The sequence below is a fragment of the Paenibacillus sp. Negev47 genome, from assembly GCF_058313655.1.
Genome location: NZ_CM177754.1, coordinates 3,805,098 through 3,862,768 on the forward strand (window position 1 = coordinate 3,805,098; position 57,671 = coordinate 3,862,768).

Annotated in this window: 47 protein-coding genes (2 of these 47 cut by a window edge); 9 read left to right on the forward strand and 38 right to left on the reverse strand. The window is 45.4% G+C overall.

Annotated elements, in window-relative coordinates:
- Positions 1-1,312, forward strand: the 3' portion of a protein-coding gene (locus tag AC4G47_RS17015; protein WP_491101934.1) for an MFS transporter. The gene continues 194 nt to the left of window position 1, outside the view; 1,312 of the gene's 1,506 nt are visible here — the last part of the coding sequence; its start codon lies off the left edge, out of view; it ends in the stop codon at positions 1,310-1,312.
- A 268-nt stretch (positions 1,313-1,580) separates the two neighbouring features.
- Here the strand turns inward: AC4G47_RS17015 and AC4G47_RS17020 are convergent, their stop codons facing one another.
- From AC4G47_RS17020 to AC4G47_RS17110, 19 genes are all read right to left on the reverse strand, one after another.
- Entirely contained in the window at positions 1,581-1,964 is a 384-nt protein-coding gene (locus AC4G47_RS17020; protein WP_491101935.1) for a hypothetical protein, read from the reverse strand.
- Positions 1,965-2,101: 137 nt separating this feature from the next.
- A complete protein-coding gene (locus AC4G47_RS17025) occupies positions 2,102-2,707 on the reverse strand; it encodes a pentapeptide repeat-containing protein (protein ID WP_458126748.1) in 606 nt (201 codons plus the stop codon).
- Positions 2,708-2,954: 247 nt separating this feature from the next.
- Positions 2,955-3,563 carry a GNAT family N-acetyltransferase gene (locus AC4G47_RS17030; RefSeq protein ID WP_491101936.1) on the reverse strand — a complete coding sequence of 203 codons (609 nt, stop codon included), beginning with the start codon at positions 3,561-3,563 and terminating at the stop codon, positions 2,955-2,957.
- Positions 3,564-3,595: 32 nt separating this feature from the next.
- On the reverse strand, positions 3,596-3,958 hold the full coding sequence (locus AC4G47_RS17035) for an Asp23/Gls24 family envelope stress response protein (RefSeq protein WP_491101937.1): 363 nt from the start codon (positions 3,956-3,958) through the stop codon (positions 3,596-3,598).
- A 162-nt stretch (positions 3,959-4,120) separates the two neighbouring features.
- Entirely contained in the window at positions 4,121-4,597 is a 477-nt protein-coding gene (locus AC4G47_RS17040; RefSeq protein WP_491101938.1) for a hypothetical protein, read from the reverse strand.
- Positions 4,594-6,612 carry a S9 family peptidase gene (locus tag AC4G47_RS17045; RefSeq protein ID WP_491101939.1) on the reverse strand — a complete coding sequence of 673 codons (2,019 nt, stop codon included), beginning with the start codon at positions 6,610-6,612 and terminating at the stop codon, positions 4,594-4,596. The genes AC4G47_RS17040 and AC4G47_RS17045 overlap by 4 nt, the downstream gene beginning before the upstream one ends.
- Before the next feature lie 21 nt (positions 6,613-6,633).
- Positions 6,634-7,563: an ABC transporter permease gene (locus tag AC4G47_RS17050; protein ID WP_491101940.1), complete on the reverse strand. Its 930-nt coding sequence runs from the start codon at positions 7,561-7,563 to the stop codon at positions 6,634-6,636.
- 16 nt (positions 7,564-7,579) lie between these two features.
- Positions 7,580-8,497 (reverse strand): ABC transporter permease, encoded by a 918-nt coding sequence (locus tag AC4G47_RS17055; protein WP_145147472.1) that lies wholly within the window; start codon positions 8,495-8,497, stop codon positions 7,580-7,582.
- Between the two features lie 101 nt (positions 8,498-8,598).
- A complete protein-coding gene (locus tag AC4G47_RS17060) occupies positions 8,599-10,164 on the reverse strand; it encodes an ABC transporter substrate-binding protein (RefSeq protein ID WP_491101941.1) in 1,566 nt (521 codons plus the stop codon).
- Positions 10,161-11,372, reverse strand: coding sequence for a M20 metallopeptidase family protein (locus AC4G47_RS17065; protein ID WP_491101942.1), 1,212 nt, complete (start codon positions 11,370-11,372; stop codon positions 10,161-10,163). The genes AC4G47_RS17060 and AC4G47_RS17065 overlap by 4 nt, the downstream gene beginning before the upstream one ends.
- Positions 11,369-12,121: a FadR/GntR family transcriptional regulator gene (locus AC4G47_RS17070; protein WP_458126741.1), complete on the reverse strand. Its 753-nt coding sequence runs from the start codon at positions 12,119-12,121 to the stop codon at positions 11,369-11,371. The genes AC4G47_RS17065 and AC4G47_RS17070 overlap by 4 nt, the downstream gene beginning before the upstream one ends.
- A 250-nt stretch (positions 12,122-12,371) precedes the next feature.
- Positions 12,372-13,085, reverse strand: coding sequence for a glycosyltransferase family 2 protein (locus tag AC4G47_RS17075; RefSeq protein WP_491101943.1), 714 nt, complete (start codon positions 13,083-13,085; stop codon positions 12,372-12,374).
- Positions 13,086-13,254: 169 nt separating this feature from the next.
- The gene (locus AC4G47_RS17080; protein WP_458126739.1) at positions 13,255-14,352 is read right to left on the reverse strand and encodes a Gfo/Idh/MocA family protein; all 1,098 of its coding nucleotides are present in this window, start codon (positions 14,350-14,352) and stop codon (positions 13,255-13,257) included.
- 12 nt (positions 14,353-14,364) lie between these two features.
- Positions 14,365-15,288 carry a helix-turn-helix domain-containing protein gene (locus AC4G47_RS17085; RefSeq protein WP_491101944.1) on the reverse strand — a complete coding sequence of 308 codons (924 nt, stop codon included), beginning with the start codon at positions 15,286-15,288 and terminating at the stop codon, positions 14,365-14,367.
- A gap of 24 nt (positions 15,289-15,312) precedes the next feature.
- Positions 15,313-16,317 (reverse strand): Gfo/Idh/MocA family protein, encoded by a 1,005-nt coding sequence (locus AC4G47_RS17090; RefSeq protein WP_491101945.1) that lies wholly within the window; start codon positions 16,315-16,317, stop codon positions 15,313-15,315.
- 243 nt (positions 16,318-16,560) lie between these two features.
- The gene (locus AC4G47_RS17095) at positions 16,561-16,743 is read right to left on the reverse strand and encodes a sporulation protein Cse60 (protein WP_458126736.1); all 183 of its coding nucleotides are present in this window, start codon (positions 16,741-16,743) and stop codon (positions 16,561-16,563) included.
- Between the two features lie 87 nt (positions 16,744-16,830).
- Entirely contained in the window at positions 16,831-17,595 is a 765-nt protein-coding gene (locus AC4G47_RS17100; RefSeq protein ID WP_491101946.1) for a YheC/YheD family protein, read from the reverse strand.
- A 201-nt stretch (positions 17,596-17,796) separates the two neighbouring features.
- The gene (locus AC4G47_RS17105; RefSeq protein ID WP_491101947.1) at positions 17,797-23,043 is read right to left on the reverse strand and encodes a S8 family serine peptidase; all 5,247 of its coding nucleotides are present in this window, start codon (positions 23,041-23,043) and stop codon (positions 17,797-17,799) included.
- Between the two features lie 699 nt (positions 23,044-23,742).
- A complete protein-coding gene (locus AC4G47_RS17110; protein WP_491101948.1) occupies positions 23,743-25,200 on the reverse strand; it encodes an alpha-L-fucosidase in 1,458 nt (485 codons plus the stop codon).
- Between the two features lie 122 nt (positions 25,201-25,322).
- On the opposite strand from AC4G47_RS17110, the gene AC4G47_RS17115 reads away from it, so the two are divergent.
- A complete protein-coding gene (locus AC4G47_RS17115) occupies positions 25,323-26,156 on the forward strand; it encodes an AraC family transcriptional regulator (protein ID WP_491101949.1) in 834 nt (277 codons plus the stop codon).
- A gap of 56 nt (positions 26,157-26,212) precedes the next feature.
- Here the strand turns inward: AC4G47_RS17115 and AC4G47_RS17120 are convergent, their stop codons facing one another.
- Complete coding sequence (locus AC4G47_RS17120) at positions 26,213-27,283, reverse strand: glycosyltransferase WbsX family protein (protein WP_491101950.1); 1,071 nt, start codon at positions 27,281-27,283, stop codon at positions 26,213-26,215.
- A gap of 61 nt (positions 27,284-27,344) precedes the next feature.
- Complete coding sequence (locus tag AC4G47_RS17125) at positions 27,345-28,337, reverse strand: CgeB family protein (RefSeq protein WP_491101951.1); 993 nt, start codon at positions 28,335-28,337, stop codon at positions 27,345-27,347.
- 307 nt (positions 28,338-28,644) lie between these two features.
- Here AC4G47_RS17125 and AC4G47_RS17130 point away from each other — a divergent pair, with 307 nt between their 5' ends.
- Positions 28,645-29,052, forward strand: a complete 408-nt coding sequence (locus tag AC4G47_RS17130) for a hypothetical protein (RefSeq protein WP_491101952.1) — start codon at positions 28,645-28,647, stop codon at positions 29,050-29,052.
- A 121-nt stretch (positions 29,053-29,173) separates the two neighbouring features.
- Here the strand turns inward: AC4G47_RS17130 and AC4G47_RS17135 are convergent, their stop codons facing one another.
- From AC4G47_RS17135 to AC4G47_RS17170, 8 genes are all read right to left on the reverse strand, one after another.
- A complete protein-coding gene (locus tag AC4G47_RS17135) occupies positions 29,174-30,523 on the reverse strand; it encodes a glycoside hydrolase family 30 protein (protein WP_491101953.1) in 1,350 nt (449 codons plus the stop codon).
- Between the two features lie 22 nt (positions 30,524-30,545).
- Positions 30,546-32,186 carry a type 2 periplasmic-binding domain-containing protein gene (locus tag AC4G47_RS17140; RefSeq protein ID WP_491101954.1) on the reverse strand — a complete coding sequence of 547 codons (1,641 nt, stop codon included), beginning with the start codon at positions 32,184-32,186 and terminating at the stop codon, positions 30,546-30,548.
- Positions 32,187-32,223: 37 nt separating this feature from the next.
- Positions 32,224-33,111: a carbohydrate ABC transporter permease gene (locus AC4G47_RS17145; protein WP_076211802.1), complete on the reverse strand. Its 888-nt coding sequence runs from the start codon at positions 33,109-33,111 to the stop codon at positions 32,224-32,226.
- A 14-nt stretch (positions 33,112-33,125) separates the two neighbouring features.
- Positions 33,126-34,115, reverse strand: coding sequence for an ABC transporter permease (locus AC4G47_RS17150; RefSeq protein WP_491101955.1), 990 nt, complete (start codon positions 34,113-34,115; stop codon positions 33,126-33,128).
- Between the two features lie 150 nt (positions 34,116-34,265).
- Positions 34,266-35,300: a LacI family DNA-binding transcriptional regulator gene (locus tag AC4G47_RS17155; RefSeq protein ID WP_458126727.1), complete on the reverse strand. Its 1,035-nt coding sequence runs from the start codon at positions 35,298-35,300 to the stop codon at positions 34,266-34,268.
- Positions 35,301-35,480: 180 nt separating this feature from the next.
- Positions 35,481-35,825: a thioredoxin family protein gene (locus AC4G47_RS17160; RefSeq protein WP_491101956.1), complete on the reverse strand. Its 345-nt coding sequence runs from the start codon at positions 35,823-35,825 to the stop codon at positions 35,481-35,483.
- A 185-nt stretch (positions 35,826-36,010) separates the two neighbouring features.
- Entirely contained in the window at positions 36,011-36,304 is a 294-nt protein-coding gene (locus AC4G47_RS17165; protein ID WP_491101957.1) for a DUF3817 domain-containing protein, read from the reverse strand.
- A 205-nt stretch (positions 36,305-36,509) separates the two neighbouring features.
- The gene (locus tag AC4G47_RS17170) at positions 36,510-37,478 is read right to left on the reverse strand and encodes a LacI family DNA-binding transcriptional regulator (protein ID WP_491101958.1); all 969 of its coding nucleotides are present in this window, start codon (positions 37,476-37,478) and stop codon (positions 36,510-36,512) included.
- A 340-nt stretch (positions 37,479-37,818) separates the two neighbouring features.
- Between AC4G47_RS17170 and AC4G47_RS17175 the strand changes: the two genes are divergently transcribed.
- Entirely contained in the window at positions 37,819-39,252 is a 1,434-nt protein-coding gene (locus AC4G47_RS17175) for a glycoside hydrolase family 1 protein (protein ID WP_491101959.1), read from the forward strand.
- 185 nt (positions 39,253-39,437) lie between these two features.
- On the opposite strand, the gene AC4G47_RS17180 is transcribed toward AC4G47_RS17175, so the two are convergent.
- From AC4G47_RS17180 to AC4G47_RS17190, 3 genes are all read right to left on the reverse strand, one after another.
- Positions 39,438-40,004: a sugar O-acetyltransferase gene (locus AC4G47_RS17180; protein ID WP_458126722.1), complete on the reverse strand. Its 567-nt coding sequence runs from the start codon at positions 40,002-40,004 to the stop codon at positions 39,438-39,440.
- Between the two features lie 213 nt (positions 40,005-40,217).
- On the reverse strand, positions 40,218-41,381 hold the full coding sequence (locus tag AC4G47_RS17185; RefSeq protein ID WP_491101960.1) for an MFS transporter: 1,164 nt from the start codon (positions 41,379-41,381) through the stop codon (positions 40,218-40,220).
- A 126-nt stretch (positions 41,382-41,507) separates the two neighbouring features.
- Positions 41,508-42,260 carry a TrmB family transcriptional regulator gene (locus tag AC4G47_RS17190; protein WP_458126720.1) on the reverse strand — a complete coding sequence of 251 codons (753 nt, stop codon included), beginning with the start codon at positions 42,258-42,260 and terminating at the stop codon, positions 41,508-41,510.
- A 206-nt stretch (positions 42,261-42,466) separates the two neighbouring features.
- Here AC4G47_RS17190 and AC4G47_RS17195 point away from each other — a divergent pair, with 206 nt between their 5' ends.
- A complete protein-coding gene (locus tag AC4G47_RS17195; protein ID WP_082703947.1) occupies positions 42,467-42,595 on the forward strand; it encodes a DUF4023 family protein in 129 nt (42 codons plus the stop codon).
- 93 nt (positions 42,596-42,688) lie between these two features.
- Complete coding sequence (locus AC4G47_RS17200; protein WP_491101961.1) at positions 42,689-42,865, forward strand: hypothetical protein; 177 nt, start codon at positions 42,689-42,691, stop codon at positions 42,863-42,865.
- Positions 42,866-42,961: 96 nt separating this feature from the next.
- On the opposite strand, the gene AC4G47_RS17205 is transcribed toward AC4G47_RS17200, so the two are convergent.
- From AC4G47_RS17205 to AC4G47_RS17225, 5 genes are all read right to left on the reverse strand, one after another.
- Positions 42,962-44,605, reverse strand: a complete 1,644-nt coding sequence (locus AC4G47_RS17205; protein ID WP_491101962.1) for an extracellular solute-binding protein — start codon at positions 44,603-44,605, stop codon at positions 42,962-42,964.
- A gap of 305 nt (positions 44,606-44,910) precedes the next feature.
- On the reverse strand, positions 44,911-46,590 hold the full coding sequence (locus AC4G47_RS17210; RefSeq protein WP_491101963.1) for a response regulator: 1,680 nt from the start codon (positions 46,588-46,590) through the stop codon (positions 44,911-44,913).
- A gap of 4 nt (positions 46,591-46,594) precedes the next feature.
- A complete protein-coding gene (locus AC4G47_RS17215) occupies positions 46,595-48,343 on the reverse strand; it encodes a sensor histidine kinase (protein WP_491101964.1) in 1,749 nt (582 codons plus the stop codon).
- 93 nt (positions 48,344-48,436) lie between these two features.
- Entirely contained in the window at positions 48,437-49,327 is an 891-nt protein-coding gene (locus AC4G47_RS17220; RefSeq protein WP_491101965.1) for a carbohydrate ABC transporter permease, read from the reverse strand.
- Between the two features lie 15 nt (positions 49,328-49,342).
- The gene (locus AC4G47_RS17225) at positions 49,343-50,248 is read right to left on the reverse strand and encodes an ABC transporter permease (RefSeq protein ID WP_491101966.1); all 906 of its coding nucleotides are present in this window, start codon (positions 50,246-50,248) and stop codon (positions 49,343-49,345) included.
- Between the two features lie 322 nt (positions 50,249-50,570).
- On the opposite strand from AC4G47_RS17225, the gene AC4G47_RS17230 reads away from it, so the two are divergent.
- Positions 50,571-51,236: a potassium channel family protein gene (locus AC4G47_RS17230; protein WP_458126714.1), complete on the forward strand. Its 666-nt coding sequence runs from the start codon at positions 50,571-50,573 to the stop codon at positions 51,234-51,236.
- A complete protein-coding gene (locus AC4G47_RS17235; RefSeq protein WP_491101967.1) occupies positions 51,220-52,617 on the forward strand; it encodes a TrkH family potassium uptake protein in 1,398 nt (465 codons plus the stop codon). Before AC4G47_RS17230 ends, AC4G47_RS17235 begins: the two co-directional genes overlap by 17 nt.
- A gap of 135 nt (positions 52,618-52,752) precedes the next feature.
- Here AC4G47_RS17235 and AC4G47_RS17240 read toward each other — a convergent pair whose 3' ends face one another.
- Positions 52,753-56,490, reverse strand: coding sequence for an alpha-L-arabinofuranosidase family protein (locus AC4G47_RS17240; protein ID WP_491101968.1), 3,738 nt, complete (start codon positions 56,488-56,490; stop codon positions 52,753-52,755).
- Between the two features lie 383 nt (positions 56,491-56,873).
- On the opposite strand from AC4G47_RS17240, the gene abnB reads away from it, so the two are divergent.
- Positions 56,874-57,671, forward strand: the beginning of a protein-coding gene (gene abnB, locus AC4G47_RS17245; RefSeq protein ID WP_491101969.1) for an arabinan endo-1,5-alpha-L-arabinosidase AbnB. The gene runs 1,620 nt beyond the window's last position; the window shows 798 of its 2,418 coding nt (coding positions 1-798); it begins with the start codon at positions 56,874-56,876; its stop codon lies beyond the right edge, outside the window.

Consider the following 57,671-nt stretch of genomic DNA (forward strand, 5'->3'; position numbering starts at 1 on the left):
ACTCGGAGACCGTCTTGGTCATAAAAAAATATTTACTCTTGGATTGCTCGTCTTTTCTGCCGCTTCTCTTGCTGCCGCCTTTTCTCCTGTGCCAGCTGTGCTGGTCATGAGCAGAATTCTTCTTGCTGTAGGCGCATCCATGATGATGCCAGCGACATTGTCGATCATCAGAGTTACGTTTACGAATGAACGAGAACTCGCACTGGCGATCGGCATATGGGGTTCCATTGCATCAGGTGGTGCAGGACTGGGACCGATTGTCGGCGGACTGCTTCTTCAACATTTCTGGTGGGGCTCTGTGTTTCTGATTAACCTGCCTATCGCTATTCTCGCGTTTGTATTCGCACTGAAAATGATTCCTAATCACCAAGGGGATGCGTCGAAAAAGTGGGACTTCACCAGTTCCATTCAGATCATGATTGCCATGGTCGGAATTATCTATTCCATCAAGGAATTCACAAGACGCGAAGGATCTCTCACACTCGCTATCCTTGCTGCTGTGATTGGCGTTCTGTCCCTTATCATCTTTATTCGCCGTCAGAATAACAGTACCCACCCGCTTCTGGATCTGTCCTTGTTCAAAATCCCAAGATTCAGCACCGGTTTTATTACCGCACTGGTTGGCTTATTCGCACAAATGGGTGTGCAATATATGGTCACTCAGCGACTTCAGCTTGTGGAAGGCATGTCACCGCTTCAGGCTGGACTATTCACCGTATCCATACCTGTTGCAGCACTCATTGCCGGACCTGTTACGGGGGCTATCATGCACCGTGTGGATGTTGTATATATCAAAAGCTTCTCTCTCATGTTCGCCGCCCTTGGCATGGGGACGTACCTGATGTATTTCAATGCTGGGTTTACCGGGCAGATTATCGGTTTGGCACTACTTGGTGCAGGTCTTGGTTCAGGAATGACCGCTGCTTCCCATTCCATTATGAGTTATGCACCACCCCACAAAGCGGGTATGGCTGCATCCATTGAGGAAGTAGGTTATGAACTGGGCGGAGCATCCGGTATTGCCATCATCGGCAGCATGTCGACCTTGTTCTACACACTGGCAATGAAGATTCCAGCGGGGATTCGTGTGCCAGCCAATGTGAAGGACAGTCTGGATGAAGCGCTTCTCGCCGCCGAAAGCTTGCCTGCCGCGTCTGCTGAATCACTCACAAATGCCGCCTTTGCTGCTTTTGACCAATCCTTCTTTGTCGTCATTGCAGGTGTGACCGCATTTCTGTTCATTGCTGCTTTGATTATGAGCTGGGTTGCCGTGCAACTGAAACGCTCAAAAAAGCATAGCGTTAAAACATAATGAAATTCATTTCATGAAACAAAGCGAGGTATATACGATCATGTGGTTTCCGATAACCAACGGAATTGTTATTTTATTGGGTATATTTTCTATTTTTCTGATCGTTAGAAATTTGTCAAAAGAAGAGGACTAACGACTAACAGTCGATGAACTTAAACAGCTTGATCCCATTTTCAATTGAAATAACTCAAACACCATTACCTGATTTGTCTCAGGTAATGGTTTTTTGATACGTCTGATCACAGAAGTTGTCCGCAGTGGGTACACCTTACATAATATAGGCATCCTCTACCTCAACTTTTCGTTCATTCCCCTTCGCAATGTATCTTACGTTAATGATATTCCCTTTCTGGAAGTGGGGAATATGCGTGATCGGGATATAAGTCTCTATTATTGTCGGAAAGGTACGGCCGTCAACTTGGGTTACCGTCAAATCCAGTCGCACGCCTGGCCTTCCATCCATACTGGATGAAGTCTGTACAATATCATGAATGATTGCTTCTGCTGGAATTCCGTCCATCAGAATGCTCTTGCGAAGGTGATGTTTCTCTTTATTGTTACGTAGCAGTTTAAATGCCATAAGCGTAGTGATCGTGCCTGTTATAAGCCCAAAGACAATAATAGCAACAAAAGTAATTAATGTGACCGTCATGATGGCCTCCTTTTATTTGAAACTTATGTTGACTACTTCTTGTTTATATCTCTTTTTCCTGCCTATTTTCTTGAATAGGAACGCTTTAAAGTCAAAAAAACCGCCTTAAAGGCGGCTTCTTGCTTCATATGTTCAACTCAATCTACTTTCGCACCATACGAGCGTACAAACAGAACGGCTTGTTCGCGATCCAAACGTACGCCTTTGATATCCAGTGATTTCAGATCAATTCCTTCCAGATTAGCCCCTCTTAGATCGGCCCCTTGCAGCTTAGCTCTGCTCAATACGACTCTGGTAAGATCACAGTCTCTCAAATCCGCTTTGGTGAAATCCGTGTCTGTAAAGTCGGCTTCAAAGAAACGAATTCCTCTCAAATCCTGTTTTCCTAATCGGGTATGTCTCAGATTCGTATAAGACCAATCGCCCTGACTCAGGGTAATGCCATCCATTTGCGCACCTGAGAAGTCTGAGCCTGTCATCTTGCAAGAGCTGAATTTGGAAGCAAAGAGATTCGCACCACCGAAGGTACAGTTTTCAAATGCCGATTCCGTATGAATCGAACCATTCATGGAAGCCCCTTTGAAGTCACACTCGATAAAGCGGCAGTTACTTGTCTCGATCTCTTCCATGGAAGCATTCATGAATGTACATTGTTTGAAAACACAGCTTATGAGTTCTCCGTATCGCAGATCACGTCCCTCAAAATGTACTGCATCATATTCCTGATCCTTGTATTGAAACACCGATTACACCCCATCTTGTTTGTTTATCCGTCTTTCTTCATTTAAAGAACTTTTTATACTATACCACACCCCTGTCAAGTACCTGCTTAAACACAAAGGAAAGTCAAGTACCTTTTTTTATGAGAAAAATCTGAAAACCAAAAAAGGAACGCATAAAGCGTCCCTCCAGCCCACACTTTTAACTGTTCCGATGTTGGCTTATGTATATGGACCTTCCAGTTCCTTCATCTATTCGTATTAGACAACATTACACCAGTTTTTTGGACATCCTGTACAGGGATAGCGCAGGTTTATTGATTTCCCCTACTCTCTGGTATCCCAAACGTTCATACAGTTTAATAGCCAATGCATTTTCCTGTTTAACCGTGAGCGAAGCTTTGGACAGACCCTGTATTACGGCTTGCTCCTCGGCAAATTGAATAAGCTGGGTCCCCACGCCAAGTCCTCTGCTTTCGGGCAATGTAGCCAAGGTTCCGATATGGTACTCATCGTTTTCTGCTTCTTTCAATGTCACCATGGAGTAAAACTCTTTCCAGTGTTGGAGATTATACTTAATCAGGCTCCATTTACGAAGTTCAAACAGCTTGGAGAACGTTGGCAAAGCAAGTTTGTTCATTAAAGTGGTCGGATAACACATAATCATGCCCAACGTTTGGCTACCCATTTTGGCTTCATAAGCGTATTGATGACTGAATCGGTTCTGATTTGAACGCCATAACGTGTTGAACGTTTTTTCTATGATGCCTTTATCTTTGGTACCTGCAAGCGAAAAGGCCATATAATCAAGTGCCATCTGATTCAATTGCCCTCCGACTACTGATTGTGGACTGGCTTTTATAATGGAAATCTTATTCATCGCTGTCACTCCTATAGGTAGCTGAAATTGAACTAAAACCTCGCATCAGGTTGATTCAGTGAAATGCCCTCAACGATCACGTTCACCGTATCAATGGTTAAGCCGGTCAGCTGTTCAACATGCACTCTCACATTGTTTTGCAATTCCCTGCAGACCTCATGCACTTTCGTTCCATAACGAACGACAACCTTTAAGTTAATCTCCAGTCTGGATTCTACCTTGCGGATAGCTATACCATTTTGCAGACTTTTCCCGCTCCACTTTTTGGTGATTCCTTCTACAAGTCCTGTCGACATGGAGGAAATCTCACTGGTGGTATTCGTGATCTTGCCGATAATTTTGGAGATCACATCATCCGATATTTGAATTTTTCCCAGAACATTTTGAATGGACATTCCATGTCCTCCTCTGTATCTTCATATTTTGATAGAATGTAATATCATTTAATATAAATATAAATCATTATCAGTTCGATTTCAACTTTTGAATTTGTTCACCTACATTTCTACCTGTACATAGCAAAAAAACCGCGATCATCGCGGCTTTTGTTGGTCATATTAAGGGAACTTCAATTGAATACGGACGGGAATGTGGGAGGATAACTCGCCCTCTCTACTGTGTTCTTCCACTGCTGCTGTTTCTTCTGCTTGCACGATCCATTGTCTGCCAATTAACGATTGCAGCAATTCAATCTCCTGTGCAGTCAGATGTATGTGCCTCAGTGACAGATCCTCCTGAATATAATCCCGATCCACCTTACGGTCAAACCGGAAATCGAGCAATCTCTTCAAGCCGTTAATATGCAAAAACTTGAACTCATAACCGTGACAAATGGCCTCTCGCCAATCATCTCCGATATCAGCTGCTGTCTGTAGTCTTTCATCAAAATCCATCGCGGATTCCTTAACCAGGGACTGCAACTGGGCGTAGTCTCTACGTTGTAACCATTCAATAATTACTTCTTCAGGTGCTCCACTTGTCAGAACATTCTCTACAAGAAGGCCTACAGGAATGGACAGCTGAGTTCGACTCATTGCTCCCCCTCCTCATTCCCAAGATATTGATTGAACCAGGCGTTCACCTGTTCAAAGCTATCGATCCGGAGTGAAGGTTTACCGCTTTTGAGCAAACTGTGGTTGGAGCCCGGATAACGAATCAGTTTGGTCTTTTTGCCGTATCGTTTTAGCGTAGTATATAATTCTTCCGCTTGCGCAATCGGTGTCCGATAATCCTGCTCTCCGTGCATGATCAGAAGTGGCGTTTCAATGTGATGTGCATGGGCAAGAGGTGAGCGGGACCATAGGAATTCAGCATTTTCCGCCGGATTGCCCCCAACAACGCCCTCGACATAGGAAATTCCGATATCGCTCGTTCCATACATGGACAACCAGTTGGAGATGCAACGCTGGGTTACAGCCGCCTTGAAACGGTGGGTATGCGCCACGATCCAGTTTGTCATGACCCCTCCATAACTGCCACCTGCTACACCCAGACGTGATGCATCAAGGAAATCATAGGTAGCCAGGGCATAATCAACAGTTTCCATCAGATCCCGGTAATCTCCTCCGGCAAAGTCACCACGGCATGCTCTGGCAAATTCCTGACCGTATCCCATACTTCCGCGAGGATTGACCCATAACACAGCGTACCCTTGTGCAGCGAGTGTCTGCATTTCATGACTGAATGTTCCCGTATACATCGCATGAGGTCCGCCATGAATCTGCAAAATCAGTGGGAGCTTCCCATTGGATGCACGTACTGCCGGTGTGGCTAACCAACCTTGAATCGGCCATCCATCTGAAGATGTAAACTCAACACGAACAGGCACATTTATGGCTAATTCGGCCATGAATTCGTCATTTCGGCGGGTGAGTCTAAACATTTCACCACTGTCGATATCCACGCGATATAACTCTCCAGGATGTTCAGCGGTCAAGGCAGCGATAACCAGCGACGTACCATCGGGTGTTAAGGTATACTGATACACATCTTTCTCACCATCGCTCGTAATGGATTGACACTCTCCATTATCTTGAATACGGTACACATCCACATTCCCGTTCTTCGTCCCAAGTACATATACACCACGTTCCGGATGCTTATTATCCGAGAGTGGAGAAGGAGAAGCACCTGCTGACTTCATATCACCAAGCGCCGCGTTACCAAGCTGCATATCTACTTGGGGTGCGATTGGCCTGGGTATACCTCGTTGAACGGGGACTGCGTACAATCTGTTGTGACTCCCACTTCCGTACTTGCGATCACTGGCGATCAGAATCAACTGTTGTCCATCGGGTGAATAGGAGAATTGGCTTACCGCCAGGCTGGAATCCGTCACTTTGAAGAGGTCACTTTCTCCCAATCGAATGCTGTATACATCGGTAAAGTACAGCAGATCCGCATCGAGTTCCTCATCCTCCACTTGCTTGGATATGAAGGAAAGGTTCTGGCTATCTGGCGACCACGCCGGAGAACTGATATTCCATAGCCCGGAGGTCACCTGCGTGATCTTCCCGCTTTCGATCTCATATACAAACAAATGGCTGTACTGACCATCCCACCATCCGGAACCTTCCGCCTTCGGCGTTGTCCGCTCGAAGACCTTACCTCTCAGCAGGGGTGCAGACTCTTGATGCACTTCAGCCTTCTTCTGTTGGTCCTCGGGTTGAACTTTACTGGTGAACGCAATGTACTTACCATTCGGAGACCAGATATAACTCAAAATTTTACGTGCAGGAGATATCAGCATGACAGGCTCTTTTTTATCCGAATCGAGCGTCCATAGTCCTTTACCCCCATCCACTGAGCGAATGAATGTGAGCTGTGTTCCATCCGGAGACCACGCAGGCGAGGAATCCTTCGTTCCATCGGAAAGTGCAATATCTTCATCACCATCGAGGGAGATTCCCCGAATCTGTGTGTTATATTCGTTTTTATCCTGATCTATGGTCTGTTCCACATAAGCCACTCGTCCGTTCGAACTGATTACTGGCTGACTGATCCAACGATAGTGACGCAGATCCTCCGGCATAATTGGTCTTTGATTCATATTCATGGCTCCCTTCTCCGTTTATTTATGGGTTGTCTCCGTACGTGGATCAAGCACATCACGTAGCCAATCTCCAAGGAAAATAACACCGAGTACGGTAAATGTAATGGCTAGTCCCGGGAATGTAGCGACCCACCAACTTGTTGCAACGTATTGTCTGCCATCACTGAGCATACCTCCCCAGGACACATCGGGTGGTTTGATACCCAGACCCAAGAAGCTGAGTGAAGCTTCCATAATAATCGTCGTGCCGACATTCATACCGCAGATTACGATAAAAGATGAAAGGATATTGGGCAGAATGTGTTTCAGAATCAATCTTCCGTTCTTGGCTCCAATCGATCTGGCCGCATGAACAAAATCACGCTCTTTGATACTCAGAACCTCACTTCTCACCACACGGGTGAATGGAACCCAGTTCGTCACACCGATCACAAAGATCAGCGTCGTAATACCTGGGCCAACAATCGCCATTACAACAAGCATGAACAGAATAGTTGGAATCGCCATGAATGCATCACCTACGCGCATGATGACGGCATCCAGCCATTTCCCGTAGAACCCGGATACCAGCCCCAGAATCGCGCCAATTATTCCTGACACAATCACCGCACCCATACCCACAATTAAGGAAACCCGGGCACCATATACAATTCGGCTCCACATGTCTCTGCCCAGATTATCTGTTCCCAGCCAGTATTCAGCCGTTCCGCCCTCAAGCCATGCAGGAGGTTTGAGACGGTTGAGCGGATTAACCGCTGCCGGATCATGACTCGTCAGGAGAGGTGCACCTATGGCGATTAACACAACCAACAATACAAGCACAGCACCAAACATTCCGGTCTTGCTGATGATCAGTTGTTGCCAGATATAACGAAATCCCGTTGGTGCACGCCCATTGTCATGTTCCTGTTCTGTACCCGGAATTGGCATTTCATTGCTGCCTGTCATATGATTGCACCTCCTTCTAGTCGTATTTGATGCGCGGATCAAGTAACCTGTAGGCTACATCCGTCAAGATATTGGTTACTACAACGATAACGGCAATGACAAACACCGCTGCCTGTACAATCGCCATATCATGTGTGTTCACTGCAACGACCAGCAATTGACCCAGTCCGGGCCAGGAGAATACCGTTTCCGTAATCAAGGTGCCCCCGATCAGACTTGTAAACTGCAAACTCATAATCGTCACAACCGGAATCAGTCCATTGCGAAACGCATGTTTTACAATGACAACCATCCGGCCAAGCCCCTTACTGCGGGCTGTTCGAATATAGTCCTGGTTCAGAATCTCCAGCATGCTGGAACGAATCAGCCGGGTCATCTGCGCAGCCAGCCCGACGCCAAGCGTGAATGCCGGCAAGATCAGATGTGACAATCCTCCACGACCAGATACCGGCAATACACCCAACATGACGGAGAACAAGAGGATAAGCATAATCCCCATCCAGAAGTTCGGCATCGCCTTACCAATAACGGATATTCCTGAAATAATGAGATCGGTAAATGTATTGCGTTTGACAGCTGAAATGACGCCAAGTGGAACAGCCATTAGTACGGCAAAAAACATAGCCGCTACTGCCAGTTCAAAGCTGGCAGGCAACCTTTCCAGTACAAGCTCTAATGCAGGCTGATTGTAGCGAAAAGATTGACCAAAGTCTCCCTGTATCGCACTGCCCAGAAACTTCACGTATTGCGTATATAAAGGCTGATCCAAACCAAGTGCCTGTGTCAAAACAGCACGATCTTCAGCGGTAGCCGTTTCTGGCAACATTAGCGCAACCGGATCACCGGTGACTCGGACCAAAATGAACACAATTAATGAAACAATGAACAGCACCGGAATGATCTGCAGCAGTGACTTAAGTACGTATTTGCCCATTCCTTGTTCACCTCCCTTATTAAAAAGAACGGCAGGAACATGGTTATCCAGTCCCTGCCGTTCACGGCCTATCTTTTCAATGACCGGTGTTATACCCGATGTTACTGTGCAACAGGTGTAATCTCGTCAGCATAGAACATCTCGTCACTGCGCGGCGCGAAGTTCACTTTAGCATTCGTTCCGTATACACCTTCCATTTGGTAGAGATATACGGCTGGACGCTCTTCAGCGAAAATTTGCTGTACTTGCTGATACTCTTTCTCACGAGACGCAGGGTCCATGTTCACCAATGCAGATTGAAGCAGTTTCTCTACTTCAGGATTGTTGTAATCCGACTCCCCTTTTGCTTCTTCCAACATATAACGATTGTAGTTATTCGAAGCATCGAACAAGGAGTTACCGATACCGATCATGAAAATTTCTTTGAATGATTTGGAGCTGTAACGTTCACTGAATGCACTTGCTTCAAGGACATCCAGGTTGATTTTGAATCCGGCTTGTTCCAGCATGGCTGCAACAACTTCAGCTTGTTCTTTGTATTGTGCAGAAACGGAGATGGTCATCTCGGCTTCACCTTCTGCATAGCCAGCTTCTTGCAGGAGCTGTTTTGCTTTTTCCTGGTCATAGAGTGACATTTTGTACAACGAAGGATCAGCACCGAAGTTACCCGGAGTTACAGACGTGCGGGTTACGATACCCGCTCCGCCGGCAATGCTGTCCACAATGCCTTGTTTGTCGATAGCCAGGTCAATTGCTTCGCGAACTTTCGGATCAGCTGTGATACTGCCTTCTGTCTGGCGGAAGATCAACTGAAGCACACGCTGGATTGGTGCTTTGACAATCTTCTTGTCTGCTTCGCCTTCGATCCGGGCAATGTCAGTCGACGGTATGGAAGACGCAACATCTACACCACCAGCAAGCAATTCGGATACACGTGTAGATGCTTCAGGAATAACGCGGAATACTACTTCATTCCATTTTGGTTCACCATCAAAGTAGTTCTCGTTTTTCACCAGTTCCACACGATCATCTTTGGTCCATTTACTGAACTTGTAAGGACCTGTGCCTACCGGTTGTTTTAGGAAAGCATCAAACCCGTTGTCTGCAATATATTTTGCTGGCAGAATGCCTGCTCCCATTTTGGACAAACGATTCAGAAGTAATGGATCTGGACCATCCGTGATGACGTCTACGGTATATTCATCCACCGCTTTAACTTCTACGATATTTTTGAAATAGCTGTACTGCTTGAGTGTCTCATCTTTGGCTACGCGCTCCAGCGTGTATTTTACATCTGCTGAAGTGAATGGATCGCCGTTGTGGAAGGTCACACCTTCACGCAGCTTGAATCTCCATGTTGTATCATCAACCTGATCCCATGAAGTCGCAAGACCCGGAACTTTCTTCTGATCACTGTCATTTTTGATCAGATAATCAAAAACGTTGACCAGAACTGCCTCACTGGAGGTATTGTTGTTGTTGTGCGGATCGAAACTCTCGATATCTGTAGCTGCGGCAACGGTCAATGTTGTACTCGCGCTTCCACTGCCTGTTCCTTCGGATGCCGAATTATCATTCGTGCTTGTCGTTTTTCCTCCGCAAGCGCTGAGTACCATTACGACTGCCAGTAATGTAATCCACATGCCTGTCCATTGTCTTTTTTTCATTGTGATTGCTCCCCCTCAGAAGTTGTATTCCTTGCCAAAAACTCCAGTGCTACTGCGGACAGCATACCAACACCATAAGGCATCGCTGTCTCATCGAGATCAAACATGGGATGGTGGAGTGGATAGCGAGTCCGTTCCTCGTCATTCCCAGATCCTAGTCTGAAAAACACACCCGGAATCTGTTCACAATAAAACGCGAAGTCCTCGCCCCCTGTAGAGGGTTTGATATAGCTCCATCCCTTCTGTGCATTAACCTGATCACAAGTCTCTGTTAACAGGTCAACCATGCCGAGATCATTCACAACAACAGGGTAACCATCGCCGTAGATGACCTCGCATCCTGCTCCGAAAGAATCGCAGACCCCTTTAACAACCTGCTCGATCAACGCTGGCATCCGTTCACGAATGGCAGGTGAGAGCGTACGAACCGTACCGATCATCTCCACTTCCGGGGCGATGGCTGTTCCCATATAACCTCCAGTGATTTTGCCAATCGTGACTACAGCGGGTTCAAGTGGATCCACCATCCGACTGACGATATTTTGCAATGCGGTGATGACCTGAGCGGATACCGCAATCGCATCAATGCCCTCATGCGGACGAGCTGCGTGGCCACCCTTTCCGAGCACCTTGATAATCAAGGGATCAGCTGATGCGAACGCAACGCCCTGACTTACGCCCAAGGTTCCCGTGTCCTGTCCAGGTGCCATGTGTAACCCCGCTATTGCATCGACCTTCGGATTCTCCAGAACACCATCCTGGATCATGGCTCTTGCACCTGCGAGCCCCTCTTCCGCTGGCTGGAAGATGAATTTGATATTGCCTGATTTCGGTCTTCCAAGGCCAGTGAGCAGCTGAGCTGCTCCCATCAGGATGGAGGTGTGAGCGTCATGTCCACACAAATGCGCTTTGCCTTCTACTTGCGAGCGATATTCCACCGCTTTCTGATCCTGAATTGGCAAGGCATCCATGTCTGCGCGCAAGGCAAAGGTTGGGCCATCTGTCTCTCCGCGAAGCAGGCCTGTAACCCCGGTCTTTCCGACATTGCGTGTAACTTCGAGTCCCAGGCTTTCCAGATGCTCGGCTACGATGGAGGATGTGCGATGCTCCTCATAACCGATCTCCGGATGCTGATGTAAATCTCTGCGCCAAGCGCTTAACTGAGCTTGCAGTGGCTGAGCCAGCTGTATTAGTTCTGAACGATTCATTCGCTGTCATTCCCTTCATTTTCCTCCGATTCAGAAACCAAACGGGCATAGATCGCGTCAGCCGAGAATTCGATATGTCTTTTCATCGTCTCCCGGGACTTGATACTGTCATGTGCTTTCAGTGCTTCAAGAATCTCCATATGTACACCGTGATTGACGGAACGTATCCGGTCATCATAAGGCATCAAGTCCAGCGCCGGATTAATTTTGGTCCGGATCTGTCTGACGGCTCTCTCGCAATACGGATTGCCAGACGCTTTGGCGATGGTCAGATGGAATTTCACATCCAGCGCCCTGAACCATTCCCTTGTACACCCTGGCTCGATACTTTGTTCCATATAGCCTTCAAGCAGTTCCAGTTCGCCTGCGGTGATCCGCTCAGCAGCCAGGAAAGCTCCCTCTGGCTCAATGATGGTTCGAAATTCAAACACCTTCAGCATCTGTGACCAATCTCGTTTAATTTCTTCTCTCGTGCGCTTATGCGAATTGGCTGTCAGAGGCAATACAAACGTACCACCTTTGGCACCCACCCGTTTTTCAATCAATCCTTTGTCTTCCAGTGAAGAGAGTGCCTCGCGAACGGTAATGCGGCTTACGTTAAAAATCTCTGCCAAATCTCGCTCGGCCGGAAGTTGTTCTTCACTCATTAATTCTTTCAGAATAATGGCCTCTTCCAGTTGTTCTCTTATGAATTCACTAACCTTTTTGGTGGATACTTTCTCAAAACGAAATGAAAACGTACTGGACATCTAAACACTCCGATCTGTATATGGTCTAGACCTTATACCATTAATATAATTCCGACTAAACTTATATGCAATACTTTTTTTCAAGTAAATTCATAAAACTTTTTTCATCACCTCCAAATTGAACCATCTTGGCGCAAACTGGACAAAAAAAAGACGCATCTGCATTCGGCAGAAGCATCTCCTCCTTAGTTGATTTACACCGTTCACTACGATGACAGAACAACCTTCCGATCGCTGTTCTGAAACTCCTCTATAACTTCTTATTAGCATAGGGTCTGAAATCCTCCGTAACTGCAAGTTTCGTGCTTCCCTCCAGATAAAAGCTATCATCCGCTCTCCACGTATGACTTTTTTTGTTCTGTCTGCGGTGATAGACATAATTGTATGGAGAGGTCGCGTACGCTTTGAATCCTCTTTTCCTGCATTGTCTCAGGAAGGTTACATCTTCCCCAATAGAACGGTCCGTGAAGCGGACTTTTTTCAAAACCTCTCTTTTGAACAGCAAGGTACCGCCTTGTACGAATTCAACCGGTTTATTCTTTTCTGCGGGAGATCTGACCAACAATGTCTTGGACGCGCCCAAATAGACGAGACACGAATGTTTGCCTACAATATCACTTTTGGTCCGTTTAAGTTCTCTCACCTGTTCTGTCAAATAAAACGGCGAGTAGTAGTCATCATCATCAAATTTCGCAATCAGCGAACAGCGAGCCCTTGTCATGCCGGCGTTCAGACTTTGTCCTAGCGAAATGCTCTCCGGAACTTGGTATACATGAACATTGGCATGTTTTCGAACCCGATTTTGATATAATGCCAGATTCATATTGTCATGATTCAGGACAATGATCAGCTCTTTGCTTCTATAACGCTGCCGACTGTAATTTTGCAGGATGTTGTCAAAAAATTGCGGCCGGTTGGTACATACAACAATGGAAACACCGTGATTCGTTTTGTTTTCAGTCAAAATATAACCTCTTTTCAGCTCATTTTTCTCTCATCATATGTGCTGAAATAGAGTCTGGTATGGACCAATAGCTAGTAACCATTACACCAAAAACCCTATGTCCCATATAACAGGACAAAGGGTTCTGTAATCCAATGCAATCTAATCTATCCTTTTTTTCTGTTCTGTTCTATGCTTCGCTAGCGTTATTCAAGTACACAGCTTTACCTGTGCGAGCAGATTCATAGAGTGCTTCCAGGATTTGAGATACAACCAGCGCTTGTTTCGGTGTGACCACCGGCTCTTGATCATTCTCAATCGCTTCAATCCACTTTCTCATCTCGACATCCGGTGCGCTCTCGCTCTTACCGTCGTAGAAAGCTACTCCGCCAGCACTCAGTTCAATCTCGTTGGTATATAGACGGCTGAATTTCTCGCCATTGATGCGCAGTCCGTTCTTCATATCCGCACCCGCTTCGCTGCCGCTCAAGCTACATTTGGCCTCATCCACGTCCAGTGAGTTCAGTGCCCAGCTGGATTCAAGCATAATCGTTGCCCCATTCTCCATCACAATCATGCCGAAGGCCGAGTCCTCTACCGAGAATTGTTTCGGGTCCCACGGGCCCCAGGCATTGGCCGCATTTTCACGTTGTGAAAGCTCATGATAGGTCGTACCCAGCACAACCTTCGGTTGATAGTTATCCATCATCCAGAGCGTCAGATCGAGTGCGTGCGTACCAATGTCAATCAATGGACCGCCACCTTGCTTCTCCTCATCCAGGAAAACACCCCAAGTCGGTACTGCTCTACGTCTAATCGCATGTGCTTTGGCAAAATAAATATTACCCAGTTCACCAGCTTCGCACACTTTCTTCAAATACTGACTGTCTTCTCTGAAACGGTTGTTGTATCCAATCGTCAGTTTCTTGCCGGTACGCTCCGCCGCTTCCAGCATGAGCTGTGCTTCAGCAGATGTCTTTGCCATTGGCTTCTCACACATGACATGTTTGCCTGCTTCCAGGGCAGCAATGGAAATCTCGGCATGAGAAATATTCGGCGTAAGTACATGCACAATATCCAAAGACGCATCCTTAAGCAATTCCTGATAATCCGTGTAGACTTCAGCATCAGTAGAGCCATATTTCTGCTTGGCTTCATCTGCACGTTCCTGAACGATATCGCAGAAAGCCACCAGTTCAACATTATCCAGTTTACTCAGACTCGGCAGATGTTTGCCATTCGCGATTCCACCACAGCCAATAATTCCGATACGATATACTTTACTCATATATATTCACCCTCACTTAAGTATTGGTTGTTTCATTTTACGAAAAGCCGACGGGGTCATCCCCAGACGTTTGCGAAATACAGCATGCAAATAGTTGGCATTATTGAAGCCTGAAGCCAGAGCGATCTGTTCGATGGATACGTTACTTCCCTCCAGATTGCGGCACACGGCGCGCAGGCGAATATCCTCCAGTACGCGGCTGAACGGCATCTCCGGCTGTACTTGATAGAAGATTCGTTGCAATTGTCTGCTGCTGATATGAAGTTTCTCCGCTACATGCTCCAGTGTGACCCCTGTAGGGTGATTCGCCTCCATATACTGCACTGCATACTCATAGCGATACACCGACATATCCCGGACAGGGGCTTCCGGTCGATCCCCCCCGGTGTCGTATGCTCGCACGGTTTTGAGTAATATGCTGATGACCAGTTGCTTGATCGACGTGTAATAACCTAACCATTTCTGATCACATGCCTCATAGGCTTCCAAAAAGCAATGCATCGCCCGATGATAATCATTCACCGGAGTAAGCGGAAGTGTTCTCAGCTTTTCAATCGTTTCCTCTGATTCTGCTGCTTCCCAGGGATCGACATGCTCCCTTGGCTTGTGAACGATATCCACATGAAGACATAGTTCATCCATATCCTCTTTGGCATCTGCCTCCTGATAATGAACGACACCCGGTCCAGTCAAATACAACATCCCTTCCGAGAGTGCATGTGTCTGATCATCTAGAATAACTGTGCCTTTACCTCTCGGGATAAAATGGAACTCGAACTCCGCATGATTATGGAAATCCACAACTCGGCCCGCTGGAAATGAAGTCAGATGAAATCGCATCACGCGAATCTCATAATGTCCCCATACCATTGAAATATCCAATCTCTCCAGGAGATCCTGCCGTTCAAGCATTTTCTCATAAGGATACAGGCTCAAGATTGCATACCTCCTTAATAAAACTTAAGCCTTCAACTCATTCAGGGCGATTCTGCGTCCTTCCTTCGCAGAGAGATTCGCAGCTTCCATCAACCGGGTCAGTTCCATAGCGATCTGCACATTTTCAGTTGCATCCGTATCATTTTGTATATGTGCGACCCATTGATTGAATGCGCTTTCTCTTTGATCAGCCAAAGGAAGTTCAGTCCAGTCATCATATTGTCCCTGTGCTGCTTTCGTACGAATCAATAGCTTTTCTTCAGGTGTCCCGTATAGAAGCGTACCTTCCGTACCATGAACCTCAATCGTAAACGGAGAATGGTTGTTCACAAAACCAGCTTCGACAACGCCGACTGCTCCAGAATCCGTAAACAAGGTTGCGACTACATTATCTTCCACTTCTTTGCCTGTAATATATCCGAAATTCGCATTAACCGCTGTTACTTCCTGACCCAGAAACAGTTTGGCCAGATACATCGGATGGCAGCCCAGATCAATCAGCGCACCGCCCTGACAATCCTTCAGATCATAGAAGTGTTCAGGTAACCAGTTGGAAATTGCTCCATCATGCGATAAACGCGCTCTAACATAAGTCACTTTACCAAGTAATCCCTGGTTAAGCACATCCTGAATCGTTAACGTATATGCTGCATTCAGACGTGGTAAGGAAACTGTCATTTTGACCTTGTTTGCCTTCACCTCATCAAGGATTCTGTTGGATTCCGCCTGTGTCGACGCAATAACCTTCTCTGTAAAGATGTGTTTACCTGCTTTTGCAGCAGCGGTGATCACCTCTTCATGGATGCGGGTTGGCGCATCTACAATAACGGCATCGATGTCATCCTTGGCCAGCATATCTTCGAGTGAAGCATAGTATGGTACGTTTAAGCGTTCAGCAGCTTCCTGTCCCCGCTTGGCATCTTCATCCCACACGGCGGCGATGACCGTATCCTCATGTTCCTGTGCCTGCTTGATGTAATCCCATGCATGAACATGCCACATGCTAATTTTTCCAATTCGAATGGTCACGGTTGTCTTACCTCCATACTATATAATATTCTGACATTTATCTATAAGTTATCACAGACTTAATCTATTTTTAATAGGAACTCACGACAATTAATGTATAAAATCACGACATAATTTCCGAAATACTTGCTTGGTATTATTTTGTATGTACTTCACTTCCAACATAAGAAATACCCTCTCTACTGTGGAACATAAATAAAGCATCCCGATGGATGCTTTATTTTCAAAGGCTCATTATTAAATTTATTTGGTGTAAATAACCATAGCCGAGAAATGATTTATAACATAACCACCGTTAGAAACGACTACTTGAGAATACTTGATATCCACTACATCCACACTATTAATCCCGTTTAAAAATTCATTCATTTCTTTCTCCAACTCAATAGCGCTTGCATTTTCAAATATTTTCACTTGTGTTCTCATCATTCATCTCCCTATCCATCTGATATAGACTTAAGGGATATATACGTTTTCGAGGCATTTAGGTCGCATAAGTTACTTTTAATCACTTCATTTCATCGTAGCCTGACGGTAATATCGAATCACCTTGCGATACATCGTCTTGTCCTTTAACTGATTGAAAATATAGGGATCTGGCTTGGCATTCACCTCAATAATCCATGGCGTTAGACTTCGATCAAGCCCGATATCCACCCCAATGCTCTTCAAACGCGTGTATTTTTTCCTCATATGTCGGGCTATGTCGATACCCAAGCGATTCATCTCCCGGATCAATTCATTGATTCGTTTGTCGGAAGCATGGGATTTCAGTAAAGTGTGAATGCTCATTGGCTTAGCACCACTATGGTAGTTGGTCACGATTTTCTTCGGATGACCCAGACGGCCGATGACACCCGTCGCTTCCCATTCCAGTTGGGGATTCAACTGGACCATAACCCGAATATCAAAGAGCCTGTTGTTATGTTGAAGGAGATGAATACCTCGCTGAATGAGATAGCTTTTATGCTTAACCACATGGGTCAGACTTCGATGGAACGACTCGAAGCTATTGAAGGTCAGACGCTTTTGATGGATCTGGTAGGCAAAATGTTGATGATTGTGCATCTCAGCCTTAATCACGCCCATTCCAAAGGTGCCTATCTCGGGTTTGATATATACCATTCTATATTTGGCCAGCATGGATTTCAGGTTGGATTGGCTAAATCGCTGCGTGTCGGGGATAAACGGTTGGATAGCCGAGTTATTCAGCAGCATTTTGGTTTTGAGCCATTTACTTCGTAACGGTTGGGATCGTTGTAATGGATCTACTCCCACAGTTCACTCCTCCTGTTATCGTATTTTCGTTACTCCTGGGGCTCCAGACCATGCAGTATATGCAAGTTTCTTGAACGAATCTTAGGCGCCAGATGCAAAAAGAGATACAACAAAAAGCCGACAAGCCCTGATACTTCGGCTTGTCGGCTTCTTGCTTGAATCTTCAAAACACAGTTCTCATCCGTGTCACACTTCGAATAATTATGGTTGCAGACCCTCAGTAGACGGTGGACTAGATTCACTAGATTCCGTTTCGGCTGGGCTCGAATCTGGTTCTGGAACTGATTGTTCTTGTGCTGCACTGACGAACAATCGTCCAGCTGCTTCCGCCTCTACTTTATTCCCGGCTGCATCCTGAGCACGAATCACAATAACTCCGCCATCAAGAACAAGGGATGAAGGTGTCGTGTATGTGCCTGTGTAACGGCCAGGTTCGGTCTCCACTAATGGAATCTCTCCTGCCCCTTGGTCATTCAGATTCAGCGGTAACTGAATTCGGAAAGATGCCTGCAGACCAGGTTTACTATCAAATGAAACGGTAACACTCTCCCCTGATGTGATTCGAACATCTTCAGCCGGAGTAATATTCGTTAGTTCTGGCAATGCCGTTTCCACGTAGACGGTGCGGGTTACGGTTGTTTTGTTGCCAGCGATATCGGTTGCTGTAATGGTAATCGTGTTCTCGCCTTCATTGACCAATACGCGGTGACTGAAACTTCTGTCTTTGCCCACTTGTACGGTTTGTCCGTTAACGGTTACCTTATCGAGGAATTGTTCCACGACGTTACCCGTTACGTGAACAACTTCTGCATTGATTCGATCCCCTTGAGCTGGCGTGAGAATCGTCAACTGCGGTTGGGTCTGATCCAGAATGATGACGACTGGAAGTGAACGGTCGGTTGTTTTCCCGTCCACCACGGCCTCTGCAGTAATCGCATTAATTCCTGAACGGAGCTTCACACCGTATGAGAACTTTCCATTCGCTACAGTTGTGGTGCCAGCCAGATCCTTGCCGTTGTAGATCTTGATCTGAGCTCCGGATGCAGGAGACGTGCCCGACACGTTAAAGGTCGATTGATTCGTATACGTGTTCGCAGGTGCTGTAATTACCGGTGCATTCACCGGATATCTCACGACTGCACGAACCATGTAGTTACCTTCTTCTGCAGGTGCAGTGCTCCAAGCCCCACCTACACGCTGCCAGCTTCGACCTGCATTCACACCATTCTCATCGGTAGCCAATCCCGGAGCGCTTGTTCCGGCTACGCTTTGTACATACACAATATAGAAATCACCCGTTACAATCACTGGTTCCGGGAATTCAACGGTTGTCCATTGATCGTTACGAAGTGCAGTACCATCGAATGGTCCAGCCAGCTGTCTTCCCGGCGCTCCGCCAGCGCCCGATGCATCATAGACGGCATATTGGAACGCTGTACCTCCAGGTACAGGCCATTCGGTGTTCCAGAATCGGAACGATGCGCCTGTAAGCTGTGCAGTTTCCAGCTCTGGTGTCATTCGAACCGCCCAGGCATTGTCAGCAGCTACAAAAGCTCTTGCATTCTCTGCTGTTCCATCATCATAAGCAATTTCCCCAGGGAAACCGATGAATGGTTTCAAGGCAACATTTGCCTCTGCCGTTCCATTACCAGGTACAGTTACAGTGACGGTTTTACTGTAATAATCTGCAGCCCGGATGGAGAGAGTGTAGCTTCCTTCCAATACCTGAATATCGAAGCTGCCATCTGAACCTGTGCGAACTTCACCTACCTTGGCATCTTCCACCACGAGGACAGAAGCATCAGCCAGTGGTTGGCCTGTCCGCTCATCGGTTACTACACCTTCAATCTGTCCATGCGGGATTGCCTCCAGATTAAAGTTGACTTTCGCCCCACTGCCGTCTGTGATCGTTACCTGCTGAGTTCGAGGATAGTATCCATATGCCTCAGCTTTTAACGTGTAATCACCAGCTACGTGTGTGAAGCTATACTTGCCCGTAGCCGAATCCGTCTTCACCGAACGACCGGTTTCGAGCACGGTTACCGTTGCACTTGCTGGCAGGCTTTGCGGATTAACAGAACCTGTTTCTGGTTTTTCAACTTCCGGTTGCTGCTGCTTCGTTTTGTTAAATTCTGCTTTATCTGTCCGTGAAATTTTGTACCAAGGGTTATCATAGGACGGTTTCGGTTTGTCACTGTTAAGAACAACCGCACTGTCCTCGGTTACTGTCTCCACAGCAACTCCCAGTACACGGAAATCATCAATGAACCAACCTGTCTTCACGACACTGTTGTCTGAGGTCAGACGGAACCGGAATTGAACTTCATTGCCGGTAAGTGCATCCAGGTCATAAAATACGGGTGTCCATTGTTTGCCATTTGTACTGTGTGAAAATTTACCCAGTTCTGACCATGTGGTCCCACCATCCTTGGTGACTTCCACATATCCGTAATCGTATCCACTCTCAATCTCGTACCAATGATTAAACGTGAGCGTTCCTTCGGACACATCGGTCAAATCAATGACTGGAGATACGAGTGAATAGTTGGAGCCATTCTCGTACGTATTGTCGAGATCAGTCGCCCAGACATTCGGCGGAGAAACGGCGCTGGCAGGTCCCGTTACCGGAGTACCGCGTTCCCATTCATCTTTGGTCCCCGAATGAGTCCAGCCATGATCATCACTGCCATCGAAATGATCGATGTAGACATCCTGAGGCACTTCTACTGTAATGGAGACCTCGTTCGATTTGTCGCTTTCATTGCCACTATAATCAAGTGCAGCAACGGTATAGTAATAGGTCGAATCCGTCACCGTAGCGGTATCTGTAAACGTTGTTCCTGTTGCAGTTCCAATGGATTCATATCCTGTACCTGTGGTTGTGGAGCGATATACGACATAGGATTCGAGATCCTCATCGCTCGGACCAGTCCAGCTCAAGGCTACATTACCCAGAATATCGGCGGTCGCAGACAATCCGGCAGGAGCGCCCGGAGCAATCTCATCCAGTTCTTCTACAGCGAAATCATCAATGTACCAGCCAGCCTTTTGCACTGAATTATCGCTCGTCAGATTGAACTTGATGAACACCTGCTGTCCCGCGTATTCGCGAAGATCCACATATTGCGTCTTCCAATTGCCACCTGTACCCGTGAAGGTTAACCGTTCTTCGAACACATAATCGCTATCCTCGGAAGCGATGTATACCTTGCCGAAGTCGATGTTATTTTCCAGGTCATACCAGTGCTTGAAGGATAATAACGCACCTTCTGGACTCTCGGTTAGATCAATAGGTGGCGCAAGCAGATATGCGTTGCTATTCGCCACATAAGTCCCTTGCAGATTGGTTGCAATCACCTTGTCACCGGAGTATGCACTTCCAGGACCACTGGTCGGTGCTCCCCATACCCAGGTACTTCCTGTCCCACCAGTCGTGAAGCCCAGCTGATCTTCTTCAAAATCCTGAAGATATCCTGGCTGAACACCATTGGACACAGCCACTTTATATACCTGACTTTCGAATCCGTTGTTGCCGTAATCGTTCACGCGGATATAATACTCTACACCTTGCGGTTCAATAAGAAAAGCAGGGATTGTTGCTGTATACGTCCCATCTTTGTTATCTCCGGCAATCCGATTCATCGGTAGATAAACGTATTGGTTGGTGCCTGTCGTTTTGGCAAAAGCCTCAACCGAGACTACCGCGACGTTATCTGTCACATGAGCGGTTAATGGTATATCGATGCCTGTAAAGGCAGAATTGATAGGGGTATGTGCCAGTACCGGCTCTTCCAGATCATCTCCGGCTGTAACCACTCTGCCGGATACTGTGCCGATTCCTTCGAGTACCGAACCCACAGCATCGAGGGCATTAATAATGCCGTGACCGTACCCATTATTAGGGGAGGTCGGATACTGGCTGTCCGTTCTCGGCGTCGCTGTATCTATAATAATCTGCTCCAGCTGATCCACAGTCAAGGAATGGTTGGCTTGAAGCAGTAGTGCAGCAAGTGCAGTCGTATGCGGGCCTGCCATTGAAGTACCGTTCCAGCCTCCCTCATATACACCGCCTGGAACTGCTGAACGGATGTTTACCCCTGGGGCAGATACTTCAGGCTTAATCTCTCCATACGGAGATGGACCCAGCAGCGAGAAGGAAGCCAGATTACCATTAATATCCGTGGCTCCCGTAGCGAAACTTTCGGGGTAATTGGCAGGATTTGCGACAGAGCCGGGACCACCCGGATTCGTCAGTCTTACATTACCCGCGGAGAACTCGGGAAAGATCTGCGCATCACGCCAAGCTTGAACCATAGGACGGAACCATTCATCCAGTCCTGCGCCTCCGCCCCATGAGTTGTTGACGACATCCGGTGCAAGTTCAGGATGCAGATTGCCTTCCGCATCCACCGGAGCAATCAACCACTGTCCGCCATCCAGAATAATGGCATCGGTTGTTTCGGGATTGAATATCCGCACACCAATCCATTTTGCACCGGGAGCAACCCCGATCTGGTTGGTGCCATCTGCTTCGGAGCCAACCATCGTACCCATTGTGTGAGTACCATGTCCGTCTTCGTCCGCAGGTAGGGCAGCATTACTGTGCGGATCATACCAGCTCAATTCGGGATCAACGATGTTTCCCGAAGCATCCAATCCCCGCCATTTACTGCGAAGTGCCGGGTGGGTATAGTCCACACCGCTGTCCAGATTGGCTACGACAATACCTGTTCCGTCGATGCCCCGATCCCACACAGCTGGTGCATTGATGTAATCAAGGTTCCATTCCACGTTCTCGGTTGTTAGATTGTCTTTGGCAACAGGTTCCTTATCTTTAACACCGACTGCTGCATCTTTAGCTGGCGTTTGGACAGAATCCTTGGCTGGCGCGCTCGCCGCTTCTTTACTCACTTCCGCTTTCTGTAAGTATCGCGTCTCATTCGGTAGAACCTTCTCTACCTCAGGCAGCAGTGCAATCTGTTCCATGACTTCTTTCGTACTCGTTACTGCCAGTGAATTGACGATAAAATAGCTTTTATATTCTTTGACCTTACCCAAGTCAACTTCCTTTTCCAGATAACTTTCCAATGTATATTGTGTACGTGAGGCCGTTTCACGCAGAGAACTGACGACCGAATTACGAACGGACAGCTTCGTGGCTGAGGCCGTTTGTTTGGCGATGGTCGCTTTTTCCAGGGCCTGTTTGGAGACTGCTGCTGTATCCACCTGTTCCTTCATTTTCACCAGATAGGTAACATATTCACTACCTTCGAATTCTTTGGTCAACTTGGCGTTTACTTTGGACTCCGTAACTTTGGCAAGTCCAGATTTCATATCCAATTTGGATGATGTGGAGTTTTCAGCTGAAACCGGATGAATGATCGAAAATGCAAGGAGAAGCGAGAGCCCCATGGAGATGGGCTTGCGTAACCGATTAATCTTTATCAAACTTTTCCACTCCTTTTACCCGGTTTTGTAATTTAGTCTGGTACATATGCCCTTCTCTGCAGAATAACACGGTAAAATAACCTTTATTGCGAACGAAATAGACGTCCTGGGTTTCACATAAAGCCTCACCTCCTTTACAGGTCTGGTTAGGGAACAATATGAGTCAGAAAAGATAGCTGGATCAGTCTATGATTTTTCACTTGGAAGTTTAGGAGATTTTGAACGACTTAGGTTAAGACTTGAGAATGAAAGGTTTGGGTGTTTGAGTCATGCAAACGAGTGTGAATGTCTATAAGCATTCATGTGGAAGGGTGATCTGGAGCGTTAGCAGAACGCTTGCTAAGGAGTAGTGAATCAGAATTTCGATCGTGGTTCGAGTGAGTTGGAAAACATTTAAATTACATATACTAGTCAATTAGGAATTTAATTGTATTTTATTGGTATAGTATAGAATCATTATTCGATATATACAAGCACTTTTATTGAAAAATATAGAAAATAAGTCTATTTAATGCTTTTATGTGTCTCATGTCGCTTGTACCCCTAATTGCAATTTTCGCATTCACGCAAATTCAACCATAAAACACGGTTCAAATAGACCAATAGACCCTATATTACTATCACTCCCCTCAGATAATAGTCCACTTATGAAATTACAAACAAAAAAGAACCGGCGCTTTTGCCGGTTCCTTTTCACATCTAATCCAGTTTAATTTTGAAAACGACAGGCGCAATACTCTTCACATTGGTTGTGGTGATCGTCAGTGCGTCTGCTGTTCTTTCCCATTCCGGTTGTTCCTCGTAGCCAAGTACCTGAATGTCCTGAATGACTCCTTGAAAATGGTGAGAGTTATCCTTCAGGGATTTAATGTGGACCACTCCGTTATCCGGGTATGCAAGTACCGTGGCATACAGATTGCTCTCTTTTACCGTAAACCGTATATCTTCACTCGTGAAAACCTTGGTATCCCCATCCGTGAATTGCCCTTCCTTCACCTTTGTCGGACCTTCGCCATACGTGCGCCAGAATGTTGTATCATAGATCGCTTCGCCATTCACTTCCATCCATTTGCCAATCTTCAGCAAGATATCCCGGTCTTCATCTGGTATGCTGCCATCTGCTTTGGGTCCTATGTTTAGCAGCAGATTGCCATTTTTACTTACAATATCGACGAGATCTCGGATGATCTCTTCGGCCGTTTTGTAGTTGTTGTTTTCCGTGTAACACCATGAGTTTTTAGCGACAGCCGTATCCGTTTGCCAAAAATAAGGCTTGAGATCAGCGAATTGTCCCCGCTCCACATCCGGAACAGCAGAGCCAAACATATAGGCCTCATGTTTATAATTGATGGCTACAGGGATGCCCCATTCTTCGCCTTTGTTATAATAATAGGCAGCGAATTTTTTAAGATAGGGTTTGAACGCAACTGTTTGAATCCACCAATCGAAGTAGAAGACACGCGGCTGATATTGATCCACCAGTTCACAGCAGCGAATCAGCCAGTCTTCCAGATACTCCTCGGTTGGAGGTGAACCATACAGATCATGATGATCCGGTTCCGGCATGGCAGGCCAATAGAAATCTCCACGCTTCAAGGGTTCCTTAATATCTGAATCGAATTCCATACCGTGAGACATGAAGAACCAATGCTCGGCACGGTGGGACGATACACATAAGGTCAGCCCTTGCTTCTCGTAGGCAGTCTTCATCTCACCAAGAAGATCCCGTTTGGGGCCCATTTCATATGTGTTATAGTGAGAGATAGCGCTCTTGTACATCTGAAAACCATCATGGTGCTCAGCCACGGGCATAACATATCTGGCTCCGGCTTGTTTGAATAGCATTGCCCATTCGTCTGCATCGAACTTCTCTGCACGAAACATCGGAATGAAGTCCTTATATCCAAAGTCCTTATGAGGTCCATACACCGCGAGGTGATGTTCATATGCTTTGGAGCCCTGGATATACATATTACGCGAATACCATTCGCTATCATAAGCTGGGACGGAATATAACCCCCAGTGGATGAAAATGCCAAATTTCGCTTTCTGGTACCATTCGGGAACTTGAAAAGCAGTAAGCGAGCTCCAGTTGTCCTTGAAATTCCCATTGGCGATCGTTGCTTCGATCTGTTGCAAATATTCGTTTTTGTCCATGATATGTTCTCATCCCTTCCGTTATCGTCTGCACTTGTATTGTAGTGCTACGGCCCATGGATAGACATGTAGAACACTAACTTTTAGATGGACAATAATAACCTTGTATGGAGATGAGGATCATGAATCACCAAACTTTGCTTACGAATTACCTGTCCAATCTGCAAGTTGATTTATTCATGGTCAATTACAATCGGTGCAACACCGATTGGCGGGATCTGGATTACACGCCCGATTACAGCAAGTTTTACTTCATATGCGAAGGTGAAGGTTGGCTCAAGATTGGGAATGAAGAGTACTACCCTGCGCCTAATCAACTTATTTTAATGCCAGAGGGAATCCAACAGTCCTACTCGGTGATTAACCATCGTCCTTTTCTCAAATACTGGTGTCACTTTAGTGCGAAGGTGGGAGGAATTAATTTATTCCAAATCCTGAAGTTCCCGCACATCTGTACGATAGATCAACCTGAGTTGATTCAGGGGATTTTCAGCAGCATCCTTACATATGCGAAGTCCGATGAAGTCTATGCCCATATGATGGCCAAGAGCAAACTGACCGAGTTACTGTCTCATTACATCATGGGTCTTGACCTTAATCAGATCTCCTTTATTAACGTGCCTGTCATGGAGAAGCTGTCTGCCATTCTGGCTTATATTGACTCCAACATCGAAGAGAATATTTCGGTTCAGGATCTGGCCCAGATCGCCTACATGCATCCGAACTATTTCATTCGATTTTTCAAGCAGCAGATCGGCATTCCGCCAATCCTCTACATTACAGGCAAAAAAATCGACAAAGCCAAGGAACTGCTAACCTGCACCCCGAACACCATTACAGCCATTGCCGAGAATCTCGGATTCAGTGATTTATATTATTTTTCCAGACAGTTCAAAAAGCACACAGGACTCACGCCTACGGAGTTCCGCAGACAAACTACGGTTCGCACATCGTAAATATGGTGCATATAAGCTCAAATTAAAAGGGAGTCTTCCTCATTCGGAACTCCCTTCTATAACCTGTTTCTATTTAGTTGTTCGTGCTGAATTACTTTCTTGAGTTCTCTCAAATATGCGTAACCATAGTTCTGATCCGGTTCAAGGTATGCACCTTCCGCCCATTCATTCCAAGCGTTAACAAAGAGATATTCACTCTTGTACACTGTCCTTGCTCTCTCCATCTGTCTCGCCAGATAAAGCCCAAACTTCTCTGGGGTCGACCCGAGCGTACTCTGACCGTCAACGCCTCTCCGCGGTGTATTGTCCCAACTGACAAAAGCACCTGGATAGACCATTTCCCCATTACGGTGTGGTGTTCGTTCGAGAATGGAAGACCATACCTTGTCATAATTCACAGCGATATGTCTCTGCCCCTTAATGTTCATTTCGATCCAGATTCCATTCATATGTCCATGTGCAAACGTATAATGCGGTTCAAATTCCATACTCGCGTCAAAGATCTGACGATTAAATGTAGGGAATCCACCAATGGTCTGCACAAAATGAATCCCTTTCAGGCCATGCTTCAAAGCCAATTCACGCCAAAACTGAATCATTTCCTCACATTGAGGAATGCTGGCTGGCCTATAGATCAGAAATAACGGCTTACCTTCCACTCGAATATATCGTCTATCCTTGAATGCCTTGAGCAGGTAGTCAAAATGCTCTTCCCAATCATGTCGATCCCCATAGTTTTGTGCAATGAGAATATCCGATTCCTGACCGTCCCATTTCCTTGTCCATGTCTCATTGGCCCATGACAAACAAAAAGGAAAATCAGGCTCCCCACTATGCAAAATTTCATTCACTGGTTTTTCCAGCAAACGCTTGCCTTTGAACCAGTAATGATAATAACAAAATCCATAAATGCCATGATGTTTAGCCGTTTCCGCTTGCCACTTTCGTACATCTGGATCGGAAAGATCATAATATTTCCCTTGAAGTGGCTGCTTAGGCTGATAATGAGCCGAATATAAAGGCGTGGCTTTTCTTACATTGGTCCATTCGGTAAAACCGTCCCCCCACCATCGGTCGTTCTCCTCAATCCGATGAAATTGGGGCAGATGCAGAGCAATTACCTTCAATCAGAACTCCTCCAATGCAGCAACATAATGCAGCCTACGCTCCTGTGATTCTTGGGATGGTTTATATGAAAATGATATCCAGCAGTCGCAAAGTTTTTTGCAGATGGGATTGATTATATTTCATGTATGCCAAAGCATGGCTAGCGGACAGTCTCCTTGCATCAATACTCTGCCAGTAATGTTCAAACTTCTGAATGAGTTCCTCACAGGAGTTGTATTGATGAAAGTTACTAAGGTCTATCACGTTGCTCTGATTCACAGATGGTCCTATGAGCTGAAACGTCCCGCATGCGGCAATTTCCATCACGTTTTTGATTGATTCGCCACGATGAATAACCAGTTTGCTTCCGTTATATAACATCTGGCGAGCTTCATTCCTATGAACAGGATAGAAATCCCCGATTTGTGCCCAACCCTTTCCATCCACCCGAACTTTTTTGTTATCCAGAAGCCCCGATTTGGCAAAAGCGGTGATAATGCCATCCGGTTCTGCATCCCCGATAATATAAATATCCGATTCGTACTCCAGAGGAACAACTTGCGGACAGAACAGATGTGGATTAGGTGGCATCAATAGTTCATGACTAACAGTGCTTCCCATATGATGCTGATTACCGCTTATTTGGGCTGAATGCTGTGTAAACACGTGATCAAATAACGGGAGAATAGCTTCACTTTGATTCACATGTTGATCGGCAGACAACCAGATTGCCTTCTTCACGGTTGATGTCCTTAATGCTGTGATATTCTCATCCGGCAAGTTTTCTTCGCTTCCGATGACTATAATCAGGTCAACATCATTAGAAGACAAGCAGGCTGAAACGGATTCGATATATTTAATCTCATTCACATTTTTCACGAGATGTTTCAGACTCTGTTCAATCAGGACGCAATGTGATGACATTTCTCGGTCATTACAAGGAGTAATAAGAAGCACATTCAACTCCTTATAGATCACTTTTGGCACTTCTCGGGTAGGTACGCTTCCCACCTGCATCATTTTCAGCCATTGCTGATTCAGTTCCAGTTGCTGTACTTCCATATGTTTACGCATGGATTTGAGTTTCCTGTTCAGAACCACATTCATCTGTCTCAGGAATAACCGGTTCGCATCATGAACTGAACGTTTCTTTTTCGTGGACTTAACCTGCGTTCTTGACTTCTTTCGGATAACAAACCCTCCTGTTCCATGCGAAAGCATTCTCTGCCTACAATATGCACGAAATAGTGGCGTGGTTTCTTCTATTGAGCTTTTCGCTAACTCTCTTTTGCAAAAGGGCTTTATCCCAGACATATAATGTGTGGCCACCCGGGTCATTCCAGATCTTGTCCTCATAGAATATATGAAAACTATATAGGAGATGATATATTTGCCAACATTTGATAGCATCCTTGTCACCGGCAATCAGACGATTAATCAGAATTTGCACGTTAATGGTAATCAAACCGTTGGTGTCGATCTACACGTCAATGGCAGCCAGACCATAGCAGGCAGCCTTCAAATCAACGCCAGCTCCTCGATTGTCAATCATTTGGGTGTAGGCGGAGTGATCGAAGCTGGAGATAGTGTTAAAGCCGCTACACAATTAATGGCACTCAATCAACCTACTCTTCCAGTGTCCCTACCCGTTTTACAACAGCTCAGATATTACAATCCTGGTGTTGCAGGTCAACCCGGTCTGGTCTTAACAGGAACTGCTGGCAATCAATATGTACTGTTCGTTGATGAGAGTAGTGGAACCCCCCATCTCGCCATTCAACCTGTATAATGTAGCCCTGCCACAGATAAATTTCACCCCAAGAAGCGATATCCGTGTACACTCCGGATATCGCTTCTTGGGGTGATCATTTTAAGTGAAGCTGATTGCACTAATTGAGGCCACGTTCTGTCTATAAGTCGGAGAATGATATGGACAAGGCACTCTTCTGTTCCAATTGACATTCCAACAATATATTGTCACGCAGTTTAACCTTCACATTGCCTACCTCTTCACCATCGTTGAAGAGGACTAATGCGACGGAACCGTCTATATTTTTGAAAGCTACAGAAAAGATCGAATCATCACTGGACGTTGATTCAATGCGAACAGCCTTTGGACGGATCACAGCACTGAAATGGGCCAAAGCATAATAATCAAGTGTATACGTAAGCTCCTTCGTCTGCTGATTCACTTGCACGATACCACGGCACGTACTGCGACCAAAACCAGGAACCGTAGGGCCATTATTCTCATCTAGTGCCATATTCCAAAGTACAAAGGACTTGCTGTAATTGCGAAGAATCTGAATTCCCGTTCGCATCACATTCGAGAAGGCCTGCTCAAATGGCGGAATCCACTCTCCACCTGAACCTTCAGTGAAATGCACTTCTTTACCTGCAAAAGCTTCATAAACCTTTGTTTGAGCAGAAGCATCGCCCCCGTACCAATGCCAGGCTACGCCGTCCACTTCTTCTCCCGCTTGTTCCAACACGGTCAGCGGATAGTCCGGTTGATCCCAGTTGTGATCGTAACAGAGAATTTTGATTTGAATCTCATTTTGTACAAAGGTTGGTTTGAGATGGTTTTTGATAAAGTCTGCTTGGGCCTCGGCTGGCATCAACATACCAGGATAGTGCCCCGGTTCATAAAGCGCCTCATTCTGTGGTGTGATGGCATGGATCGGTAATCCATGCTTAGCATAGGCTTGAATGTATTTCACAAAATATTCGGCATACACGGGATACCACTCAGCCTTCAACTGTCCGGTAATCATCGATCCGCTCGTTTTCATCCATCCCGGTGCACTCCATGGTGATGCAAACAGTTTCATGTCAGGATTCAATGCCAAAGCCTGTTGCGTTAAAGGAATAACATCCTCTTCATCATGTGAAATGCTGAATTGGATTAATTCTGCGTCTGTCTGTTGTTCGGGCATATCGTTATAACTGTATACCGTTCTCGCATAGTCCGAAGCCCCCATTGGATTACGGATGACTGACAGCCCGATCCCTTTCTCAGGATGGAACAGTCGGGTCATGACCTCATCCCGTTGCTCCTCATTCAAGATTTGGTTGATTAGATAAGCAGATGAATCGGTAAAAGAAGCACCAAATCCGTCCATCTCCTGATACGTTAGGTGATCATCCAGATGAATGGCCGTTGTTTCCTTATTGGCATCCAGTGGTTTCAATTGCTCTTGGGATAGAGATACGAATATATCTTCTTCACCCGTAGATTTGTACATTTTGAAAATCGTCATATGATTTTCCTCCACATTCCTATTATTGAATACCTAATTTTTCTTTGTTCAGTTTCATCTTCTCACTACGCACCTTCACAATCTCTTCCCAACGGTTTTCACCTAAAAATGACTTGTAAGCAGCCAGTGCATTGTCATACGAGGCATCATCCTTGGAACGTACCATACTCACCAGCGTTGTATTCCACTTCGTATTGATCGCTGACAACGCACGAGCTTCAGGTGTACCTTGATCCGGGCTAATATTCTCCAGAATGAAGTGTGGTTTCAGCTTGCCTTTGCCCCACTCCTGCATCTGTTTAATGGCTTCCGGAAAAGCATCTGCACTGAGTGCTTTGTGGCGGTCATGACCAAAGAACATAAATTCACCCATCCGATAATCCTTCTTAAATCGATCTGCGTTATTGAGTTGCAGGTCTTTCACCGCTGGCAGCAACTCTACGCTACCGTCGGCTTTGGTTTGGTAGGTTTCCCCCTCGATCCCGTAATTCATAAGCGTCTGGCCTTCTTCACTCAGCAAGTATGTGAATATCTGAATGGCCTTGGCCGGATCTTTACAGTCCTTGGAAACAAAGTTGATCATCCATCCTGTAATCCCGGATTGATTCAATGTCGGTGCATTGCCTTTAGTGCTCTGCGGTCCATCAATGGCGACATATTCTTTACCCGGATTGGCACTCATATAGATCTGCAGGTTTCCTCCTTGTTGAGGTGTACCGTCTAGCAGCATGGTTGCATATTTACCGGACTTCACTTTTTCTTCAAAAGCCGTGCCATCATCCGCGAAACTGTCATCACTGATATTGCCATCTCTGTACACGGTGTTCAATGTCTTCAACCATGTGAGATAATCTTCATCCAGATTGCGATCGTAGAACTCTCCCGATTCGGTCTCCAGCGGAACGCCGATGAAATCTTGCAGCGTATCCCCGAGTGAACCTGTACCTTCACCAATGGAGTTGAACCCAAACGGAATCAGCGCAGGGAACTCTTGCTTAATTCGTTTCATCACACTCTGGAATTCTTCTGGTGTTCCAATGACAGGGCTTCCCAGTGCTTCATATACATCCTTACGAATGATGAATGCCGTCTTGGCAGGAATGTTACCGCTATCATAATCCTCTTGCGTATTGGAATAGTTCGGATAACCATACGTTTTACCATCTGCCAACTGGAACCAGTTCAACGTATCGGCAGCCGCAACTTTATTGAAGTAAGGATCATATTTCTCCGCCAGATCATTCAGCGGCATAGCCCAAGTTGCAGCTTTTTGAACCACCGGAGAATTCGAGTCAAACACAGTCAGCAAGTCAGGCATATCTCCACCGGCGAAAAAGGTATTTAACTTGGTATCATCACCCGTGATAAATTTAATATTGATATTCAGGTCCTCTTTGATTTTCTTGGTAACAATATCCTTGCCAAAGTCGGTGTTCCACCAATCTGCATTGACGTACCAGGTCAGGTCGGTAGCCTCTTCCTTTTTATCCAATTGCCAAGCCGGCTTTTCCGGATCCACCATATAGCGATCTTCAATGGATACCCAGTTCCCTTCACTGGAGCCCCCCGATCCACCGCTGCAACCTGTAATCATAAGCACGACTGTGAGCAGTGTTGCGAGCAATTTAATCCCTTTTTTGCCTGATGCCTTGTACTTCAACATGTTTTTGTTCCTCCTCAAAATGGGTTATTTGGTTCTCTTATTCCTTGACTGCACCCAGCATCATTCCCGAGATAAAATATCTCTGAACGATGGGATAGATCAGCACGATAGGTAGTGTCGTAATGACAATGGTGGCTAACTGCACGCCTTTGGTCGTTGTTTCGATAACAGCCGAACCCCCGACATTTTGCATGGATTGTGTCTGGGACTGAACGATAATCTCATACAGCATCATCTGAAGTGGATACAGTGACTGGTCGGTAATATATAACTTGGTCGTCATGAAGTCGTTCCATTGCCCTACACCATTGAATAGCGCAATCGTAGCCATGGCAGGCATGGAGAGTGGAATGAAGATTTTCAGGAAAATATGCCAATCCCCTGCGCCGTCAATCTTGGCCGATTCTTCCAAAGAATCCGGGACATTTCGGAAGAAATTCATCAGAATCACGACATCATAGAAGCTGAATAACGCCGGGATAATGTACACCCAAAAGCTGTTAAGCAAGCCAAGTGATTTGATTAACAGATACGTCGGGATCATGCCGCCCGAGAAGAACATTGTAATAACACCCATGGCAACGTATAATTTACGGCCTCTTATGTACTTTTTGCTCAGACCATAGCCAACCATGGCACAGAAGAACACATGTGTAACAACGCCAATCGTTGTTTTGGAAACCGATATGAAGAAGGCCTGCCAGATGCCCTGATCGTTGAATACAGCTCTGTAATTCTCCAGCGAGAATTCCGGTGACCAGAAGATGAACCCACCTTCCGCCAGCGCTTTGCCTGAACTAAAGGAAGAGATGATAACATTCCAGAGAGGAACCAGAATAACGACCGTACAGATGATTAGCAATATCATGTTTAAGGTATCAAAGATCCGACTATCGAGATCTTCTTTTGCCACCTTTCCATTCACGCGGGTACCTCCTTCTACAACACAGATTGATTATCGTTTAATTTGCTTGTGATTTTGTTCGCCGTGACGAGTAGAATGACAGAGATGATTGAGACGCCCAAGCCAACGGCCGTTGCATATGAAAAGTCACCCTGAGACATCCCCATACGATAGACGTACGAATTGATGACTTCCGCTTTGTCGCGGTTCTGGGAGTTCATGAGAACCAGTGTCTGATCCAGATTCGAGCCCAATAAACCGCTTACAGTTAGAATCAGATTTAAGCTGATGATCGATTTCATGTTGGGTATGGTGATATTCCAGATCTGTCTAAGACGGCTTGCACCATCGATTTTGGCCGCTTCATAATACGTAGGATCAATCTTCGCCATGATTGCCAGATACAGAATTGTTCCCCAACCTGCTTCTTTCCAGATATCCGATAACGTAGCAATCCACCAGTACTTGCCTGCATCCAGCAAGATGTTCTGCGGTTGAGAGATCACTCCCAGGCTAAGTAACAATTGATTAAATAATCCCGTTGTTGAAAACCAGGTAATCAGCATTCCCCCAAGTACGATCCAGGACAAAAAGTGGGGTAAATATGAAACCGTTTGCACAAATTTCTTGAATCGTCCGCTGTTTAACTCATAGATCATGATCGCGAGAATGATAGGAATCACGAACCCGATCCCCAGTTTCAAAAAACTGATTCCCAGTGTATTCACGACTGCATCCCAGAAATATTTGTCTGACAAAATGATTCTGAAATTATCCAGCCCTACCCAAGGAGCGGTAGCAAGCGTATCAATAACCGTGTAATTTTTAAAGGCAATCGTCAAACCGTAAATCGGGATATAACAGAAAATAATCATAAAAATAATGCCAGGGATAATCATCGATTGAATCTCCCATTGTCTTCGATAATCTACTATGAATTCTTTGATCCGTTGTCCGATGGGTTTCTTTCCATTAGGATTGATCGCATTTTTACCGGTTGATGTCTCTACGGCTAATTTATCCACGTTCTTTTACTCCCCTCCAACTGCTATATTGTCATAAAAACGTTTTTATTTTTCGACATAAAAAACCCCCTTGGTATAAGGAATTCAAAAAAAAATCTGGGGATAACAGCGATCGGAAGGTTGTTCATCGGAGTGCCAGTGTAAATCTTTTCAGTCGAACATATTTGTACGATAATCTTTCCGGTCGATCTTCACATGGCTTGAACCTCTAACCACCAGCTCACCCGCCAATTTCTGTGCAGCCCCTTGTTCGTTCTCCTTGATCATGCCCACCAGTTGATTGATGGCCAGGATACCCTGTCTTGCAATCTGATTTCTTACCGTTGTGAGCGGTGGAGAAAAATACTGTGCGATATCAATATCGTCGAAACCCACGACACTAACGTCTTGAGGCACTTCAAAGCCCTCAGACTTCAACGCATGCATACAGCCAATTGCACTCAAGTCATTCCCTGCAAGGAATGCATCAGGCCGCTTCCCGGGATGCAAATGAAGAAAAGATTTTATAGCACTATATGTGCTATCCTCCTCGAAATACCCCTGTATAATGTAATCTTCATCGATTGGAAGCTGGTATTCACGCAGGGCAGCCAGATAGCCATCTCTACGCTGTACACTGTCAAACATCGTATCCACACCCGAAATATACGCAATGTTCTTGTGCCCCAGCCCAATTAAATACTTGGTAGCTTCGTAAGCCGCCACGTACGAGTCAAAAATGACACTTCCCATCGTATCGCTCTGATAGACCCGATCCAGAAATACAGCCTTGATCTTGTCTTTCTCCATGGCGATAATATCTTGCTCATCGATCCGAAGCTCTTCGTAGATAATGACGCCATCCACCCGCCGACCCAGAATATTACTCATAATAACGTGTTTATCCTTGGTCACAAATACATTCAGCCCGTACCCAAGACGATCACATTCACGAGACATCGACTCCACCAGCTTATAGAAATATGGACCCGATACACTTGTGGTAAAAAAGCCCAGCATCTTGGTTTGACCTGACTTCAACAGCTTACCGTTCAGATTGGGCACATAATTCAATCGCTCTGCCACCTTGAGAACATGCGATTTGGTCTCCGGGTTCAAGACATCCACACCATTCAGGGCGTTAGAGACCGTCGATATGGATACGCCAGCTTCCCTTGCTACATCTTTTATTGTTATCTTTGCCATAAGTTTTGTTCCTTTGCTATAAAAACGTTTTTATAATGTTTAAATTATCATAAAACCGTTTTCATGGCAACACTTTAATTTGTGAGTTCATGCATCGCGTCCTTTTTGTATAACCATACGTTACTGCAGGCGCAAAAAAACGGCTCACGTATGAGCCGCCGTTCATGAAGCTTTAGATTTCTATTCCCCATCCTGGATATACATGGAGTGAATCTGTTGCAGTTGTTCCTCCAAACGTTCCAAGCGAACAAAGCGATCTGCTCGAATATATTCCTTCTGCTCCACAATCATGATCATTATTGGAACGGTAAAAATAAGAAACTTGGACGCAACCTCTTCCACTTCGTTAGCATTAATGTGACCCAAGTATACCGATGGATAAGATTCCAGCAACGCCGTGATCTTGGGAAGTAAAGCATGACATACACTGCACTCTGGCCGAGATACATACAAAAAAACCAATTCATGTTGTTGAATAGCCGTTTCAACCATTTCTATAGATGTTAACTCATGAATATCTTTCATAGAAGCTCAACCCTTCCGTTATTCGATGCTTGCTCACCTAAACTTTCTCTTTCCAAGTATAGCTTATCTGCGTTAGAATAAAATGGAATATATATCCATATAAAACTCGCACAGAACTCAGCAGGCGACCTGTTCGGATATGATCCGTAGTCGGTCGCCTGCTTTAATTTTATTCAATTGGATGTTTACTTCCAATCTCTCTTCCGAAGATAGGATTCGAATACGAAAGTTCCAAAAGGCAATAGACCAGCCAGTCCACCCATCAACCAGCGCGTGATCTTCCACTTTTTGACCACAGCCAAATGCACTAGCGCAATAAGGTACAAAGGAAACAAAATACCATGAATCATGCCCATTACGGCTACAGCGGAAGAGATATCTGCAAAATATTTCAGAGGCATAGCAATAAAAATCAACAGAAGTAATGATACGCCCTCCCATATGCCCGCAATTCTGAATCGGCCTGTCACTGTCCTCATAAAGTCCATTCTCACCTTTCTCGCAGATCGTTTGTGAAATATGTAACTTGTAACATGATACGAAAACTTCACGCCACATCTCTGTACAGATATGTCGTTCTGAAGCACATATTCAGTATAACGTATGACTCGGGATCGAAGATGCTTCAAATTTGAATAATTATTGAATCCCTAACACCTGATTCCCACATCAAGCGTTAGGTTTTCAAGTCGTCTCACGCTCAATCAGCTGATATGTCAGCTGTTCGGTCTGCAACTCCGTTTTACCCAATACGGCCCACAATTGATGAAAAGCCTGAGTAGCCTGCTCCGCAATGGGATTGTGAATGGTCGTGAGTCCGAGAACACGGGAAAGCTCGATATCATCGAACCCAACAATGGCGAGTTGTTCCGGTACCCGAATATTCCTTCTGCGTGCTTCACACAAAATACCGATGGCTGCATAATCATTCGAACATAATACGGCCTGTGGAAGTTCTGGCCCCTCTGCCATTCTTCGCATGGCTTCTTCACCATCTGAGGAGCTAAATACGGAATATTGATACGCTTCAGTCCACACATGCATATCTCTGCTCTTCATGAAAGATTCATAGGCTTCACGGCGGCTCTGGGTATTCAGACTTTCAGCCCTGCCGAATGCATTCGCAATCCGGGTGTATCCTCTAGAAAACAGATGCTCCAGAGCTAACTTATACCCTTCTGCCTGATCCATAGCAACAGACGGAATCTCGTTATTCCCCATTCGCTGCCAGGAGACAATGGGCCCATACTCACGATATGCCTTCAATTTGCGAGGGTTATTGACACATGCAATAATAACCAGCCCATCCACTCGTTTGCTGCGCAGATCTTCGAACGCCTGCAATTCAATCTCCGGATCTCCACGGGATGTATAGATAATCGTTTGAAACCCGAAATCCATAGCTGTATCTATGAATTGATTCATGAATGTAAGAATGATTTCACTCGTGGTTGAAGTCACAATTCCAATCTGCTTCGTCTGCCCTGTAGATAAAGATACTGCATTTCGGTTGGGAATATAATTCAACTGTTTCATAATATCCGTTATGATCTTTCTTGCTTCATCACTAACATGCGGAGAATGATTAATCACGCGTGACACTGTCGCTTTTGAGTAACCGGACCGCTTCATAATTTCATCGAACTTGGACATCGGAGACTCCCTTCTTGCTAACTTACTTAGAATAATAGTATGCATTAAATTGAGGTCAAAAGTAAAACTTGACGTGTAACCCGTTACAACGTTTAAGCTTTTTTTACGTCATATATGAATTATCTTAAAGTGCGTGTTCAAAAAGACCGGTTTTCAGTACCGAGAAGATGGGATGAAGCTAGAAATGGAGTAGCAGAGCGTAGGGAAAACTACGTGAGCAACGGACATTTCGGCTGAATTCCATATTCGATGCTGATGATGCCGTTAGGCATCCTTTGTAATCAAAAGCGGGCTTTTTGAACAACCTCTTAAAATCAATTTGATGAATGGAGCGATACACATGAATAACTCTCAAAATCAAACCTATCAATTCCCGCAAAATTTCCTGTGGGGTGGCGCAATTGCAGCCAATCAGGCTGAAGGTGCATACAATCAAGGCGGCAAAGGGTTATCCACACAGGATGTAGCTCCCAAAGGCATCATGGGTCCAATCACGGAAGAACCCACTGAAGATAACATGAAACTGATCGGTATTGATCTGTATCATCGCTATAAGGAAGATGTGAAACTGTTTGCAGAGATGGGCTTCAAAGTGTTCCGTACTTCCATTGCTTGGTCCCGGATTTTCCCGAAAGGAGACGAGCTTGAGCCTAATGAAGAAGGATTGCAGTTCTACGACGACCTGTTTGACGAGTGTCACAAATACGGGATCGAACCACTGGTTACACTATCCCACTATGAGACACCGCTGCACCTGTCCAAAGAATATGATGGATGGGTTAACCGGAAAATGGTTGGATTCTATGAGCGTTATGTAACTGCCGTGTTTAAACGTTATAAGAACAAAGTAAAATATTGGCTTACTTTTAACGAAATCAATTCGATTCTCGAAGCACCATTCATGAGTGGAGGCATCTACACACCGAAAGAGAAGCTTAGCAAGCAAGATCTGTATCAGGCGATCCATCATGAGTTTGTAGCCAGTGCTTCTGCTGTGAAGCTCTGTCATGAGATCATCCCTACGGCACAGATTGGTTGTATGATGCTCAGTATGCCTACCTACCCGCTGACACCGAATCCAGACGATATGATCAAAGTCATGGAATTCGAGCATAGCAACTATTTCTTCGGTGATGTGCACGTAAGAGGTCGCTATCCTGGATATATGAAACGTTATTTCCGTGAAAATGGGATCGAGATTCAGATGGAAGCTGGCGACGAAGAAATGCTGCTGAATACAGTGGACTTCATCTCCTTCAGTTATTACATGAGTATCTGTCAGACGGCAGATCCGGACAAACAAGTCACAGGTGAAGGTAACCTGCTTGGTGGTGTGCCTAACCCTTATCTGCCAGCAAGTGAATGGGGATGGCAGATAGACCCGCAAGGCTTGCGTTATGTCCTCAACATGTTCTATGACCGCTATCAGAAACCATTGTTTATTGTAGAGAATGGCCTGGGAGCTGTTGACGAGTTGATCACGGGTGCTGACGGCGAGAAAACAGTTGAAGATGACTACCGAATCCAGTATCTGAATGATCATCTGGTTCAGGTTGGCGAAGCCATTGAAGATGGCGTGGAAATTATGGGGTATACCTCATGGGGTTGTATCGATGTCGTCAGTGCGTCTTCTGCCCAGTTGAAAAAACGTTATGGTTATATCTATGTTGACCGTCATGATGATGGATCAGGCACACTCGAACGCTACCGTAAAAAATCCTTCCATTGGTACAAAGAAGTGATCGGCAGTAACGGAAAAAGCTTGAAACGTTAAGATTTTTTAATTCACATGTTGCAGAAACATTCCTACTATCCTCCAGACAAGTCACATGAAAAAGTGTCGGTTATACGATACCTTGGCATGTTTTCTGTCTGGGGGATTTTATTTTTTTATAAAAAACACCCGATGATACACATCGGGCATTCTCATTGGCTACTATCATCTGTCTATTCACAAAATCAAAGCTCAATCTCTCTAATGACTCTAGCAGGGTTGCCGCCCACGATCATATTATCCGGAACATCCTTCGTAACTACCGACCCAGAAGCAATGACCACGTTGTCTCCAATGGTAACCCCCGGATTAATAACTGCTCTACCACCAATCCATACATTATTTCCAATCGTGACTGGCTTGCCATATTCTGCACCCGTATTACGTTCATGCGGATGTAATGGATGAGAAGCCGTATAGATATGTACATCTGGCCCCATTAAGCAATGGTCACCAATACGAACTTCACACACATCTAATATTGTACAGTTAAAATTGGTATAAAAATGATTGCCTACATGAATGTTATATCCATAATCCACATGAATATTAGGTTCCATGCTCAAGTGTTCACCTGTAGATCCCAACAATTCCTTCAATAACTTGGTGCGAAGCTCGCCGTCAGTTTCCGTCGTTTGATTAAATGTCCGCGTCATTCTTCTTGCATACTCTCTGTCCTGGGACAATTCCAGATCCGAAGCCATGTACAGCTCGCCATCCAGCATTTTTTGTTTTTCCGTCTTCGTAGTCATGGTCACACTCCTTTGGTACACATCATGTATTCAACAACATTAGATAATACTTTTTAAAACTATTTTAATTATATAGAATACCTTGAATAAAGCAAGTCTTCCTCTATATGAAAATGTATTGTACTCTCGCGTATTCTAACGAAACAGCAAAAAACCTCTACACCCCATTCGATTATGGAAATGCAGAGGTTCAAGCTTTTGTACGTATTTATTCTAAGCGACCGCCTGAACAGTTTTGTCCTTGATGCTAATCGCATAGATGGCAGACACCAAACCAAGCAGAATCAGAACAGAACCAACCCATCCGGTATTCAGTATCGATGAATGATCAATCACCATGCCACCGATATAGGTGCCCAGTGCAATACCTGCATGTGCAATTCCTGAATTGGTACTGATTAGCGTTTCGGCTGTTTCCGGCGAAGTTTTGATAATGAGACTATTCTGAACGGGTGTAACCGTCCAGCTCAATGCACTCCAGATGCTTAACAATAGCAAGAAGGCGATCAAAGGTAATCCTACGCTGAACGGAATGACAGCCATACTCACAATAAAAGGAATCAGCACAATAACAATAGCTTTAGCAGGGTGCAGACGATCGGATAACATGCCCCCGATGCCTCCCCCTGCGACAGCGGCAATCCCAAACATCATATAGATAAACGTAACCATCGTGGCACTGGCACCCAGCGTTTCTTGCAGGAATGGCGTGAAATACGCATATAAAGTCAAGTGACCCGCCAGCACAAGCAAAGTCGTAGCATGGATCGCCAACATTTTCGGATTCCACAGAGCCGTAAGCTGTTTCTTCAGGGATACAGCAGGAATAGGCTGCACACGATCCATTGCAATCCAGATGGCTACCATAACTACTGCTGTCAGAATGGCGATCAACATAAACACCTCACGCCAGCCTGCCAAGTTGCCTACAAAGATGCCCAGAGGTACACCCATGATAAGCGATGCACTGCCTCCCATGGTAATGATCCCCACGGCACGTCCTTTATATTGTGGTTCCACAATACGCGCTGCAAGGGTTAGGGAGAGTACAAAAATAAGTGAGCCCGTCGCGGCTCCAAGTGCTCTGCCCGCCATCAACATGTAGAAGCTGGTACTGAATGCAGAGATCAGGTTACTGATTAAAAATACAAATAGCGTACACATATATACCTTTTTACGTTCAAATCTGGCTGTCATATTTAATAAAATCGGCGCAGATAACGCATAGACAAGTGAGAAAATAGAGATTAAGTACCCGGCCTTCGCCAGGGAAAGATGAAGATCCGTAGCAATCAGGTCCAGAATTCCGCCCAAGATCAGCTCAACGGTTCCGACCACAAATGCTGCGATAGCAAGCACATATACTTTCTTATTCATGTTGTATCCTCCTAAAAAAGTTACAACTACGATAGTAACCCATAAAAATGAAAGTTTCAACACTTATTTTCATAATCGTTTTCATACGAAGAGATAACAAAAAAACTATTCTCCGAGAGAATAGTTTTAATAGATCAACCTGGTAAGCAGTCGCTCGATCTCCGCATCCTGTAACAGTTGGTCACCGTATTTTTTGGTAATTTGAGTAAGGGCAACATCATGGTAGAAATAATCGGTCATCGCTTTGACGATCGGTTTGGACATCGTCTTGATCGCTCTCCAGGAATCATGCTCTACACCGGCAAACAGCAGATAGGCATGATCCACAATGAGCAGCTGTGAAGGTTCTGGCGCGTCGAGCAATGGAATCAACGAGTATTTCCGGCTTAAGGATGTCTCCATTCCCCCAACGGCAAGCACTTCAACGTACACGCCCTGCTTTTCCTTCTGCTCCAGCAGTTCACGATATTTTTCCATTCGCTCATTCCAGGCCAGAAAAAGAATCGATGAGTCTGCTTCCTCGATAAGCTGTTCAATATTCGATGCGATGGATGATTCATCTTTTAACGTCCAGATATGCTCGTCCGTGAATGTACGTTTGATTTTGTAACGCTTCAGTTCCTCAATATCTTTCTCGAAATCTGCCTTAATCTTATGAATGATGGACTGAAGATCAACGGCCATATATAATTTTTTCTTCCCATCCATCGTTGTTAGCACCGTTCCCTTGTCGATTAGCCGGTTGAGCACTTCATAGATCTTGGCTTTGGGGACGTTGGAGTGATTAACAATGGATGTGGCATCAAGCGGTTCATCCTGTGCAAATATAGCCTCATAGACCTGACTCTCATATTGTGTAAAACCGAATTTCTGCAACATGTCTGGATAGGCCCATCCCTTCTTATTATGTTTGGTCTATCTAGTTTAGACGGCTATACTGCCCATGTCCAGTATGTCCCAATTGATCTTGGTGAAAGTCGTATCGCAATAAGCCTTAGCGTTGTACCTCAAATAAAATTACTTTTCAATGGTTATATTAAGAATCGGAATACACATTTCGCTTATGAAAGGAGTTGTAGGAACAGATGGAGAGTACTCATGATTTTGTGAAAAAAGTTAACGAAAATGCGGAAAAAGCACGCCATAACAAAAACAATGGTAAAGGAACTCCGGCGGACAAGTTACCATCGAAGCAGCACTCCACGAATAAGTAGGTCTATTTATTAAACAGCATGTCTATGGTCTAGCACATTTTCATCCTTTTTTTATCTTCTATTAAGAACCTTAATAGAAAAGAGATGATTAGGATGGCTCGTGTCAATGCTGTTCCACAACCGGATCTGGTATTAATCTATTGGTGTAGAAATCCGCTCGTTCCCGGTGCACGGCTGATCAATGCACTGAACTGCTTGCTGGACAATGATATTGGATTCAAAGTGGTATATCGCTACAAACGTCTGAAATCAGTGGGGTTCTGTTATTGAAACGCAGATAATCCGAATCAAAAAATGGTGCCTCTCCTTAGGGGAGCGCACCATTTTCTATTTTTTTATTCTTCGATCATATGATATTCAACCATTTTATTGGTTAGCTGCGATGGTATCGTTCACTTCTTGTGTGATCTGATCCCCGCCAAGTTTCTTCCAATTGGCTACAAAGTTATCGAACTCGTCAATCGACAAGTTACCATAAATGATTTTCAGAAACGTCTCGGCTCTCAGTTTATCGAGTGTTGCCTGTTTGGTATTCATCGTTCTCGTTGGTGCATAGATGAATTCATTCATGACAATCAGGTCATTATCCCGATAATATTTAATCACACCTTGTGAACTCTCTGGGCCAAAGATACGCTCCATATGCCACTTATCGAGATTCCCATTCCGATAATCCATAATATCGTCATAGAACAGCTTCGCTTCCAGTTCCAATCCGGAGGTATCTCCTGTTTTGAGCGCCTGCTCTACTTCATCCTGTGCTTTCACATTTTTGTTAGCAGGCAGATTCCAGACTGTCGCATTATGAAAACCAAGACCCGTCAGTCCATTCAAATAAGCAGCCCGTTCTTCCTTGGCAGACTCACCGAACATTTTTTCAGCCTGGAAATTAAGCAACTTGATTAACGCTTCCGGATGCTCGTAGCCTTTGCGGACGGCAAATATACCGCCCAGACTAAGATGATTCTGTGTTTTGGCTGGCTGATCATCAATCGATTGAACCGGGTAAGCCATCCAGTCGATGTTCTTGTCTTTTTTAATCATGCTACTAACCTGAAAAGGTGCCCATTGTGGCAGGAAGAACATGCCAGACTTGCCTGCATTCACATCCTCCATCATTTTAGCAAAATCCTTAACCCCAAACTCGGGATCCAGCACACCCTTCTGATACAGAGTCTGAAGCTCACGCAACCCTTCTTTCACTTCCGGTTGGATCGTTCCATTCACGACTTGACCTGAAGCATCCTTAATCCAGGTTTCGAGATAACCATGATAACCGAGCAAGAACGCGTTTATAGGCAAATCCTTGTTTAAGGCAATCCCGTACGTGTCATCTTTGCCATTTCCGTCTGGATCTTCGAAGGTAAAGGCTTCTGCAATCTGGATAACATCCTGCATGGATTTGGGTGCCTCAAGACCAACCTTTTTCAGCCAATCCTGACGAATCCAGATCATATCCGAGGAATCCAGTGAGCCTGGGAAGCTCACCATGGCGTATATTTTCCCATCCTTCGTTACTGGCTTCAAACCTGCTCCATCTTCAGCGGACATGAACTCCTTCACCAGTTCGGATGCGTACTTGTCATATACTTCGGTCAGATCCTCCAGCATTCCCGCTTCATGAAGTTGTTCGAATTGGACTGCGCTCACTTTCAGTACATCCGGCAGATCACCACTCGCCAGCGTGACATTCATCTTATCGTTATAATTGGCATCCGGAACTATCCACTCGTACGTTACATCAATACCGAGTTCATCCTTGTACCCTCTGGTCCAGATGTTGTTGGCGTGTGTATCCCCTTGGGCGAGCGATTCTTTCCCCGTTTCATTCATGGTGGAAGTCAATTTAATGGGTGGGTCATATTTCGTAAGTGGTCCTCCCGCATCCTGCTGTGTGTTCGGTGCAGTTTCATTCTCGGCACTTCCCGCACCAGATGAACAGGCAGCAAGCGTGGTGGCCAGCACCATGGTTAATGTTAACAATGAGAACTTCTTGAATGATATATTCATGCGAATCCCCCTTTTTTCTCCTCCCGTGAGGTATATAAGATGAACTTTAAATATTAAACATCCACTCCGATAGCAGAATAACCTTCCGATCACTGTTATCCCCAGATTTCCTTTATCCCTTTTTCTAAGGGAGAAATCTGTTGATAAAGGCGAACGCTCCGCTTCTTCAGGTTTTTTCTGCTCTCTCCGTTCATGGTTTAATTTCACTCATCTTATATATAATTTTATTTTATAAAGAAAGCGCTATCAATTCGAGTGTACCCCGTTGACATCTGGTATCTTTGATTTACCATTTGAGATATCATCTAACTTTTCTGATCCCGATACTCTTGAGGGGTGCAGCCTGTCGCTTTTTTGAAGAAACGATAAAAATAATGCTGATCACTAAATCCAACCTTCGCAGATATTTCATGCATCTTGCAGGTCGAACCCAGAAGCAACTCTTTGCTTCGCTCCACTCTGCGGTCATGGATGTAGTCGGATATGCCTTTGCCTGTAATTCGTTTGTACCAACGCGACAGATAAGAAGGGTTAAGAGAGACTTCCTGTGCGATCCGTGTGAGTGAGAGGTCGTCCTCCAGATGATGCTTAATGTATTGATGGATCATGATTAGAATCTGCGATTGGTCGTTCAGACGGGCATCGCTTCGTTTGGAGATCATCCATTCGTATGCTGATTGATAAAAGATGACCAGATCGGACCATGCGGTATGAATGTCAAAATGCAGCATTCGGGACAGCGATATTTCTTCCATTGCCGATTCATATAAGCCCAGTTCGTGCAGGACTTCAATGAGCACACTTGCTGCACCCGTATACGTTTTCATACGAAAGAACGGATCTTGAAGTCCCTCCTTCGCCGCCTCGGTCCATTTATGGAATGACTCTATCCATTCCCGATCCCCGGCGGTTATTCGCTGTTTGATCTGATCCAGATGCAGCGCTACAATACCCTGTTGATTCATAATGCTAGGGGTGTAAGGCAATTCATCCTGAATATTTACACGCAGGAGTTTCTCCATCCCAAGCCCGGGACTCTCATGAATCGACAGACGCAACTGTGCGATCGCCTGATTAACCCTGCTCCACTCTACCGCCTGCTCGCTGACCATGATGGATACAGACAGGTTCAGGCAGACAGCACAGGATTGCTGCACAGACTCCAATGTGCCATAGACAAAACGAAGGGTCTGTACCCAGCTATCCAGCTGACGCCCTTGTTCCCCTTGCGTATTAGATACGTGTGACGGATGCGCCTCTTGTGATTGAATAAAGCACGCGATGACCTGAGCGTCCAGATCAATCGCCTTCACCTTGGCCTTGTCCTGCAACAGCTCCTCCGCAACATTGGCAACGGCATAGCGGATTAGACTTCGATCCGCCTGGGACTGATAGTTGTTCCATTCTTCTACCCGGATGATCACTGGAATAACAAGTTGATCGGATTCAAAAGGTAGCTGCACAGCATCCAGTTCTTCTTGAAGTGAAATGATGTCTTGTCTATCCGTTCGCTTAAGCAAATCCAGCAGTAATTGACGCTGTAACTGGGGCAGCGCTCGCGGCAATTTACTGCGAAACCATGCAGCTTGGTAGCGAAAATCATTCTCTTCCGAGATCTGTGTTAACGCCCGCTCTACCGCAGCCCGAATGTGATTCATGCCCTCTGTCTTTAACAGGTAATCAACAACACAAGGATTTCGAATAGCTTGGTGCGCATAATCGAATTCGTTATGTCCTGTCAGCAAGAGAACTTTGCATCGTGGCCACCGATCCATAATCTGCTCAATCAACTGCATTCCATCCATGCCGGGCATACAGATATCGCTGAGTACAATATCAATCTTCACCGAGTTCAACCAATCAATAGCTTCATAGGCAGAGTATGCCTTGATTATCTCCATGTCCTGAAGATTTGCTTTTTGAAAGAACGCATACAGTCCGTCCAGAATAACGGGTTCATCATCGACAATAAGCATCCGCTGCATAACGCTACTCCCCCTCCCATGGAATCTTCACTATAATGCACAACCCACCGAGCTCACTTCGCTGCGCTGTAAGACCATAGGCAGCCCCGAATTTGATTCTTAATCGCTGATTCACATTCATAAGCCCGGTTATCTCTTCGTTTCCATGTTTCCGCTCTGTTTCCTCAAAGGCAGATTGCAGGTAATTCAATGTTTCGTCGGTTAACTGATCCCCATCATCCTCAATGCGAATGGACAGGTTGTCCAGGCCCTTTTGGTACGAAATCTGTAGAATACCTCCCTGGCTTCGTTTGGCTAGTGCATGCTCAAACACATTCTCTACGATCGGCTGAATCATGACTCTGGGAACGGAAATGACCCTGTACCTTGCATCCACATCCTCTAACTCCAATTGAATCCTCGAACCAAATCGGATTTTCTGAATGGAGGCATAGACCAGCGCATGGTCAATCTCAGCCCCTAACGATACCTCCGTATGAGAATCCCGAGACATATACCTGAAATATTGACCCAGGTAGTCGGTGAATTCCTGAATGAGCTCCACATTCTCCACCTCAGCCATTTGCTTGATGCTGAACAGACTGTTGTATAAAAAGTGAGGTTGAATCTGGGATTGCAGATGTTTGAGTTCCGCCTCACTTGTTCGAATCCGTGCAACATAATTCTCATCGATCAAAATATGTAGGCGCTCTATCATATGGTTGAATCGGGAGTACAAATAGCCGAATTCATCCCTTCTGGATGAAGGAATATGGACGCTTGTCTGGCCCTGCTCTGCCATCCTGAATCCTCGAATGAGCACCGCTAAGGGTTGGTGAATCGATCTGTAGATTGAAAACGAGAAGACAATAATGATCACAACCGACATGAAGGTCACCATCCATAACCATACGTTGTATTGTTTCAGCGGCGCGCTCAGAACATCCTGCGGAATAGTGGCTGTCAGCGTGAACGAGTGATCCTTATCATGTAACGAATAATAGAGATAGGGATCAGATTGGAACTTCGTAACTCGCATGGACTCGGATGGTTCAGTCGAGACTGTTCGAATCGGTATTACAGGTGCTGGCTGCTCTGAAGAAGAGATCACTACATTATGCTGATCACCAAAACTCAGTGTAATGTCACTTTCACCCGTTTCCGACAGCTGCTGCAAACGGTGTTTCAGTTCTTCAGCAGACAAGCGTATCCCTAATATAAAATTGGGTGGCTCCTCATGGTTCATGTTATACGGATTACTTTTCAGGAAATAGAGATCATTATTGGAATGCGATAATTCGCCATTCAGATTCCCCATCGTCGCGAGCAGACTCTTCCACTCGATATCCTCTACGTCCCGAATCCCGTCCGCCGCACTGACTCGTTTATGCAGAGCGGGAACATAGTACACAACATCACTAATGTAGGGACTCGTCACCATGATCTGACCCAGCTTATTGTGAATGTTGTTCAGGCTGGACGTGACTTCATACCTGCTCATAATCGCGGCTCGTGTACTTAGTGTGGACATGGGTTCATCAAATGAAAATTCGGTAACCAGCGCACTCATTCGCTCCAATTCGAATTGCAGATGATTATGGTAGAAGTACAATTTGGACTCATGTGCCTTCTCCACCTCCGTCTGCATTTGTTTGGAGCTGAGTTGCGTGATCATAATGCTTATCCCGTACAAGGGCAGAATGACCAGTACAAAAGCAATCATCAGTTTGACGACAATGGATGACTCTCTCCATCTCCCCCGGATGAATCTCAATATTCCATCTCCCCTCTCCTCAATAGCAAATCAATAGCAAAAAAGGAGCCAGAAATCGGCTCCTTCCATCGATCGGTTTTCCTCCTATCGATCTTATCCCTTTACACTTCCGACGACAAGCCCATGGACGAAATACCGCTGCAGGAACGGATACACGAGTAGAATCGGAATAACGGACAAAAAGATCTGGGAAGCTTGGGTTGTTCTATCCGATACCTGACTTAAGAGCGTTGCATCCTCCAGCGTCATCATCTCGCTCTGAATCATCGTCACCTGCTGTAACATGGACTGAAGATATGTAGCAAGCGGATAGCCTTCCGGGCTCTTCATGTAGATCATGCCATCGAACCAGGCATTCCAGTGTCCCACCATGGCGAACAGCGTAATAGTGGCGATACTGGGGAGTGAAATAGGAAGGTAGATGCTGCATAGGGTGCGGAAATGTCCTGCCCCATCCATCCAGGAGGCTTCTTCAAGCTCCTTCGGTAATCCCCGGAAGAAATTAAGCATTAACAGTACATTAAAGATCGGAACAGCGCCTGGCAGAATTAGAGCCCAGATGGAATCCAACAGCCCCGCTTCCTTAACCACCAGATAACTCGGGATCAATCCTCCACTGAATAACATGGTGAATACGAAGATCCACGCGTAGAACGTTCTTGAACGGAACTTGGCAGCCTCTTTGGAGAGCGGATAAGCTACCAGAATCGTGAAGATCAGATTGGTCGTAACCCCCAGAACTACACGTAGAAGGCTCGTGCCGAATGAGTTCAGGAATTGCTGATTTTCCAGAATGTATTGATAGGAGGACAACGTGAAATCGACAGGCCAGAATGTGACGCTTCCCGCTTTTACCGCATCACTTGAACTAAATGAAATCGCTAATATATTCACAATCGGGAACAGGCATAACAAGGCAAGAATCGTCAGGATGACGTAGTTAAACCCTAGGAACCACCGATAAGCTCTTGAAGCGTGGTGCATGATTCTGCCTCCTTTCTAGAATATCCGATAATTCGCGAACCGATAGGCCAAGAAATAACCAAGTCCGATAAAAATGAAGGAAACGACGGATTTGATCAGACCCAGTGCTGTCGATACGGAATACTGTGCATCCTGCAATCCGATCCGATAGATCATCGTATCCAGAATATCTCCTGACTCATATACCAATGGATTATAGAGGTTGAATACTTGGTCAAAGCCACCGTTAAGTACATTTCCCAGACTAAGCGTTACCATCAAAATGACGATCGGGCGAATGCCTGGCAGTGTGATATGCCATGTCTGCTTCCATCTTCCCGCACCATCCATAACAGAGGCCTCATACAGAGACTTATCAATATTAGTAAGGGCAGCCAGATAGATAATGGTCCCAAATCCGAATTCTTTCCATTGGTCTGTAATGACAAGTATGTAAGGGAACCACTCATTACTGGCCAGGAATTGAATCGGGTCAATACCCACAGCTTTCAGCAACATATTAACGATCCCTGTGCTTGGAGATAACACATCCACGATGATTCCCGCCAGAATAACCCATGAGAAAAAGTGAGGCATATAGATCACCGTCTGAATCGTTCGTTTAAATCCTGTCTTGCGAACCTCGTTAAGCAATAAGGCTACAAGTACCGGAATCACCAAGCCGGACACAATTTTCATCGTCGATATAAATACCGTATTCCATACAACCTGCGAGAACCCCGGCAGATCGAACAGATACCTGAAATTGTCCAAACCCACCCAATTCATATTTTTGAATCCGGCAATGGGAGAGAAATTCTGAAAAGCAATAGACAGCCCCGCCATCGGAATGTAACCGAGTACAATAATAATGAGCAGTCCAGGCAGAATCATGAGATGAAGCGGAACGTTTCGGATAAATTGTTTGTAGTTGGAACGCATAAGCTGACTCCTCCTTCAACGTTTATTATAGGAGCAGCCAGATCAACGCAATAGTGTGGGCTATTTACTTTGGGTATCTTTTGTTGACTGCTTTCCACAGTTCGACAGCATACCAAAAAAAGAAACGAATCAGTTGCAATTCGATGCTTAAACCATTAGAATGAACTCTTTTGAGATATGCATAGACATAGCCATTTTGGGTTATTCTACCAAGGTTTGCTAACTACGATATGAAACCTTATAATCCTGTGTACGTAATGTAATATTTACTATTAAGATGTAGAGGAAACCATTATTTATTTTGATTACAATGAGGGATATTATGAAAAAACAGTTTATGGTACTTGGCCTTGGACGATTCGGTTCAAGCTTGACACACACACTCATTAAAAATGGACATGAAGTGCTCGCTGTAGACAAAAGCGAAACTCTTGTTCAGGAGATTTCAACGGTGGCAACCCATGCGGTGCAGGCAGATTGTACTGACAAATCAGTCCTTATCGAGCTTGGAGCAAGCAACTTTTCTCACGCCATTGTCGCGATCGGCGAAGATCTGCAAGCAAGTATACTGACCACTCTGTTATTGAAAGAACTTAATGTACCCAAAGTAACAGCCAAAGCCAAAAATGATAACCATGGCAGTGTGCTTAGCAAGATTGGTGCTGATCAGATCGTTTATCCTGAACGTGACATGGCCACAAGGCTGGGGAATCAGCTTAGCTCAGACAACATCATTGATTCCATTGAATTGTCTTCAGATTATAATCTGGTAGAGATCAAAGCTCCCGAAAGTATGAATCAGAAGACGCTGTTAGAACTCAACGTTCGCGCAAACTACGGCTGTACCGTGATTGCCATCAAAACTGGAAATAGTCTTAATATATCTCCAATGGCAGAAGACAGAGTCCATTCAGGAGATATGCTCTTGTTAATTGGAAGTAATGAAAACATTCGGAATCTGGAGAGTGACTATGAACAAAAGAAATAAACGAACACCGGGAACTTCAGCTCTACATAACATTGAATTGATTGTAAACAAGCTGAAAAACAATATGAGCCCTCCTCAACTTATCATGATCATCTTCTTCGCTCTCATCTGGATCGGGGCCTTATTACTTGCACTGCCGGTATCTTCGAGTACCGGGGCATCTATTGGTTTACTTGATGCCTTGTTCACAGCAACCTCTGCTATATGTGTAAACGGGCTGATTGTTCTGGATACAGGGACTGTCTTTTCTACATTTGGACAGATCATCATCATGATTTTGATTCAGGTTGGCGGGTTGGGGTTCATGACACTAGGTGTAATGGTAGCCATAATTCTAGGGAAACGGATTGGCTTGAAACAGAGGCTTATTATTCAACAAGCCACTAATACATCCTCTGCTCAAGGTCTGGTTAAGCTATCAATGTATATTGTGCTTATAGCCTTTGCATTTGAAGCTCTGGCTACAGTGGTTCTTACATTGCGCTGGCAGAGCGATCTGGGGTGGGGACAAGCTTTCTATTATGCCATATTCCATTCCATCTCTGCCTTCAATAATGCGGGTTTCTCCCTTTGGACTGACAGCCTTACTCCATTTGTTGGCGACCCGGTTGTTAATCTTACGGTCATTACGCTCTTTGTCATTGGCGGCTTGGGTTACATTGTGGTTGTGGATGTTTTCCGCAAGCGTTCATGGAGAAAGCTCTCCCTGCATTCAAAGATTGTATTGATCGGCAGTTTTTCTCTATACTTGTTTGGATTCATCACCATCTTCTTAATCGAGAGTTGGAATCCTGCTACGTTCGCTGATTTATCTTTCGGCGAACGCATATGGGCTTCTCTATTTCAGGGTACTGCCCCTCGAAGCTCCGGATTTAATACCATTGACATTGGAAGTATGTTGGCAACATCCCAATTTTTCATTATTATCCTGATGTTCATTGGAGCTTCTTCCGGCGGAACAGGTGGAGGAATTAAAATCAATACTTTTGTTGTCCTTGTTCTTGCGACCATTCAAACATTTCGGGGTGGTGGGCAAATTCATGCTTTTGAGCGTAAAATTGCAGAAGAAACAGTGATGCGCGCACTCGCTGTTGTCTTAAGTGCCCTTGCCTTTGTACTTGGAATCTCCATTTTGTTATCCATATCCGAAGGCATTCTTGAAAATCATTTTCTGGATGTTCTGTTTGAAGCCACTTCGGCTTTTAGCACCACAGGACTATCGATGGGTCTGACAAGTGAGTTGAGTGTTGCCGGTAAAATTATAGTCACCATTACGATGTTTGCAGGACGATTGGGACCACTAACTCTGGCTTTTGCATTGGCGCAGAAGAAACGTACATCCAAAATCGGTTATGCAGAGGATCATGTCCTCATTGGTTAACATACAGACTAAGGACATGTTAATCCTATTGCGGAACAGTGATTGCTTTTATTTCAAAACAAGTTCCATAGCAAAACGCCCCCTTATCGCAAACGACAGATGTCTGCATAAGGGGGCCTTATTTATATATTTTTCTTATAGAAGATTCATAATGAGAACATTTACCGAATGAGCGGGTAAACAAACGGTCGCTGATTCACCATTCAGCTTTATCTCCTGTTCTTGGGGAACGACCTTCTCATCATTCTTCTGATTCACATTTGGAACATGCACCAAATGATCTTCTCCAGTAAGCGTGATCAGTCTGGCTGAAGCATCAATCTTCAGATCCTGAAGGCAAATTTGGGTTGATTTATCCACACCATCTGCATTCACCAGTTTCACATACACATGGTGTGCGTCCTTCGTAACGGAGTGGAATACTTCCCGGTTGTAGGCTTCCAGCTTGTAATCCAGAACCTTGCTGGTGTTGTGCCCGTCCGTATAGGAACAGATCAGGTTCTTACCTGTGTCCCCACCATAGTTAACCGTGATCGCATAATTGGTCCCATTCTCGAGTGGTTCATAGTTGGCCGCTCTCAGGTTACCTGCTGCCGAACTGGATGAATAGTCTCCTAATGTATACCCCTCAATCCCTTGTTTATACACCTTCACTCCTGTGGCATTTCCCCCGTAACTGATTGCGTATTCAATGACATCCTTGTTCTCGGGGGAAATATCCGTCAATCCCACGCCGATGTAAAAACCATCCTCACCTGAAATTCTTTCAGCTTCAACCTGCACCTTGTAGTTAGTCCATTCGTCATTCAGCAGGTACAATCCATTCAATCCACTTGATTGTGCGCTCAAGATGAGCCCTTTCCCTGCCGTTAACGTATATCCTTCCGATCCGGGAATCTGGCTCCATGCCTCGCTAGGCTCCGTACGTTCCCTGAAATCTTCATCTAGCAGTATGGTGTCATCCACATTGGACGTGACCGTGACTCGTTTCACCACGATGTCTGCATGACCTGTCGCAATTTCGATGCCGCCACGCGGAATGAGATTCAGCGGTTTGCCTTTGCTATATGTGGAGAAAGAAGTCTCAAGCACCTGATCCCCTACATATTTTGCAAAAAGCTGCTGTACATAATAATTCGGTGTATACCACACGGTTTCATCATCAAACCAGATGCAGTCCGGCGTCCAGCGGTAGGTACCGTCCGTTAGTACTTTGTTGAACAATGGCGCATAGGCTGCCAAACGGACAACGTCTGCATTGTTCTCAAATCCGGTCATGATCGCCGCTTCTGCGACCGCTCCTGCCAGCGTATTTTTGTCCGTGGAAGCATATTCACCCACAAATACTTTGGATGTCTCTTTCCAATCGATACTTCCATCTTCATGATAAGCCCGGTCATAATAGTTGTACCGATCCACGTTATTCAGCAAATATTCGTTGGATCGGTAGTAGTGCTCATCTGCGATGGTATCCATATAATTGTCCTGGTTCTCATACCAGGTTACCGTCTCCTCAATCACCTCAGTACCATCTGCAAAAGCAACCTGAGCTGACCCGGTGAGGTTCCCGCTGAGGAATTTCCATCCTTCCTGGTACGCATCATCATCCGCCTGAGCACCAACCGTCGAGATAATGTGCAGCTCATGATCAGGATAGTTCTGTTTCATGTAGTCATCTATCGAGCTTTTGAATACTTCGAAATTGGCAAAAAATTCAATGCCCCAGTTCTCATTACCTACACCCAGATAACGAAGATCGAACGGTTCAGGATGTCCCATCTGGCTTCGAACCGCCGCCCATTCGTTGTGTTCGAAGTCTGTACTGAGCGCAAAATCAATCAGGTCTGTGAAGTTCCGGATATAATAATCCCTTAAAGCGCCACCCGCAGGGTGAGCATAATCCGAGCGTGCCTGACATAACACACCACAAGCCATGACTGGAACCGGAGCGGCATTGAGATCTTCCGCCAGTTGGAAGTACTCCATGTAACCAAGCCCCATCGTCATCATGTAACCCCAGACATTATAATTCTCTTTGCGCAGCTCAACCGGACCCACAGAATCCTTCCAGTCATATACGTTATCCCAGATAAAAGACCCCTCCGAGATACATCCTCCCGGAAAACGCAGGAACTTCGGATGCAGATCTGCAAGTGCCTGGATTAGATCTTTTCTCAATCGATAGTTGGGATTGCCCGTGTAATTGGCATGTGCAGTAGCAGATATTCCTTCTTCTGTCGGATCAGCTCCCCATACATTCTGAGGGACCAAGGACACCATATCGATGGAGATGTCACCTGCAAAAGTAAGTACCAGCTGACCGAGCGCCGTCTCCGCGCCGTTCACAGTTAGACCATACTTCTTCCATGTGTTACTGCCTTCAATCTGCAGCGTTACCGAATCACTGATTGAAATGTCACTTCCATCCTGCAATTGAACGGTGATCGTTCCTGCCGATTCTGCTTTTGCCCATACGGTAAAATCATACGATTCACCCTGCTTGATGGACATGGCACAATGCTGGTTGGAGTCGGAGAATCCGCGATTTCGAATCGTTGCCCCATCCTGAACCGTTACATAATAAGCATTTACTTCAGGATCCTCCACGTTAAAGTGAACGTTCAGTCCATCCGTATGCTGTACGTGCATTTTCTCCGTATCGCCTGACCAGGCAAACAATGGCTCACGATTTCGACCTGTCGAACAACCACATTCTCCAGAGTCATGCGAGTACGTATCGAATGCAAAAGATTCAAATGATCGATTCTGGACGAGCTCTGCATAGATTCCACCATCTGCCGCATTGTTAATATCCTCGTAGAACAGCCCATACATGACTTCACTGATGTCAGCCACCTTCTGATCTCCATGGATGGTGACCGTATAAGGCGGGAGATGCGCTGGCACAACAGATACGTCAAAGCTTTGGCTCAGCTTACTATCACCTCTGTTCAGAAGGGCACCGAGCGTAACCTCCTGTGCCGATGTGATTGCCTGAACCTCTCCGTTCTCGGACAGAACTTCAAGATCACTGGAACTCCACTGTACCGTCACTTTACCACCCAGCAAATCTGCGGGCAGTGACACATCTTTGGTGATGATTCGGTTGGGGAAGGACAAGTACTTGTCTGCCGCTAGCTTCACAATCGCTTCATCTGTGAGTGATTCACACATGACTTCAATGACTTCATCCATGGTAAGCGCTGCTTGATAGATCCGAAAGTCGGATAACGAACCTGCAAAATCCACATCAGCTGCATACTGGGAACGTGCAATATAATTCTGGCTATAATTCTCAGGATCGGTGAAAGAGTCAAACCATTCGCGTAGTTTGGCATAATTGCCACTGGACGTCTGACTGATCGAACCATCTGCCGCCTTCTCCCCGTTCACATATACAATGGGCCCCGCACTGCTCAACGTCCCTCCTTGGCTGCCTGTTACGGAGAGTGCAATATGCATCCATTCTCCACTTGCAACTCCTCGACTTGGGTGGACAACCAGATTATCACCAGCATATAACGTACCCAGGAGCTGACGTGTCAGAAATAAATACGGTCCCTTCTCTCCTTTACCAAAGTCAAAAATGCGTTCCCACACATTAGACCCCTTGCCGAGAAACACCCAAGTGGAAATCGTAATTCCTGTGTTATCGCTTACATCACGAAGCAGATCCGAAGGTAATTCCAGATAAGAAGTTCCATTCGCTCCCCCGTTGAAAGTCACCGCCGATCTACCTTTCACCTCGGATATCACAGGTATGATCTTACCTTTGGCTATAGCATCATGTCCCTTACCGGAGCTGTCCTTCCCGATCTGAACGGTATCTTCGAACGTGTATTGTGCGATTAATTGATTTTGATATGTGCTCATGTTCTTACCTCCTATGTAGTTGGGAATTGTCGGTCCACACTTTTGATTCGTATAAATATGAAATGATTGATAAATAGTTAAACACATTACTTAAACGTAATAATATCGCATCATAGATCCCAATTTCAATCCTTAATTTGAGAAAGACAACTGGTTTATATGAATGTAGTGAGCCTTATCAGCTCTTTACGTCTCTCTTTAATTATTCATTTTAATCTTATAGCGATTATATTTATGGTTTACAAACATATAAACCAATTGATAATATAACAAATGAAAGCGCTTGATATGATGAGATACTCAAAGGAGGTCTGCCGAACCTTATATCGTGTGTTGCCAAGTATCGGTTGATTTTCATTCCGGGAATAGGAAAGGGGAAACGTATGAAACGTTATTGGGTAAGCGTACTTAACATTTCTGTACTAAGCACCGCATTACTTACTGCAACAACTTTGGCGCCGGTCTCGGTGTTCGCAAATGGTTCAGGAACAACTGTGGGTAACTCGCAGACTTCCACCACATCTATCGCAAATCCTGCTCCATCATTCAAAAATGTTTCCGTTCATGACCCTTCTGTCATTAAGGTGGATGATACATTTTATATTTTCGGATCTCATCTGCAAGTGGCCAAGTCTAAAGACTTTCTGAACTGGGATCTAGTCGCCTCTGGTGTTACGGATAACAACCCTGTTGTCCCCAATGTAACCAAGGAATTCGCTGAAGCGTTGGAATGGGCGCAGACGGATACGTTATGGGCAGCAGATGTCATTCAGCTCGCGGACGGCAAATTTTATATGTACTACAATGCTTGTAAAGGGGACTCTCCCCGATCAGCGCTCGGCATTGCTGTCGCAGACAACATCGAAGGGCCATACAAGGATCAAGGTATCCTGTTGAAATCCGGCATGTGGGATCAGATCAGTGAGGATGGTACCATTTACGATGCGAACATTCATCCCAATGTCGTTGATCCTGATGTCTTTTATGATAAAAACGGTAAGCTATGGATGGTGTATGGCTCATACTCCGGGGGGATTTTCATTCTGGAGATGGATGCGACGACAGGTAAACCGCTGCCGAATCAAGGTTATGGCAAGAAGCTGACTGGAGGCAACCATAGTCGTATTGAAGCACCTTACATGCTCTATAGTCCCGAAACCGATTATTATTATCTGTATCTG

Bases quoted from the DNA above. Each gene is read 5' to 3' on its own strand.
- AC4G47_RS17020 (WP_491101935.1), bottom strand. From the start codon at position 1,964: ATGACGGTCACATTAATTACTTTTGTTGCTATTATTGTCTTTGGGCTT.
- AC4G47_RS17030 (WP_491101936.1), bottom strand. From the start codon at position 3,563: ATGAATAAGATTTCCATTATAAAAGCCAGTCCACAATCAGTAGTCGGA.
- AC4G47_RS17035 (WP_491101937.1), bottom strand. From the start codon at position 3,958: ATGTCCATTCAAAATGTTCTGGGAAAAATTCAAATATCGGATGATGTG.
- AC4G47_RS17040 (WP_491101938.1), bottom strand. From the start codon at position 4,597: ATGAGTCGAACTCAGCTGTCCATTCCTGTAGGCCTTCTTGTAGAGAAT.
- AC4G47_RS17045 (WP_491101939.1), bottom strand. From the start codon at position 6,612: ATGAATCAAAGACCAATTATGCCGGAGGATCTGCGTCACTATCGTTGG.
- AC4G47_RS17050 (WP_491101940.1), bottom strand. From the start codon at position 7,563: ATGACAGGCAGCAATGAAATGCCAATTCCGGGTACAGAACAGGAACAT.
- AC4G47_RS17055 (WP_145147472.1), bottom strand. From the start codon at position 8,497: ATGGGCAAATACGTACTTAAGTCACTGCTGCAGATCATTCCGGTGCTG.
- AC4G47_RS17060 (WP_491101941.1), bottom strand. From the start codon at position 10,164: ATGAAAAAAAGACAATGGACAGGCATGTGGATTACATTACTGGCAGTC.
- AC4G47_RS17065 (WP_491101942.1), bottom strand. From the start codon at position 11,372: ATGAATCGTTCAGAACTAATACAGCTGGCTCAGCCACTGCAAGCTCAG.
- AC4G47_RS17070 (WP_458126741.1), bottom strand. From the start codon at position 12,121: ATGTCCAGTACGTTTTCATTTCGTTTTGAGAAAGTATCCACCAAAAAG.
- AC4G47_RS17080 (WP_458126739.1), bottom strand. From the start codon at position 14,352: ATGAGTAAAGTATATCGTATCGGAATTATTGGCTGTGGTGGAATCGCG.
- AC4G47_RS17095 (WP_458126736.1), bottom strand. From the start codon at position 16,743: ATGAGAACACAAGTGAAAATATTTGAAAATGCAAGCGCTATTGAGTTG.
- AC4G47_RS17110 (WP_491101948.1), bottom strand. From the start codon at position 25,200: ATGGACAAAAACGAATATTTGCAACAGATCGAAGCAACGATCGCCAAT.
- AC4G47_RS17115 (WP_491101949.1), top strand. From the start codon at position 25,323: ATGAATCACCAAACTTTGCTTACGAATTACCTGTCCAATCTGCAAGTT.
- AC4G47_RS17125 (WP_491101951.1), bottom strand. From the start codon at position 28,337: ATGCGTAAACATATGGAAGTACAGCAACTGGAACTGAATCAGCAATGG.
- AC4G47_RS17130 (WP_491101952.1), top strand. From the start codon at position 28,645: ATGATATATTTGCCAACATTTGATAGCATCCTTGTCACCGGCAATCAG.
- AC4G47_RS17135 (WP_491101953.1), bottom strand. From the start codon at position 30,523: ATGACGATTTTCAAAATGTACAAATCTACGGGTGAAGAAGATATATTC.
- AC4G47_RS17140 (WP_491101954.1), bottom strand. From the start codon at position 32,186: ATGTTGAAGTACAAGGCATCAGGCAAAAAAGGGATTAAATTGCTCGCA.
- AC4G47_RS17155 (WP_458126727.1), bottom strand. From the start codon at position 35,300: ATGGCAAAGATAACAATAAAAGATGTAGCAAGGGAAGCTGGCGTATCC.
- AC4G47_RS17160 (WP_491101956.1), bottom strand. From the start codon at position 35,825: ATGAAAGATATTCATGAGTTAACATCTATAGAAATGGTTGAAACGGCT.
- AC4G47_RS17165 (WP_491101957.1), bottom strand. From the start codon at position 36,304: ATGAGGACAGTGACAGGCCGATTCAGAATTGCGGGCATATGGGAGGGC.
- AC4G47_RS17170 (WP_491101958.1), bottom strand. From the start codon at position 37,478: ATGTCCAAGTTCGATGAAATTATGAAGCGGTCCGGTTACTCAAAAGCG.
- AC4G47_RS17175 (WP_491101959.1), top strand. From the start codon at position 37,819: ATGAATAACTCTCAAAATCAAACCTATCAATTCCCGCAAAATTTCCTG.
- AC4G47_RS17180 (WP_458126722.1), bottom strand. From the start codon at position 40,004: ATGACTACGAAGACGGAAAAACAAAAAATGCTGGATGGCGAGCTGTAC.
- AC4G47_RS17185 (WP_491101960.1), bottom strand. From the start codon at position 41,381: ATGAATAAGAAAGTATATGTGCTTGCTATCGCAGCATTTGTGGTCGGA.
- AC4G47_RS17190 (WP_458126720.1), bottom strand. From the start codon at position 42,260: ATGTTGCAGAAATTCGGTTTTACACAATATGAGAGTCAGGTCTATGAG.
- AC4G47_RS17195 (WP_082703947.1), top strand. From the start codon at position 42,467: ATGGAGAGTACTCATGATTTTGTGAAAAAAGTTAACGAAAATGCGGAA.
- AC4G47_RS17200 (WP_491101961.1), top strand. From the start codon at position 42,689: ATGGCTCGTGTCAATGCTGTTCCACAACCGGATCTGGTATTAATCTAT.
- AC4G47_RS17205 (WP_491101962.1), bottom strand. From the start codon at position 44,605: ATGAATATATCATTCAAGAAGTTCTCATTGTTAACATTAACCATGGTG.
- AC4G47_RS17210 (WP_491101963.1), bottom strand. From the start codon at position 46,590: ATGCAGCGGATGCTTATTGTCGATGATGAACCCGTTATTCTGGACGGA.
- AC4G47_RS17220 (WP_491101965.1), bottom strand. From the start codon at position 49,327: ATGCACCACGCTTCAAGAGCTTATCGGTGGTTCCTAGGGTTTAACTAC.
- AC4G47_RS17225 (WP_491101966.1), bottom strand. From the start codon at position 50,248: ATGCGTTCCAACTACAAACAATTTATCCGAAACGTTCCGCTTCATCTC.
- AC4G47_RS17230 (WP_458126714.1), top strand. From the start codon at position 50,571: ATGAAAAAACAGTTTATGGTACTTGGCCTTGGACGATTCGGTTCAAGC.
- AC4G47_RS17235 (WP_491101967.1), top strand. From the start codon at position 51,220: ATGAACAAAAGAAATAAACGAACACCGGGAACTTCAGCTCTACATAAC.
- AC4G47_RS17240 (WP_491101968.1), bottom strand. From the start codon at position 56,490: ATGAGCACATATCAAAATCAATTAATCGCACAATACACGTTCGAAGAT.